This window comes from Massilia sp. 05N420, assembly GCF_056397205.1.
In genome coordinates this window covers 169,482-225,846 of record NZ_JBFTMX010000016.1, presented here as the reverse complement: position 1 = coordinate 225,846, position 56,365 = coordinate 169,482, and the positions used below count along the sequence as shown (strand labels likewise).

Here is a 56,365-nt window from a genome sequence, read left to right as displayed (position 1 = left end):
GCACCAGTTTCCTGATTCCCGGGATGCAACAATCCACGCACATTCGCCGCTCATAAACTGTTAGTCTTGCAACATGTTTTCTCATGTATTCGTCGGCACGGCCGACTTCGACCGCTCCCTCGCCTTCTACGAACCGCTGATGTCCCGGCTCGCCATCACGCAGCGCTTCTGCGACCGCTCCCGTCCCTGGGCCGGCTGGCAACTGCCGGGCCAGCCGCGGCCGCTGTTCCTGGTCGGCGCGCCCTTCGAGGGCGAGCACGCCGCCGGCAACGGCCAGATGACGGCTTTTCTTGCCCCGGACCGTGCCACCGTCGACCGCGCCCATGCCCTCGCGCTCGCCCACGGCGGCAGCTGCGCCGGCGCCCCGGGACTGCGCCCCGACTACCACGCCAATTATTACGGCGCCTATTTCCGCGACCCCGACGGCAACAAGCTGTGCGTGGTCTGCCACGAGGCACGACCATGAACGATATTTACCGTCCGGCCCTGCTGCTTGCCTGCCTGTCCCTGGCCTGCGCGTGCAGCAGGACGGCTCCCGCACAGGATCCTGTCCACGATATCGAGACCGCCCGCCGCAATGCCGAAACCCTGCGTGCCACGCTGTCCGCACTGCCGCCGGCGTGCACGCTGGGAACGGCTGCGCGGGCGCCGCAGGGCAGCTGGCTGATCGCACCCAGGGCAATGCCGGAACCCGGCCGGCCTTCCACCTTCGTCGAGCTGTTCGATGCTCCGGCCACCGCCAGCGCGGTGCGCGCGGGACTGAACCGCGCGGCGCTCGCCGCGCTCGACAAGGTGGAAATCCGCGACGCCGAGGGCAAGTGGACCGGGCTCACGCCGGTCGGCGTCCACGAAGCGCCGGCCGGCTGCGGCTACGTGTGGCTGCAGCAGGACCTGGGCGGTGCGCGCCAGGTGGCGGCGCTGCGCTACACTTTCCGCCGCAGCGACGAAGCGGTGATCCTGGCCGATGCCGCGATCTTCAAATCGAATTAAGGAGGACACCATGCCTGAGCATTTCATGACACGTGCGCGCGCCCGGTTGATGCTGGTGTTGATGACCCTGAGCTGCACGGCGGCGACGCAGGCCGCCACCGGCGTTCGCTACGGCGTGGCGCCGGCACTGGACTGCCAACAGGCGGGCAAGACGGCCGCGCAGGGCCGCTGGGTGGAGGCGAACGGCGTCGCCGTCGAAGGCAGTCCGGCGCGCCGGATGAGCGTGAGCTTCGACCAACCGGTCGCCACCGACACGATCCATGCCGCGATGAACGGGATGGGCGCACGCGACCTGGCGCTGGTCGAAGTGCAGGATGGGAACGGCGGCTGGCACAAGGCCTGGGAGGGACGTATGCCGGCGCCGGCGCCGGGTGTCGAGCAGACCTGCTTCGAACAGCAGCTGCCGCAGAAGCAGGTGGTACAGGGCCTGCGCTTCACTTTCCGCGCAGCGGAAGACCAGGTCGAGCTCAATCACGCGGCGCTGCTGCGCCGCTGACTGTCAGAGCAGCACCAGGTTATCCCGGTGCACCAGCTCCGGCGCCTCGACATAACCGAGGATAGACTCGATCTCGGACGAGGCATGGCGCATGATGCGCTTCACTTCGGAAGCGGTGTAGTTGGTCAGCCCGCGCGCGATCTCGGCGCCGTCTTCGTTCACGCAGGAGACGAGGGCGCCGCGCCCGAATTCGCCGCGCACGGCGGACACGCCGATCGGCAGCAACGACTTCCCTTCCTTCACCAGTTTCTGCACGGCGCCGGCATCCAGCACCAGTTCGCCGGCCGTGTGCAGGTGGTCGACCATCCACTGGCGGCGCGCGGTCAGGCGCGCGGTCGGCGCCAGCAGCTGGGTGCCGATCGCCTCGCCGCCGGCCAGGCGCACCAGCACATTGTCTTCCCTGCCCCAGGCGATCACGGTATGCGCGCCCGAACGCGCGGCGCGCTTGGCGGCCAGCACCTTGGTCAGCATCCCGCCGCGGCCGATGCTGCTGCCGGCGCCGCCGGCCATCGCTTCGAGCGTGGTGTCGCCGGCTTCGGCTTCCTGGATCAGCTTCGCGGACGGGTCCTTGCGCGGATCGGCCGAATACAAACCCTTCTGGTCGGTCAGGATGACCAGGGCATCGGCCTCGATCAGGTTGGCGACCAGGGCGCCGAGGGTGTCGTTGTCGCCGAACTTGATCTCGTCGGTGACCACGGTGTCGTTCTCGTTGATGATCGGGACCACGCCCAGGCGCAGCAACGTGGTCAAGGTGGAGCGCGCATTCAAATAGCGTTCGCGGTCGGCCAGGTCGGCGTGGGTCAGCAGCACCTGGGCGGTCTTGACGCCGTGGGTGGCGAAGCTGGTTTCGTAGATCTGGGCCAGGCCCATCTGGCCGCAGGCGGCGCAGGCCTGCAGTTCGTGGATGTCGGTCGGGCGCGCGGAAAAGCCGAGGCGCAGCATGCCTTCGGCGATCGCGCCGGAAGACACCAGCACGACTTCCTTGCCGAGGGTGCGCAGCGAGGCGATCTGCGCGGCCCAGCGCGCGATGGCGGCGTTATCGAGGCCGCGGCCTTCGTTGGTGACGAGCGAGGAGCCGACCTTGACGATGATGCGGGCGGCCTGTTGGATGACGGAGGTGGCAGGATTCATGGCGACAGAAGCTTTCCGTGCGGGCGGAGCAGCAGCAGCGCCAGGCCGACCAGCAGCTCGATCCCGCTAACGACGAACAATGAGCCCTGGGGCAGGCCGATCGCGAAGGACGCGACGATGCGGCCGAGCGGCTGCGCCAGGATGAATAATGCTGCGAGGTCGCCGAGGATGGGCTGGTCGCCCCGCCTGGCCGCCAGCAGAGCCAGYCCCGCGGTGGCGAGGCGCACTCCGACATAGATGGCGTAGAACTGGCTGTAGCCGTTCACGCCGACGAGAAACAGGCCCAGCGCGTTGGCGATCCGGTCCGGATCGAGCAATGCCGACAGCGCGGCCAGCGAACTGGCCACGGCAGTCACCTGCAGCAGCTGGCTGCGCAGGTGGAGGCGGCGCGACGGGCTTAGTGCCAAATCAGTCTTCGAGGATCTTGAAGCGGGGATCGTCCGGATCGATGGACGAGATGCCGCGCGCTTCCTCGGTCATCTGCTTTTCTTCCGAGCGTTGTTCCGCGTGGCGCTTCTCTTCCAGGTACTGGTAGATCGCGTGGATGAGGTCTTCGCAGCCTTCGCGGTTCAGGGCCGAGATCTCGAACACCGGGCCCTTCCAGGCCAGTTTCTTGACGAAGTCCTTGACCAGCTTCTTGCGCTCGTCTTCCGGCACCACGTCCAGCTTGTTCAGTACCAGCCAGCGCGGTTTGTTGACCAGTTCCTCGTCGTACTTCTCGAGTTCCTTGACCAGGGCCTTGGTGTCCTTGACCGGGTCGCTCTTGCCGTCCGCCGGCGCAAAGTCGACGATGTGCAGCAGCAGGCCGGTGCGGCTCAGGTGGCGCAGGAACTGGTGACCCAGGCCGGCGCCTTCCGCCGCGCCTTCGATCAGGCCCGGGATGTCGGCGATCACGAAGCTCTTCGCGTGCGAGACGCGCACCACGCCGAGGTTCGGATGCAGGGTCGTGAACGGATAGTCGGCGATCTTCGGACGCGCGTTCGACACGGCGGTGATGAAGGTCGACTTGCCGGCGTTCGGCATGCCCAGCAGGCCGACGTCGGCCAGCACCTTCAGCTCGAGGCGCAGCGCGCGGCGCTCGCCTTCCTTGCCTTCGGTCTTCTGGCGCGGCGCGCGGTTGGTCGAGGTCTTGAAGTGGATGTTGCCCCAGCCACCCTCGCCACCCTTGGCCAGCAGTTCGACCTGCTCGTGTTCGGTAAGGTCGGCGATGATCTCGCCATTGTTATCGTCGATGATCAGGGTGCCGACCGGCATGCGCAGGTAGACATCCTCGGCGCCCTTGCCGTAGCAGTCGGAGCCGCGGCCCGGTTCGCCGTTGCGCGCCGTGTGGACCTTGGAGAAACGGAAATCGACCAGCGTGTTGACGTTGCGGTCGGCGATCGCCCAGATCGAGCCGCCGCGGCCGCCGTCGCCGCCGTCCGGACCGCCGAAGGGACGGAATTTCTCGCGTCGGAACGAGGCGCAGCCGTTGCCGCCGTCACCGCCGATGACTTCGATTCTTGCTTCGTCGATAAACTTCATGATGAACCACCAAAACTGAGGGCTATGTCACTGTTAAATGTGCCACAAGATGGGCCCATGGATCCGCACTTAACGGTGACAACGCCAGAAATTAAAAAGGCCCTACCTGAGGGCAGAGCCTATCGATTGCAAGGCTTGCGCCTCACGTCGCGGAACCTTGCCAGAGCGAGGTTCCGCTGGCCGCTTTATTTAAGCAGCGACTGCTTCAGCAGCAACGACGGTCACGTACTGCTTCGAGCCGACGCCTTGCTTGACGAACTTCACGGTACCGTTCACCAGGGCGAACAGGGTGTGGTCCTTGCCCAGGCCAACGTTGGTGCCCGGACGGATGGTGGTGCCGCGCTGACGCATGATGATGCCGCCTGCGTTGATCGACTGGCCGCCGTAGACTTTCACGCCAAGGCGTTTGCTTTCTGAGTCACGGCCGTTGCGGGTAGTACCGCCGCCTTTTTTGTGTGCCATTTAGATGCTCCTTGATGACTGATGAGGACGCGCGGCAATTAGCCGTTGATCGCAACCACTTGGATTTCGGTGTAGTTCTGGCGATGGCCCTGACGCTTCTGGTAGTGCTTACGACGACGCATCTTGAAGATACGCACTTTGTCGTGACGACCGTGCGAAACAACAGTCACGCGAACCGAAGCACCTTCCACCAGCGGAGCACCAAACTTGATGCTCTCGCCCTCGCCGACGGCGAGAACCTGATCGATAGTGAGTTCGGAACCAATGTCTGCCGGTATCTGTTCTACTTTGAGTTTTTCGCCAGCGACAACTTTGTATTGCTTGCCACCGGTTTTTATGACCGCGTACATGATTTGAAACCTCATTAATTGTTTAAAGAAATTCCAGCGAACCCGGCGTACAGCGTGCCCAGGATTCGGGGAACAGAGGATTATACATAATTTGGTGCAGGGCGTCAAAACTGCTGTGGCAGCGAAACCTCATGCCGCTTCCACAGCCGCACGTGGCAAAGGCCTCCTCCCGGCCAAACCGATGTGAAAAAGCGCGAGTTTTGCTTGCTTATCGTATAATCGCGCCACTTATCACATCCACACCGCCCACAACGTCACGCAGGTCCGCCTTGTCCGCCGCCACCAATACCGCCCAACAGAACCCCATCACCCGCACGATCGCAACCGACATGGAGGCCGTCAACGGCGTGATCCGACAGCGGCTTCAGTCGGACGTCGCACTGGTGAACCAGATCGCCGAATACATCATCAGCGCCGGCGGCAAGCGGATCCGTCCGGTACTGGTGTTACTGCTGGCCAACGCCTACGGCTACAAGGGCGCCGGCCATCACGAACTGGCCGCCGTCGTGGAATTCATCCACACCGCGACCCTGCTGCACGACGACGTGGTCGACGAATCCTCGATGCGCCGCGGCCGCCAGACCGCCAACGCGATGTTCGGCAACGCCGCCTCGGTGCTGGTCGGCGACTACCTGTACTCGCGCGCCTTCGAGATGATGACCAGCCTGGACAACATGCGCGTGATGGAAATCCTGTCGCGCGCCACCACCGTCATCGCCGAGGGTGAAGTCCTGCAGCTGCTGAACATGCACGATCCGGACGTCACCCAGGAAAGCTACCTGACCGTGATCCGCTCCAAGACCGCCAAGCTGTTCGAGGCCGCCGCCCAGCTCGGCGCCCTGGTGGCCGGCGCCAACGATGCCCAGATCGACGCCGCCGGCGAGTACGGCCGCTCGCTGGGCACCGCCTTCCAGCTGATCGACGACGTGCTCGACTATGCCGGCGACGCCGCCGAGATCGGCAAGAACGTCGGCGACGACCTGCGCGAAGGCAAGCCCACCCTGCCCCTGATCTACGTGATGGAAAACGGCAGCGCCGAGCAGCGCGAACTGATCCGCAGCTGCATCGAACAGGGCGACGAGACCCATTTCGACGCCGTGCTGTCGGCCGTCACCACCAGCGGCGCGCTCGACTATACGCGCCGCGAAGCCGAAGCCGCCGCCGAGCGCGCAGCCGCCGCCATCGCCGACCTGCCGGAGAGCGAATACAAGCAAAGCCTGCTCCAGCTGTGCAGCTTCGCAGTTGACAGGAACCACTGAGGCAACTATAGTAATGCCTTCCCGAGATTCGGCGACGGATCTCAAACCAGTCGGGGTGTAGCTTAGCCCGGTAGAGCGCTACGTTCGGGACGTAGAGGCCGGAGGTTCGAATCCTCTCACCCCGACCATTCTCCTTTCTTTCTGCAGCCTCGCGCTGTATTAGAGATACCCTACCGTCGGGGTGTAGCTTAGCCCGGTAGAGCGCTACGTTCGGGACGTAGAGGCCGGAGGTTCGAATCCTCTCACCCCGACCACAGAATTCCTCGCAGAGCCCCGCCAGCCAGCGGGGCTTTGTCGTTTACGCTCCCATCCTCGGCCTGCATGCGATGGACTTCCCGCATCCGTTGAATTTGCATTAGCGCTAATGTATTATCGGGCGCATGGATACCAGACAGAATCCCGGACTCGGCGAACTGCTCCGCTACGTCAACGACCTCGTCGAACAGGGCGCCGAGGAGCATTACCGTGCCATGCGCCTGAATTACCGGGCGCGCTACACACCGGTATTGCGCGCCCTACATGCCGGCGCCCGCACCGTCACCGACATCACCGAAAGCACCCGCCTGACGCAAGGCGCGATCAGCCAGACCGTCGCCCTGCTGGACGGCGACGGACTCGTGTCACGCCACGCCCTCGACGACGGGCGCAAGACCGGCATCCGGCTCACCGCGGCGGGCCGCGCCCTGGTCCGCAAGCTGGAACGGCACTGGACCGCGACCTTCGCCGCCATCGACCGCCTGGAACAGGAAATCGGCTATCCGCTCAGGCGGGTGCTGGAGGCCGCCGCCGGAGCCCTGGAGCGCGAAGGCTTCGCGTCCCGCGTGATGGCCGCGACAACCGAACTACAAGGAGAGAACGCCAATGACTAATCCACCGGCACGCAACTGGTTCGACCAGGGTGGCCGCGCCTACGCCCGCTTCCGCCCCGAATACCCGCGCGAGCTCGCGGCCTGGCTGGCCTCGCTGGCGCCGGACCACGACACCGCCGTCGACGTCGGCTGCGGCAATGGTCAACTGACCCAGCTTCTGGCGCCCTGGTTCAATAAAGTGGTCGGGCTCGACCCGAGCGCCGACCAGATCGCGAACGCCATCCCGAACGAGCGCATCGCATACCGCTGCGCGCCGGCCGAGCAGCTTCCCCTGCTTGATGCCAGCGCCAGCCTGATTACCGCGGCCCAGGCCGCGCACTGGTTCGACCTGCCGGCCTTCTACCGCGAGGTGCGCCGGATCGCCAGGCCGGGTGCGGCCGTGGCCCTGGTCAGCTATGGCGTGATGAAACTCGAAGCGGAACTCGACGAGCGCTTCCAGAAGTTCTATTGGGACGAGATCGGGCCCTACTGGCCGCCGGAGCGCAAGCTGGTCGACAGCGGCTACGCCACCATCGCCTTCCCCTTCGAGGAACTGGCGCCGCCCGCGCTGGAGATCCGCCTCGACTGGCACCTGTCCGAATTCCTCGGCTATCTGACCACCTGGTCGGCCGTGCGCAGCGCCATGGAAGCGGGACGGGAAGACCTGCTGATCGCCTTCGCCAACGATATCGGTGCGGCCTGGGGCGACCCGAACCGCAGGCGGCCCGTGCGCTGGCCCATCAATATGCGGATCGGACGATAGCGGCTAAGGAGCCGGCGGCACCGCCGGCGGCGATGCCGTGGTCTGGCCCACGCTGAGCTGCAACGTATACAGGTCCGCCCGCGCGGCGGGGCGCGCCACGTGCGGCGGACCGTTTTCCAGCGTAGCCGGCAGGCTGGTTTCACCGCACTGTCCCGGTCCAGCGCACATCCAGAATTTGCCGCCGCCGGAGGTCAACTCCATCGAGACAGGCGCCAGGTCGGCCACCAGCGCCCCCATCGGGGCCGGCACCTGCGCGGGCAGCCAGCCGGCGCGTTTCAGCATGCTGTGGACGTTGCCGGTGTAGGTGAGGATGAGCGCATCCGGACGCGCCGCGCGCTCCTCGCGCAGGCGCGCGGCCATGGCCAGGTCGCGGTCGCCGGTGAAGGGCCGGTCGTTGAGGGCGAACACGCTCAAGGGCCGGCCTTGCCGGCGCCAGGCCCTGAAGGTCTCGATCATGTCCAGCCAGGCCACGCTCGAGCGGCCGTCGCGCACGCCGTTCCAATGGCGCTCCGCCAGCAAGGCCTGCCTGGCCGCGGCATCGCCGCTGGAGCCCATGTAGGCGTCGAGCGCACGCTTCGGGTCCACCATTTCGAGCCCCACCGAAACGGCCAGCCCGCGCTGCAGGGCGCCACAGACCAGCCGCATGAACTCCGCCGGCATCTCCCTGGAGCCGTGGATCTCGCCGACCATCACGATGCGGCCGGCGGACAGCAGCGGCGCCGTACCCGGGATTACGGCGCAGGCGGCGCCGGACAGGTTCTGCGCCGACGCGCTGGCGCACAGCGCCGCCAGGACGAACGAGAACAGGTGGCGCGGCATACGTGGCTTCATGGCGGGCTCTCCAGGATTCGGGACCATGCCATGTTGACGCCAGACTTATTCGAAGGTCAATATACGATGCATGGATCAACCGATCGCCATCGCCGAAAGGACCGCACATGAGCATCACCATCACCGCTTTCGAACGCTCGCCGGACGGCGGCAAGGGGCTGGCGCGCGACACCCGCGTGCGCTGGGCACTGGAAGAAGCCGGCCAGCCGTATGAGGTGCGCCTGCTGTCCTTCGGCGCGATGAAGGAAGCCGCCCACCTGGCGCTCAATCCCTTCGGCCAGATCCCGACCTACGAGGAAGACGGCCTGGCGCTGTTCGAGACCGGCGCGATCGTCTTCCATATCGCCCAGCGCTTTGCCGGCCTGCTGCCGGTGGATGCGCATGCCCGGGCACGCGCCATTACCTGGATGTTCGCGGCGCTGAATACCGTGGAGCCGCCTATCCTCGACCTGTTCACCGCCAGGATCCTCGAGGGCGACAAGCCATGGGCCGCGGAGCGCCTGCCGCTGGTCGGGGATCGCGTACGCAGCCGCCTGCAGCAGCTGTCCGCCCGCCTTGGCGATGCCGACTGGCTCGACGGCGCATTCAGCGCGGGCGACCTGATGATGGTGTCGGTGCTGCTGAGGGCAAGGTCGTCCGGCATCCTGGCCGAGTTTCCGAACCTGGCCGCCTATGTCGCACGCGGCGAAGCGCGCCTGGCCTACCGGCGCGCTTTCGCCGCGCAGCTGGCGGTCAATACTGCCCCGCCGCCGGGCTGATTTCTTTCAGTTGCGGGCCCGCAGGCGCACCAGCAGCGCGCCGATCGAGGAGACCGTGGCCAGCAGCACCACGCCGGTCCAGCCCCAGGCCGCCAGGGCCTGGGCGCCCAGCAGGCCGCCCAGCGACATGCCGACGAACATGCAGGTCATCAGGATCGCATTCAGGCGGCTGCGCGCTTCCGGTGCGATGCCGTAGACGATGGTCTGGTGCGAGATCAGGCTGGCCTGCACGCCCAGGTCGAAGCCGACCGTGGCCAGGGCCAGCAGGGCCAGCTGGGCCGGTGCCGGCAGCAGCGGCATCAGCAGCATCGATGCGAACGACACCACGGTCACGCCGACGGTGATGCGGATGACGCGGGCCGGGCCATGACGGTCGGCCAGGCGGCCGGCGAAGGGTGCTGCAAGGGCGCCCATGGCGCCGGCCAGGCCGAAGGAACCGGCGGCGGCCGAACCGAGGTGGAACGGGGCTTCGTGCAGCATCACGGCCAGGGTCGACCAGAAGGCCGAGAAACCGAGCGCCAGCAGGGCCTGGGCCAGCGCCGCCTGGCGCAGCTTCGGATATTGGGCCCACAGGTGGGCCAGCGATTTCAGCAGCGCAGGATACGGCTGGTTGCTGGTCGGCGCGAAGCGCGGCAGGCCCTTGGCCAGCACCACCGCAAGCAGCGCGACGCTGACGGCGGCGGCAATGAACACGGTGCGCCAGCCAAAGTTCTCGGCGACGAAGCCGCTCACCACGCGCGACAGCAGGATGCCCATCAGCAGGCCCGTCATCACGGTGCCGACCGCCTTGCCGCGTTCGTGCGGCGGGGCCAGCGTGGCGGCGGCGGGGACGATGTCCTGGGCCACGGTCGCAAACAGGCCGACCAGCAGGCTGGCCGCCAGCAGCACGCCGAGGCCGGGCGCCAGGCCGGTCAGCAGCAGCGCCGCGCTCAGGATCACGGCCTTCAGCAGGATGATGTTGCGGCGGTCGAAACGGTCGCCCAGCGGCGCGAGCAGCAGCAAGCCGATCGCGTAGCCGAACTGGGTGAGGGTCGGGATCCAGCCGATCTGGCGCGGGCTGGCGTGCAGGTCGCCGGCCAGCACGCCGAGCGTCGGCTGGCTGTAATAGAGAGCGGCGACGGTCAGGCCGGTGCCGCCGGCCAGCAGGAAGGTCAGCGACGACGATAGATGCGGCTGGGCCGGTTTCACGGTGGTGGTAGCGGAATTCATGGCGATGTGTTGTTGTTGGCTTTGAGGATGCTGCCATTATCGTCAGTACGGCCCGCGTATGGTAGACGCGCGTAACGTCGAAGTGTTATACGATGAACGTATGAACCTTGACCTCAACGGCGTTGTTTCCACCGCCGATCGCATGATGCTCGTGGAAACCTTCGTTCGCATCGTGGAGGCCGGCAGCCTGTCGGCGGCGGCGCGGCTCCTGGAGACCACCCAGCCGACCATCAGCCGACGTCTCAAGACCCTGGAAAAATCGCTGGGCGTGCGCCTGCTGCAGCGCTCCACCCACGCGATGAAGCTGACCGACGACGGCATGCGCTGCTATACGCGGGCCAAGGAGCTGATCGCCGGCTGGCAGGAATTCGAGAGCGAGATCCGCGGCGCCGGCGAGGAACCGGTCKGGCTGCTGCGCGTGATCGCGCCACACGCCTTCGGCCAGCAGCAACTGGTGACGCCGCTGGTGGAGTACCTGAAGCGCTATCCGAAGATGACGGTCGACTGGACCCTGCACGACCGCACGCCGGACTTCATCGCCGAAGGCATCGACTGCGCGATCCGGGTCGGCGACATTCCCGACCCTTCGGTGGTGGCGATCCGGCTGGGCGAGGTGCCGCGCATCGTGGTGTGCGCGCCCGCCGTGCTGGAAGGCGGCGCGGTGCCCACCCACCCGGAGCAGCTGGCGGCCCTGCCCTGGATCTCGGTCTTCCCCTTCTACCGCAACGAGGTCGCGCTGACCCACGGCCAGAGCGGCGAGACACTGACCGTTCCGATCCAGCCGCGCATGTTCACCGATAACCTGTACGCGATGCGCAATGCGGCCATGCTGGGCGTGGGCGTGGCRCTCGGCTCGTCCTGGGCACTGCGCGAAGAACTGGAGGCCGGCCGCCTGGTGCAGCTGACGCCGGACTGGCATGCCGCGCCGCTGCCCATCCACCTGATCTATCCGCCGGCGCGCTTCTATCCGGCGCGGCTGCGGCGCTTCATCGACATCATGAAGGTGGCGGTGCCGCAGGCTTTCGGGATCCTGCCTCCTGGCTGAACCCGGTCGCCGGCTTAGTCTCCCGCTTTGACCGAGCCGATGCCGCCGACCGATTTATTGACCGTGGCCGGCTTGCCGTAATAGGTCAGGCTGCCCATGCCCTGCACGACGGCGTCGAGCCTGTTCTTCGCATAGACCTTGACGTCGCCGATGCCGCGGAAGCGGATGTCGACATCGTTGGCGATCAGGGCCCTCGAATCGACTTCGCCCACGCCTTCGGCCTGCATCTTGAAGGTCTTCACTTCGCCGTYGATGCCCATACTGCCGGCACCACGGTAGTTGACGTCGAGGCGCTCGCCGCGGATGTGATTCAGCTTGATCTCGCCGGCGCCTTCGACGGCGATGGCGCGCAGCTCCGGCATGGTGATGGCGATGCGCTGGTCGCCGTCCTTGGTGCTGTAGCTCTTGTTACGCATGTGCAGGCGCAGTTCGCCATTCACGACTTCGCTCGTCAGCTCCTTGAGGAAGCGGGGGTCGCCGCGCACCGTCAGCGACTGCGCCTTGCCGGCGTCCACGGTGACGCTGATCGGACCCTGCACGCTGATCGAGGTGAAGGCCGGCGTGGTGCGGACCTCGCTCTCCGCCTGCGCGCCGGCGGCGGCGATGGAAAGGGCGGCGGCAACTGCAAGTGTGAATGGACGCATTGCTTACTCTCGGTGGGGTTAAGGTGAAATCATTGTAAGCATGAAGTCCCCGCCATATTGTCTTTTTGAGATGGAATGCAGGATTCGCCGCCCGAACGGTTCAAACCCTTTCCTTTTCCGCTGCATGCACTTCCGCCAGCAGCGCGCGGATCTCCGGCACGCAGGAACCGCAATTGCCGCCGGCCTTCACGCAGGCCGTCACCTGCGAAGCGTCCCGCAAACCGTGCCTCTCGATGGCGATGCGGATGGTGTTGCGGCCCACGCCGAAGCAGGAGCACACGGTCGGTCCCGGATCGGCGCCCTGCTCCCTCGCGCGGCCGGACAGCAGGCCGATGCGGTCCTGCTGCGTCAAGGCCTCCTTGCCGAACATCTGCGCCAGCCAATTCCGGGACGGAGCACCGGGCGCCGACAGGTCCTGGCGCTGCGACACGAACAGGCAGGCCTCGATGCGGCCGTCGAGCAGGTGGGCAGCGCGGTAGACGCCGCCGCTTCGGTCTTCGAGTTCGATCCAGTCGGCGTCGTCGTCTTCCACCCGCAGCAGGCGCCGCGCCCAGCCGGCCGCTTCGGCGAAGGGATGGCGTCCGGCCAGCTCGTAGCGGATGAAGTCCCTTCCCTGGATGCGGGTCCAGTTGGCGGCATCTTCCAGCGGCAGTGCGGCGCGGCTGAGGATGAAGCCGTACCAGCGCACGCCGAAGGGTTCGATGCGTACCGGCGTGTGCTTGAATTCCGGCTCGCCCGAGACCGGGTCGACCGCCGGGTTCACCACCGCGCCGACCCGCGCGTCGGAAGCCGTCTGGCCGCTCCAGTGGATGGGCATGAAGACGCTGCCGCGCGCGATGCCGCCGCCATGCCGCACCCGCGCCACGCTCGCGCCCCAGCGGCTGCTCACGCGCGCCAGCTCGCCCTCCTTCACGCCGCACAGCAGCGCGTCCTGCGGGTGCAGGTCGACGAAGGGTTCCGCGACGTGCTCGGCCAGCCTGGCGGAGCGGCCGGTGCGCGTCATGGTGTGCCACTGGTCGCGCACGCGGCCGGTGTTCAGCACCAGCGGATAGTCGGCGTCGGGCGCGTGCGCCGGCAGCCGGGCGCGGGTGGCGACGAAGCGCGCCTTGCCGTCCGGATGGGAGAACATGCCGTCGCCGAACAGGCGCTTCGCGCTGTCGCCGGGACGGCGCACCGGCCACTGCAGCGGCGCCAGGACATCGTATTCGCGGCGCGTCATCCCGGCCAGGCCGCTGATGTCGAACAGGCGGCGGCGCTGGCTGCCGGCGCCGTTCTGCCAGCCCGACAGGCGGGCGTGCTCGTCGAAGATCTGGTGCGGCGAAGTGAAATCGAAGCCGTTGAAACCCATGCGGCGCGCGACCTCGCAGACGATCTCCCAGTCCGCCTTCGCCTGCCCCGGCGCGGATAAAAAGGCGCGCTGGCGCGAGATGCAGCGCTCGGAGTTCGTGACCGTACCGTCCTTCTCGCCCCAGCCGAGGGCCGGCAGCAGCACGTGGGCCATCGCATTGGTGTCGGTGCCGGCCACGATGTCGGAGGCCACCACCAGCTCGCACTTCGCCAGCGCGCGGCGGGCCTGGTCCGCATCCGGCAGGCTGACCAGGGGATTGGTCGCCATGATCCACACGGCCTTGACCTTGCCCTCCTCGATCGCGCGGAACAGGTCGACCGCCTTCAGTCCCGGCTTGTCCGCCATCCGCGGCGCATCCCAGAAGGCCTGCAGGGCGGCGCGCTGGGAGGCATCGTCCAGCTCCATGTGGGCCGCCAGCATGTTGGCCAGGCCGCCGACTTCGCGCCCGCCCATCGCGTTCGGCTGGCCGGTCAGCGAGAAAGGGCCCATGCCGGGACGGCCGATGCGGCCGGTGGCCAGGTGACAGTTGATGATGGCGTTGACCTTGTCGGCGCCGCTGGACGACTGGTTCACGCCCATGGTGAAGGCGGTGACGGTCTTCTCCGTGTTCGCGAACAGCTCGTAGAAGGCCAGCAGCTGGCCAGGATCGAGCCGGCAGGCCTTGGCCACGTCCAGCAGACTGCCGGCCTGCCCCGCCGCATCCAGCGCGTCGCCCAGGCCGGCCGTATGCGCGGCCACGAAGCCGGCATCGAGCGCGTCCCGGGTCGCCAGATACGCCAGCAGCCCGTTGAACAGCCAGACGTCGCTGCCCGGCTTGAGCGGCAGGTGCAGGTCGGCCAGGTCGCAGGTGGCGGTGCGGCGCGGGTCGATCACGACGATCTTCATCTGCGGCCGCGCTTCCCTGGCGCGCGCGATGCGCTGGTACAGGGTCGGATGGCACCAGGCCGCGTTCGAGCCCACCAGCACCAGCAGGTCGGCCAGTTCGAAGTCCTCGTAGCAGCCGGGCACGATGTCTTCGCCGAAGGCCCGCTTGTGGCCGGCCACGGCGGAGGACATGCACAGGCGCGAATTGGTGTCGATGTTCGCGCTGCCGATATAGCCCTTCATGAACTTGTTGGCGACGTAGTAATCCTCGGTCAGCAGCTGGCCCGAGACGTACAGCGCCACCGCGTCCGGGCCGTRCTCGGCGACGATGCGCCGGAAGCCTTCGGCCACGTTGCCGAGCGCCTCGTCCCACGACACTTCGCGCAAGGCGCCGCCGTCCCGCAGCATCGGCGCCAGCAGCCTGCCCTCCAGGCCCACGGTCTCGCCCAGCGCCGAGCCCTTCACGCACAGGCGGCCCTGGCTGGCCGGATGCGTGTCGTCGCCGGCGATGGCGAGCTGCCCGTCCTGGCCGACCTGGGCGCGCACGCCGCAGCCGACGCCGCAATAGGGACAGGTGGTACGAACGGTGGTGGGGATGGCGGACAGCTTCATGCGGAATTCCGGTTATGCCGCCGCCAGGGCCTGGGCCTGGCCGAACAGCAGGTGGTTGCGGATGGAAGAGATGTCGCTGCGGTTCTGGATCAGCTCGAAGTACCAGGGACCGTCGGCGACGTCGCCGTACAGCACCACGCCCAGCAGGCGGCGCCCGCTCACCACCAGGCGCTTGTAGACGCCGCCGCGGCGGTCGCGCAGCACCAGGTCTTCGCTGCCCTCACCGCCGACGATGTCGCCGGCCGAGTACAGGTCGACGCCCGTCACCTTCAGCTTGGTGGCGGTGGCCTGCTGCACGTAGCGGCGGTGGCCGGCGCCCGCCAGGTGGGCCGCGCAGACCCTGGCCTGGTCCCAGATCGGCGCCACCAGGCCGAAGGTGGCGCGGCGGTGCTGCACGCATTCGCCGACGGCATAGATGCGCGGGTCGTAGGTCTGCAGGGTGTCGTCGACCACGATCGCGCGCTCGACGTGCAGGCCGGCCTCCTTCGCCAGCGCGACGTTGGGCCGCACGCCGGCCGCCATCACGACCAGGTCGGCCGGGATGGTCTCGCCGCCGTCGAAACGCAGCGCCTGCACTCTTCCCTCGCCTTCGATGGCGGCGGTCTGGCGGCTGAGCAGGATGCGCAGGCCGCGCCGCTCCAGCGAGGCGCGCAGCAGCTCGGCGGCGGGCGCATCGAGCTGCTGGTTCATCAGGCTGGCGGTCACGTGCACCACCGTCACCTCCATGCCCCGACGCAGCAGGCCGTTGGCGGCCTCCAGTCCCAGCAGGCCGCCGCCGATCACCACCGCACGGCCGCCGGCACGCGCGGCCGCCAGCATGGCGTCGACGTCGTGCAGGTCGCGAAAGCCGATCACGCCCGGCAGTTCGTGGCCGGGTACCGGCACGATGAAGGGTTTCGAACCGGTGGCGACCAGCAGCCGGTCGTAAGCGACGGCCAATCCCGAGGCCGCGTGCACGGTACGGCGCCGGCGGTCGATGCGCACGACCGGATCGCCCGCGTGCAGCGTGATGCCATGCTCCGCATACCATTCGCGCGTGTGCAGCATGATGTCCTCGACCGTCTTGTCGCCGGCCAGCACCGGCGACAGGAGGATGCGGTTGTAGTTCCCGTGCGGCTCGGCGCCGAACACGGTGATGCGGTACCTGTCGCGGTCCAGCTTGAGCAGTTCCTCGACCGTGCGCATGCCGGCCATGCCGTTGCCGATCACGACCAGCGATGGCTTGTCCATGCTAGGCCCCTACCCAGACCTGGCCGTCCTGGACCCGCACCGGATAGCTGGACACCGAGTGCTGCGGCACCTCCAGGCATTCGCCGGTCCGCAGGTCGAAGTGCTGCTTGTAGATCGGCGAGGCCACCACCACGCGTTCGCCGATGCTGCCGATCAGCCCGCGCGACAGCACGGCGGCGTGCGAATTCGGATCATAGTTATCGATGGCGAACAGGCGCGGGGACTCCGCACCGACGCGGAACACGGCCACCTGGCGCCCGTTCAGCAGGGCGCACACGCCGGTATCCGGCACGATGCGCTCGAGGGGGCAGATGGCGTTCCACTGGTTGAGCTCAGTGCTCGGATGAATGTCGCGATGCATGTCGGTTCTCCTCGATGATCAGGCGCTACGAATGATGGGAATGAAGCGGCGTTCTTCCGGCGTCGCAGGCCTTTGCTGGCCGCGTTCCGGCATGAAGACCACGTTGTCGTCATGCTGGTCGCTGTTGACGAAGCTGCGGAAGCGCGCCCGCACGGCCGGGTCCTCGACCGCGTTCTTCCATTCGTCGGCATAGCTGTCGACCACGCGCTGCATGTCGGCTTCGAGTTCGGCGGCCAGCCCCAGGCTGTCCTCGACCACCACCTGCTTCAGGTAGTCCAGGCCGCCCTCGAGCCCCTCGCGCCAGGTGCTGGTGCGCTGCAACCTGTCTCCGGTGCGCACGTAGAACATCAGGAAGCGGTCGACCAGCTTGACCACCGTCGCTTCGTCCAGGTTCGAGGCCAGCAGCTCGGCGTGCCGCGGCTTCATGCCGCCGTTGCCGCACACGTAGAGGTTCCAGCCTTTATCGGTGGCGATCAGGCCGACGTCCTTGCCCTGGGCTTCGGCGCACTCGCGGGTGCAGCCGGACACGCCGAACTTGATCTTGTGCGGCGCGCGCAGGCCCTTGTAGCGGTTCTCCAGCGCGACGCCAAAAGTCATGCTGTCGCCCACGCCGTAGCGGCACCAGGTCGAGCCGACGCAGGATTTCACTGTGCGCAGCGACTTGCCGTAGGCGTGGCCGGACTCGAAGCCGGCCGCGATCAGCTCTTCCCAGATCGCCGGCAGCTGGTCGACCCGGGCGCCGAACATGTCGACGCGGGCGCCGCCGGTGATCTTGGTGTACAGGCCATACTTTTTCGCTACCTGGCCCACCGCGATCAGGCCGTCCGGCGTGACCTCGCCGCCCGGCATGCGCGGCACCACGGAATAGCTGCCGTCCTTCTGGATATTCCCGAGGAAGTAGTCGTTCGAGTCCTGCAGGCTGGCGTGCTCGGGTTTCAGCACGAAGTCGTTCCATGTCGAGGCCAGGATGTTGGCCGCCACGGGTTTACAGATGTCGCAGCCCAGGCCCTTGCCGTGCTTGCGCAGCAGCTCGCCGAAGGAATGCAGCCCGCCGACACGGACCAGGTGGTGCAGCTCCTGGCGCGAGTACGGAAAGTGCTCGCACAGGTGGTTGCTGACCGCCAGCCCGCGTTGAAGCATTTCCGCCTTCATGATCTGATTCACCAGCGGCACGCAGCCGCCGCAGGCGGTGCCCGCATTGGTGCAGGCCTTGACGGCGGCGATATCGCAGGCGCCGCCCGCCACCGCGTCAAGGATGGCTCCCTTGCTGACGGCGTTGCAGGAACAGACCTGGGCCGTGGCCGGCAGCGCGTCGACGCCGATCGCCGGGCGCGCACCGCCCTCGCCCGCCGGCAGGATCAGGAACTCGGGCGCCGCGGGCAGCTTCAGGCCGTTCAGCATGGTCTGCAGCAGGCTGCCGTATTCGGCCGCATCGCCGACCAGCACCGCGCCCAGCAGGCGCTTGCCGCAGTCCGAGACCACGATTTTCTTATACACGCGCTTGCGTTCGTCGCTGAACTGGAAGCTGCGGCTGCCCGGCGTCGCCGCGTGGGCATCGCCGATCGAGGCCACGTCCACGCCCATCAGCTTCAGCTTGGTGCTCATGTCGGCGCCGCCGAAGGTCCCTTGCTGGCCGAGCAGCGCGCGCGCCACCGTGCGCGCCATGTCGTAGCCCGGTGCGACCAGGCCGAAGGTCTGGCCATTCCAGGCCGCGCATTCGCCGATCGCGTACATGTCCGGATCGGAGGTGACACAGGCATCGTCGATGGCGATGCCGCCGCGCGGGCCAAGCTCCAGGCCGCTGGCCCGCGCCAGCTCGTCGCGCGGGCGGATACCGGCCGAGAACACGATCATGTCGGTCTCGAGGAAGCTGCCGTCGGCAAATTCCATGCGGTGCATGGCCAACTCGCCGTCGACGATGCGCAGCGTGTTCTTTTGCGTGTGCACGGTCACGCCCAGTGCCTCGATATGGGAACGCAGCATGCGCCCGCCCAGTTCGTCGACCTGCACCGCCATCAGGCGTGGCGCGAATTCGACCACGTGGGTCTCGAGCCGCATGTCGCGCAGGGCCTTCGCGCACTCCAGGCCCAGCAGGCCGCCGCCGATGACCACGCCCGAACGCGCCGTCCCGCCGTGGGCCAGCATGGCTTCGAGGTCTTCGATGGTGCGGTAGACGAAGCAGCCGGCGCGCTCGCGGCCCGGAACCGGCGGCACGAAGGCGGACGAACCGGTGGCGAATACCAGCTTGTCGTAGCCGAGCACTTCGCCGCTGGCCAGGGTCACGGTCTTGGCCGCACGGTCGACCGCCACCGCCTTTGCATTCAGCTTCAGGGTCAAGCCTGGGCGTTCGAAAAAGCCCGGCGCCACCAGCGACAGTTCGTCGGCGCTGCGGCCGGCAAAGAACTCCGACAGGTGCACCCGGTCGTAGGCCGGCCGCGGTTCCTCGCACAGGACCGTCACCTCGAAGGAGGAGGCGCCGGCATCGGCATGGAGAGTCTCGAGAAATTTGTGGCCCACCATGCCGTGGCCGATGACGATGAGTTTCATGATGCGCTTTCCTTATGCTGCGGCCGGCGCCGCGGTGTCGATGGCAGTGCTGGAGAAGCGCACGCCGATCGCGCACACGCTCGAGACCAGCACGGCGCCGCCGAGGATGAGCAGGGTCTGGCGCACGTCGCCCGTGCCTTTCATCAGGAAGCCGGCCAGCACCGCCCCGACATTGCCGCCGGCGCCGACGATGCCGGCCACGCCGCCCAGCGCCTTGCGGTTCACGAAGGGCACCAGCGCATAGGTGGCGCCGCAGGCCATGTGGGTGCACAGGCCGAAGGCCAGCATGGCGGCGATCGCCGGCACCACGCTGCCGGTCTGCGAGAACCACAGCAGGCCCAGACCCTCACCCACCATCAGGATGAACAGCAGGTTGACGCGGCTGTTCAGGTCTCCCTTCGCGGCCGCCTTGTCGGACAGCCAGCCGCCCAGGGCGCGGGCGAACAGGGCCAGCAGGCCGAAGCTGCCGGCCGCCATGCCGGCTGCCTTCAGCGAGAGGCCGAAATGGTCGACGTAATACACGGCGGCGACGTTGTGGATGAAGAGCTCGATGCCGAAGCAGGCGCCATAGGTCACGAACAGCAGCCAGGCGCGGTAGTTGCCGCAGGCCTGGACGAAGCTCGCCCAGCCGCCCTTGCCGCTGGCTTCGAAAGGAATGCCGGCGGCGCGCAGCTCGGCGTAATTCCCTTCCGGGCAGTCCTGGGTGAACTTCCAGTAGACCACGGCCATCACCAGCATCAGCACGCCCGGCACCAGCAGGGCCACGCGCCAGCCCATGGTCTCGCTCACGCCCAGCATGACCATGGCACCCATCAGCAGGGGCATGGTGGCCTGGGCCACGCCGCCGCCGCTGTTGCCCCAGCCGGCCGCCGCCGCGTTGGCGGTGCCGACCACGCGCGGGCCGAACATCACCGAGGTGTGGTACTGCGTGATCACGAAGCTGGCGCCGACCGCGCCGATCCCGAGGCGGAACAGCAGGAAGCTCTCGTAGCTCTGGGCCATGGCCACGCCCAGCACGGGAATCGCACCGATTGCCAGCAGGCCGGTATAGGTCTTGCGCGGGCCGAAGCGGTCGCACAGCGGGCCGACCAGCAGGCGCACCAGGATCGTGATGGCGACCGCGGCGATGTTGATGTCGGCGATCTGGGACACCGACAGGTGGAATTCGCCCTTGATGACCGGCATCAGCGGCGCGCAGGCGAACCAGGCGAAGAAGCAGATGAAGAAGGCCACCCAGGTCAGGTGGAAGGCACGCATCTGTGGCGTGCCGATGGAGAACAACTGTAGGTGATTCGCTTTGCCGGCCATGATCGCTCCCGATAAAAAGAAAGGCGTCCGCTGCCTGGCCGAACACGTTTCATGTGTGCTCGGGTGCAGCGGACGCCGTTGTCCTGTGCGCCGGTTCCTCATTGAACCGGCTGAATTCATTTCAAGGGGATCGCCGTTGATCCTTGCAGGGAGTGTTTGCAAGAGCCGTGCCAGACGCCCTTCCCTCTGGCACGCCGGGATAGCGTCAGCTGGATCGCTTCATTGCGGTGCACCATGCCCGAAAACAGGGCGCGGCGCACCGTTCGCGAAGGACGAGATATAAGCGGCGGGGTCGCGGCCGTTCCAGATCCGGCCGTCGACCAGCACCGAGGAACGCAGCAACGCGGCAGGCGCCGCCACGCCCGCCAGCACGGCGGCCTCGCGGTACAGGCCGACCCGGTTCACGCGCGCGGCGGTGGCATAGTAGTCGGGATCCTCGCGCAGCAGGCCCCAGCGCCGGTGCTGGGTCATGAACCACATACCGTCGGAGAGCCAGGGGAAGTTGGCCTCGCCGCCGGCGTGGAAGCGCAGCGGATCCGGGTCCTGCCAGCGCCGCCCGAGGCCATCGTCGTAGAGTCCGTGCAGGCGCGCGGCGATGGTGGCGCGCCCGGCGTCCACATAGGCCGGGCTGGCCAGGACCTCGGCCGTGGCGTCGCGGTGCAGGGGCGAGGCGTCGATCCAGCGCGCCGCTTCCAGCAGCGCCGCCACCAGCGCGCGGCAAGCCTGCGGATGCGCGTCGGCGAAGGCGGCGGTGGCGCCCAGCGCCTTGCCGGGATGGTCCGGCCAGATGTCCTGGCTGGTGGCCGCCGTGAAGCCGCTGCCGTCCAGCACCGCCCGCGCGCCCCAGGGCTCGCCCGCGCAGAAGCCGTCGATATGCCCGGCCGCCAGGCTGGCCGCCATCTGGCCCGGCGGCACCGTCGCCATCTGCACGTCGCGCAGCGGATCGATGCCGCTCGCGGCCAGCCAGTAATACAGGAACATCGCGTGGTTCCCGGTCGGGAAGGTGTGGGCGAAGGTGAAGCGCCGGCGGCTCCTGCGGACCTGGACCGCCAGCGCGGCGCCGTCCGTCACCCCGGCCTCGCCCAGCGCGCGCGACAGGGTGATGGCCTGGCCGTTGCGCGACAAATTCATCAGCACCGCCATCGGCACCGCGCGCGTGCCGATGCCCATCTCGACGCCGTACACCAGGCCGTAGAGCGCGTGGGCGACGTCGAGGCTGCCGTTCAGCAGGCGGTCGCGCATGCCGGACCAGGAGTGTTCGCGGCTGAGGGCGAGTTTGATRCCGTGTTTCTCGTCGAGGCCGAGTACCGAGGCCATGATCAGGGGGGCGCAGTCGGTGAGCGGCATGAAGCCGGCTTGGAGGGTGGTTTTCATATCTGATTTCACAGTAGATCCTCGACATCCAATACCCGCTGCGCCACCTCCGCCAACCTCAGCTTCCGGTTCATCGCCATACTGCGCAGCTTCCTGTAAGCCTCTTCTTCATTGAGCCCGCTGCGCGCCATCAGCACGCCCTTGGCGCGCTCGACCAGCTTGCGGTCGGCCAGCTGGCGGCGGGTGTCGGAGAGTTCGTCGAGCAGCTTGCGCTCGCGCCGGAAGCGGGCCAGGGCCACGTCCAGCACCGGCTTCACGCGCTCGGCCTGCAGCCCGGCCACGATATAGGCCGTCACGCCGGCGCCGATCGCGGCGTCCATGCTGGACGGATCCTGGTCGTCGGTGAACAGCACGATCGGGCGCGGCTCGTCGCGGGTGGCGATCACGATGTGCTCAAGCACGTCGCGGGCGGCGGATTCGCTGTCGATGATGATCATGTCCGGCTGGATCTGGGCGATCCGTTCGGGCAGGAAGATATCGGCCGGCAGCGAGGCGACGATGTCGTAGCCCGATTCCAGCAACCCGATGCGCAACGCCGTGTTGCGCCGCGCCTGGGCCGCCGCGGCCTGTTCGCCGGTGCCTTGTGTGGTGTTGACCACGACGATGCGCAGGGTGCGCGGAACGGGAGGTGGCGATTTCATGCCTTGGGAATATGCAAGTTCCGGGCCAGAGAGATATTTCCGAGGCGCATAACCGAAGTAAGGACGAGCCACAGTTACCCAACAAGAAATATTCACCATGATGATGGAGAACATCACAAAGTAAAAGTTCACTTATGTCTCGATGTTCCCTATACTGCACCGCAACAACACAGTATTTATTGGAGAAAACAATGAGCACCGCAACGATCACCCAGGCGCAGAGCAAAGGTCTGCGCCACCAACTCGCAGAAACCGCTCGCAACATCCGCGCCTTCGCCATCGAACTCTATGTCGCCCACGGCGGCTGGTTCGCCCACGATGCCAAGCGCGACGAGCAGGCAAGCCGCCGCGAGATGCTGTCGCTGGCCGCCGCCGCCGAATCGCATAGCCCGAGCCTGTCGGCCGAGCTGCGCCACTTCGCCTCCAAGTAATTAAGTAATTCACACAGGACACCATCATGACCCCAGTCGAATACGTCACCGTTGCCATCTCGGCCCTGGCCATCGTCACCCGCATCGTGTTCTTCATCCGCAACCCGACCGTGACCGCGCCGTCGGAACTGTGGATCGCGGATCACCCGCAAATGTGGATCGGCGACCCGTCGCGCCTGGAGAAGCTGCGCTAAGCTTTCCTGGTTGTTGCTCGCGTCTCCACACGCCCGGCATTGGCCGGGCGTTGTTTTTTGCAAATCGAATCCACGCTGCATCACTGTCGGCTGAGCTAGAATGCTTTTTTGCAATTTCTACTCAGACAACCGACGATGCGCCTTCCTGTCTCCGCTTCCGCCCTCACCATCCTTGCCGCGCTGCTGGCCTCAGTTCCCCTCACCTCGGCCATTGCAGCCGACGCCGGCACACCCGTCACCCTCGACCAGGCCATGGCCCAGCCCGACTGGATCGGCAACCCCGTGGAAAACGCATGGTGGAGCTGGGACGGTAAGCAGGTCCTGTATAAACAGAAGCGCGCCGGATCGCCGCTGCGCGACGTCTACCAGACCGGCGCCACGTCCGGCCTGAACAAGGCGCGCAGGGTCGAGGATGCGGAGTTCGCCAAACTGGACGGCTGGCTGGTCGTCTACAACCGCGACCGCACCCGCTCCGCCTTCGTGCGCAACGGCGACCTCTTCGAGCGCGACCTGAAGAGCGGCGAACTGGTACAGATCTCGCGCGCCAGCGGCGTCGCCATCGCCGCCGTGCAGTATTCCGCCGACGGCCGCAGCGTGCAGTTCCGCGTCGGTGACGACTGGGCCAGCTGGGACCGCGCCAGCCGCCTGGTGTCGCCGCTGGCGCTGCCGCGCGCGGCCAAGGACCCGGCCGTCCAGGATCCGGATGCGCTGCGCGACATGCAGCTGCGCCTGATCGCCACCCTCAAGCGCCAGAAGACTGATCGCGACGCCACCCGCGCCCGTGAGGAGGAAGAGCGCCGCGTCGATCCGACCCGCGCCCCGGCCCCGATCTACCTGGGCGACAAGCTGGCCATCGTGAACACCCACCTGTCGCCGGACGGCCGCTGGCTGCTGGTCGTGACCGGCCCGAAGGATGCCGACAAGGGCCGCGTCGGCAAGATGCCGCGCTACGTGACGGAGAGCGGCTATGAAGAGACCTCGGACGAGCGCACCCGCGTCGGCCGCAAGGATCCGCGTCCGAACGGCCTCAAACTCATCGACCTGCAGACCCGCGAGGTGAAAGACCTGTCCTTCGACGTCCTGCCAGGCGTGAAGGACGATCCGCTGGCCTCCCTGCGTGCCGAGCGCAAGCTCGATCCGCTCAAGGGCAACCGTCCGGTGAAGATCGGCTTCGACGGCGAGACCGTGGTCTGGAGCACCAATGGCGCGAACGCCGCCGTGATGCTGCGCTCGGTCGACAACAAGGACCGCTGGATCGCCACCGTCGATCTGCCGCACGCCGCGCTCAAGCCGGTGCACCGCCTGACGGACCAGGCCTGGGTCAACTTCGACAACAGCGAATTCGGCTGGCTGCCGGATGACACCACGCTCTGGTACCTGTCCGAGGAAACCGGCTACTCCCACCTCTACACCCTGGACGGCGCCGGCCGTACCCGCGCGCTCACCCAGGGCAAGTGGGAAGCCCAGGACGTGGCCTGGTCGCGCGACGGCGACACCGCCTGGCTGCTCTGCAACCGCAAGGATCCGGGCACCTATGAAGTCTGCGTCGTCAACGCAAAGGACGGCGCCACCCGCGAGGTCAGCAAGCTGGATGGCGGCGTCGAGGACTTCCGCCTGTCGCCGGACCAGCGCAAGCTGCTGGTGCATTATTCCGGCCCCTACCTGCCGCCGCAGATCGCCACCCTGCCGTCGAACGGCGGCGAGGCGGTCAGGCTGACCGACACCCGCACCGCCGACTTCAAGGCCCGCGACTGGATCCAGCCGCAGTTCGTGACGGTGCCGTCCACCCACGGTGCGGAGCCGATCTGGGCCAAGCTCTACCGCCCGGCCCAGCTCGAGCCGGGCAAGCAGTATCCGGTGGTGATGTTCGTGCACGGCGCCGGCTACCTGCAGAACGTCTCGCACCGCTACACGCCCTACTTCCGCGAGCAGATGTTCCACAACCTGCTGGTGCAGAAGGGCTACGTGGTGCTGGACATGGACTACCGCGCCTCGAAAGGCTATGGCGCCAAATGGCGCAGCGCGATCTACCGCCAGATGGGCCACCCGGAACTGGAGGACTACCTGGACGGCGTCAACTGGATGGTCGCCAACCAGCAGGGCGATGCGAACAACGTCGGCATCTACGGCGGCAGCTACGGCGGCTTCATGACCTTCATGGCCCTGCTGCGCGCACCGGAGGTGTTCAAGTCGGGCGCCGCGCTGCGCCCGGTGACCGACTGGACCACCTACAACCACGAGTACACGGCGAATATCCTGAACACGCCGGAGCTCGACCCGGAAGCCTACAAGGTCTCCTCGCCGATCGAGTACGCGCAGAACCTGAAGGGCCATCTGCTGATCGCCCACGGCATGGTCGACGACAACGTGTTCTTCCAGGACTCGGTGCGCATGGCCCAGCGCCTGATCGAGCTGAAGAAGGATCACTGGGAACTGGCGCCGTATCCGATGGAGCGCCACTCCTTCGTCCAGCCGGAAAGCTGGTATGACGAGTACCGCCGCATCTACCAGCTGTTCGAGCGCACGCTCAAGCAAGCGCCCGCTGGACAATAAGCGGTATGATCGGGGCGCCTTCGGGCGCTTCAGCATCGGGCGCCTCAAGGCGCCCTTTTCATTTCAGCCCCAGACACCGCCATGCCTGCATTCCGTCCCGCGTTCGTCCTGTTCCTCGCTGCCCTTCTTCCCGCCGCCCGGGCCCAGAGCCTGCCCGAGACCGGCCAGCTCGACGACGCCAAGGTGCTGCAGTCCCGCTACGGCAAGGCCGCGCCAGGCGCTCCCGCCGCCGGCCTGCCTTCGTCAGGCGCCGCCCAGCAGCCCGCTGCCGTCCTGGCCGACATCGACTTCAAGGCCGGCATCGAGGGGGCGATCACCGGCGTGCAGGTCGACGCCGAAGAGGGCAAGGACAAGGCCGCCATTCCGCTGAGCTTCGGCCAGGTGTTCGCGCCGGGCGACGTCAGGCGCGGAGAAAGTCTGGCCGGACGCCTGGCCGACGGCAGCAAGGTGCCGCTGCAGGTGGACGTCAAGGCCACGCATGCGGACGGTTCGCTGCGCCACGCGGTGATCAGCGCCGTCCTGCCGCCCGCGGGCGGCAAGCCCCAGACCCTGGTGCTGGTGAAGGACAAGGCGGGCGCCAGGCCTGCCGCCGGCGCCGGACCGGCGGCCCTGCTCGAGGACGGCTTCACGGCCTCCGTCAGCGCCACCATCGACGGCAAGGTCTACACGGCCTCCGCCGACCGCCTGCTGCGCCAGAAGCCGGCGGTCTGGCTGGATGGACCGCTGGTCACCGAATGGCTGGTGTCGGCGCCGCTGAAGGATGCCAAGGGCGCCGAGCATCCGCGCCTGTCCGCGCATTTTGCCGTGCGCTGGTACCGCACGCTGGGCAAGGCCAGGGTCGACGTCACGCTGGAAAACACCTGGGCATTCGAGCCCTCGCCGGGCAACATCGCCTACGATGCGCGGGTGCTGGTGGGCGGCAAGGAGGTCTACGCGAAGACCAACCTCGTTCACCTGAACCAGGCCCGCTGGCGCAAGGTGTTCTGGTGGGGCGAGGTCCCGGACGTCCACATCCGCCACGACAGCGCCTACCTGATCGCCAGCCGCGCGCTGCCGAACTACGACCGCTCGGTGCGCGTTTCCGGCAAGGCGCTGGCGGACTACGGGTCCGGCTGGAACGGACCGAAGACCGAACCGATGGGCATCGGCCTGGCGCTGGCCTACATGCCGACCACCGGTGCGCGCAACGACATCGGCCTGCTGCCCGCCTGGGCCGCCGCCTACCTGCTCAGCATGGATCCGCGCGCGAAGACGGTCACCCTGGGCACGGCCGACCTGGCCGGCAGCTGGTCGGTGCACTACCGCGACCAGCGCAGCGGCAGGCCGATCAGCGTGATCGACTATCCCTACATGGGCCTGATCGGCACCGGTACCGACACGCTCAACCCGAAGACCGGCAAGTCGGAACGCCTGCCGACCTGCGCCGGGAATGCCTGCAAGACGAGCTATGCCCACGACGACGCGCACCAGCCGGCCTTCGCCTACCTGCCCTACCTGGTCACCGGCGACTTCTACTATCTCGAAGAGCTGGAGTTCTGGGCGATGTACAACGTGTTCGCGATCTACACGCCCTACCGCAGCAACGTCAAGGGGCTGCTGGCGTCCGGGCAGGTGCGCGGCCAGGCCTGGAGCATGCGTACGCTCGGCGAAGCGGCCTATATCGTGCCCGACGCCGATCCGCTGAAAAGCCATTTCCGCCGCCTGCTGGACAACAACCTGGCCTGGTACAACGCCCACTACACGGACGATCCGGGGGCCCCCAAACTGGGTTTCATCAGCCATAGCTATGCGGTGGTCTACAAGAACAAGACCGGCCTCGCGCCCTGGCAGGACGATTTCTTCACCGCCGTGTCGGGCCACCTGGCCGAACTCGGTTTTCCGGAGGCCGGCCGGCTGCTGGGCTGGAAGGCGCGCTTCCCGATCGCGCGCATGACGGCGCCGGGCGGCTGCTGGGTCGAAGCCTCGATGTACGACATGATCGTGCGCGACGACGAAAAAGCCCCGTTCTACCCGACCATGGCCGAAGTCTACAAGGCGAGCCGCCCGGAAGCCACCGGCATGACCTGCGCAAGCGCCGAGATGGCCCAGGCGCTCAAGATCAAGCCGGGCGAAATGATGGGCGGCGCGGCCAGCCCCATCGGCAGCGCCGCCATCATCCAGCCGGCCCTGGCCTATGCGGCCGACGCCGGCGGCGAAGCCGGCGGCCGCGCCTGGGCGCTGTTCAAGGCGCGCGCCGTCAAGCCGGATTACAGCGCGGCGCCGCAGTATGCGATCGTGCCGCGCAAAGCGCCACCTCAGGAGAAGCCGGATTAGGCAGCCGCCTCGGAAACATGAACGGCAGCCGGCAGGACCGCAGCCCGAATCACGGCCGGCGAAGGCTTCAGGCGCGACTCGAAGCGAACCGTCCTGAAGCCGCCCTGCGCCAGGCGGCCAGCGCGCACCTGGTCCTTCGCGCTCGAATGCGTCTTGTCGTCCAGCTCCACCACCGCGACGACTTCGCAGCGCCGGTTGCAGACGACGTAATCGATGCGCTGTTGCGCGATGCGCAGGCGGTCGCCGTGGGCGCGCTTGCGGTCCGCGGCGGCGGATTCGAGCAGGGCCGCCATTCCTACCTGGGGAAAGATGTAATGCTCGGGCAGGGCCGCGACCAGCCTGCCGAAAAATTCCATTTCGTTTTCCGTCATGATGGCGCGGCGCGTGTAGGCCGGCGCCGGGCCGCGTCTCTTCGCCTGGCGCAGTGCGAACCCCATGAGCAGCGCGAGCACCAAAAGCACTGCCATGAGGACGTATGCGATATTCATAGCCGATCTTTCTTTGATGCAATTGAAGGATCAGCAGGATAGCAAGCAAGGGGGCCCGGAAAATCCTCGCTTTGTAACTACAGCAACTTCTTCACTTCGTTCTGGCGCCGCCCTCGAACCAGGCCGCGACCTGGGCCCGCTCGGCATCCGTCATATTCGTCATGTTCGCCAGCGGCATGGCCTTCAGCTGCACGGCCTGCTGGTAGATGCGCTGGGCGTTCTGCGTGATGCCGTGCGGGTTGTCCAGCATCACGCCGGCCGGCGCGGTGGCGAAGCCGGGCTGCGTCGGATGGGCCGAATGGCAGGACACGCAGCGCTGCTGCAGGATGCCCTGCACCACCGCGAACTGCGCGCCGGCATCGGCTGCGGCCGGGGCCGCCGCCGGCGGTTTCGGGGCGATCGCCACGGCCACCGCCAGCAGCAGCACCACGCCCACGGCCGGGTACTTCCATTCGACCCGGCCCTTGTGGCGCAGGTTGAAGAAGTGGCGGATGAAGACGCCGGCCAGCATGATCGCGGCCAGCACCGCCCAGGCGTGCTCGTGGCGGTAAGTCATGGCGAAGTGGTTGCTGATCATGATGAACAGCACCGGCAGCGTGAAGTAGTTGTTGTGGACGCTGCGCTGCTTGCCGCGCATGCCGTAGACGGGGTCGGGCTTCTGGCCGGCGATCATCGCATCCACCATCTTGCGCTGGCCCGGGATGATGACCATCGCCACGTTGGCGACCATGATGGTGCCGATCATCGCGCCGACGTGGATATAGGCCGCGCGCCCGCTCAGCCAGTGGGTCAGCGCCCAGGCGGCCGCGCTCAGGAAGACGAACATCACCGCGCCGAAGGCCAGGTCGTGCTTGCCCAGCTTCGAGCGGCACAGCAGGTCGTAGACGATCCAGCCCACCACCAGGCTGCCGAGACCGAGGCCGATGGCCTGCCAGCTCGACAGGTCGGCCACGCTGCGGTCGACCATCATGGCCTGGGCATTGAAGTAGTAGACGATGGTCAGCAGGGCGAAGCCCGACAGCCAGGTCGAATAGGCTTCCCACTTGAACCAGTGCAGTTCCTCGGGCAGCTCGGCGGGCGCGACCAGGTACTTTTGCGGGTTGTAGAAGCCGCCGCCGTGCACGGCCCACAGCTCGCCGGCCACGCCCTTCTTCGCCAGTTCGCTGCCGGGCGCCGGCGGCCGCAGGGAGTTGTCGAGCCAGACGAAGTAGAAAGAGGCGCCGATCCAGGCGATGCCGGTGATGACATGCAGCCAGCGCACCAGCAGGTTCATCCATTCGAGGCCGTACGGAAGCAGGTAGTCCATGCACATCCTTTGCACGTGTGATTACGAGAAGATACGCCGGTTTCCATTTATTCAACATGAAAAATATCGTATATTCGACATAAGCACACGCATATGACCTTCCGATGAGCAGCCTGCCCCAGCACCTCGACCTGCACCTGATCCGCATCCTCTACCTGCTGCTGGTGGAAAAGAACGTGTCGCGCGTGGCCCTCAAGCTGAACCAGCCCCAGCCGTCTATCTCGGCCTCGCTGCGCAAGCTCCGCGAACTGACCGGCGATCCGCTGCTGGTGCGCGGCGCGCGCGGCATGGTGCCGACCCAGCATGGCGAGAGCCTGCTCGCACCGGCCAAGCGCATCCTCGACGAAACCGAGAGCCTGTTCATCAGGAAGTCGCCCTTCGTGCCCGAGCAGGCGGCGCGCACCTTCCACATCGCCGCCCCGGATTACCTGGACACCCAGTTCCTGCCGAGCGTGGTGGCCTCGATCCGCCGCGGCGCGCCCAACAGCAAGGTCGCCATCCACCACCTGGGGCCGGGCACCGACTACCTGCGCATGCTGTCGGACGGCGAGATCGACCTCGTGATCGCCAACTGGGACGAGCCGCCGGCCCACCTGCACATCTCGAAGCTGTTCGAAGACCCGATCATCTGCACCATGCGCGCAGAAAGTGCCTACGCGCGCCGCACGGCCGGCGATGCGATGACGCTCGAGGACTACCTGAGCCTGCCGCACGTGGCGCCCTCGCCGATGCTGCCCGGTTATCACGGCGTCATCGACGCCTTCCTGGAACGCCAGGGCATGCAGCGCAAGGTGGCGGTCGAGTCGCCCTACTTCGGCCTGATTCCCTACATGCTGACGCAGACCGACCTGGTGCTGACAACCGGCCGCCAGTTCATCCGCTTCTACGAAAAGACGCTGCCGCTGAAGAACTTCACGGTGCCGATCAAGTTCCCGCCGATGCGCTTCTATCAACTCTGGCACCAGCGGGTGCACCAGTCGCCCGAGCACAAGTGGCTGCGCGACCTGGTGACGGCGGCGGCCCAGGCCCTCGTCAAAGGCTGAGACGTTCCTTTTTGGCGCACGCCTGCACCTCGGCAGTGCAGACGCACGCGAACGGGGCGCTACGTGACTTCCGCCCGCGGCCGGTGCATTCTCGGGGCCTTCCTTCACTAAATTGGAACGCTTATTGCTACCAAGAAGTGCTAACGCTGTTTTCACGCACTTTTTTGGAAAGACTTGCATGGATGCCTACAAAACCGGGGCCGACGCGCTCTTCATCCTGCTCGGCGGGATCATGATCCTGGCGATGCACGCCGGCTTTGCCTTTCTCGAACTGGGAACGGTGCGCCGCAAGAACCAGGTCAACGCCCTGGTCAAGATCCTGATCGACTTTGCCGTCTCGACCATCGCCTACTTCTTCGTCGGCTATGGCATCGCCTACGGCATGCACTTCTTCGGCAGTACCGATACCCTGGTGGCGAAGAACGGCTATGAACTCGTCAAGTTCTTCTTCCTGCTGACCTTCGCCGCGGCGATCCCGGCCATCATCTCGGGCGGCATCGCCGAACGCGCCAAGTTCCACCCGCAGATGGCCGCCACCGCCGTGCTGGTCGGCCTGGTCTATCCCCTCTTCGAGGGCATCGCCTGGAACAACCGCTTCGGCATCCAGGACTGGCTGCATACCGTCTTCGGCGCGCCCTTCCACGACTTCGCCGGTTCGGTGGTGGTGCACGCGGTGGGCGGCTGGGCCGCGCTGCCGGCGGTGCTGCTGCTGGGCGCGCGCCGCGGCCGCTATGCGAAGGACGGACGCATCGCCGCCCACCCGCCCTCGAACATCCCCTTCCTGGCGCTGGGCGCCTGGATCCTGACGGTGGGCTGGTTCGGCTTCAACGTGATGAGCGCCCAGACCCTCGACAAGATGAACGGCCTGGTGGCGGTGAATTCCCTGATGGCGCTGACAGGCGGCACCCTGACCGCCTTCGTCATGGGCCGCAACGACCCCGGCTTCGTCTACAACGGACCGCTGGCCGGCCTGGTGGCGGTGTGCGCCGGCTCGGACCTGATGCATCCGCTCGGCGCCCTGGTCACCGGCGCGGTCGCCGGCGCGATGTTCGTCTCGCTGTTCACGCTGGCGCAGAACCGCTGGAAGATCGACGACGTGCTGGGCGTGTGGCCGCTGCACGGCCTGTGCGGCGCCTGGGGCGGCATCGCGGCCGGCATCTTCGGCAGCCGCGCGCTGGGCGGGCTGGGCGGCGTCTCCATCTGGTCTCAGCTGGTCGGCACCGTGCTCGGCATCGTCATTTCCGGGCTCGGCAGCTGGATCGTGTACGGCCTGCTGAAGAAGACGGTGGGCCTGCGCCTGGATCCGGAACAGGAATTCGACGGCGCCGACCTGTCGATCCACCGCATCAGCGCCACGCCGGAGCGCGAGACCACCTTCCAGTAGATTCCTTCCCCCCGTGCGGGGGAAGCCGTCAATGCATGAACCCGGCCCCGAACATCGCCAGCACGGCGACCGCCATCACGCCGGTACAGATCCAGCCGAGCACGCGCAGCCGGCCCGAGATCTTCAGCTCGCCCATGATCTTCGTGCTCGAGGCCACCGCCATCATGATCACCATGACCGGCACCGCGATCACGCCGTTCAGCACCGCGCTCCAGTAGAGCGCCTTGATCGGGTCGATCGGCGCGAAGTTGATGCCGATCCCGGCCAGGGTCGAGACGATGATGATGGCGTAGAACTTGCGCGCCRCCGAGAACTTGGAATCCAGGCTGCTCTTCCAGTGGAAGGTGCCGGCCATCGCATAGGCGGCCGAACCGGCCAGCACCGGAATCGCCAGCAGGCCGGTGCCGACGATGCCCAGCGCGAACAGGAGGAAGGCCAGTTCGCCGGCGACCGGCTTCAATGCGGTTGCGGCCTGGGCCGAAGTCTGCAGGTCGAGCGTGCCGTGCGCGTGCAGGGTGGTGGCGGTGGTCAGCATGATGAAGAAGGCGACCAGGTTCGACACCGCCATGCCGACCAGGGTGTCGAAGCGGATCCGGCGGAACTGCGCCTTCACCTGTTCCGGCGCGCGCCGCAGCGGCTGCGCATCGGCGTCCGCGCGCAGCTCCTCGACTTCCTGCGAAGCCTGCCAGAAGAACAGGTAGGGGCTGATGGTGGTGCCGAATACGGCGACGATGGTGGTCAGGTATTCCTTGTGCCACTCCAGGCGCGGCAGCAGCGTGGCATGCAGCACCTCGCCCCAGGGCACGCGCACCACGAACACGGTGGCGACATAGGCCAGCAGCACCAGGGTCAGCCATTTCAGCAGGTTGACGTAGCGCTGGTAGGGAATGAAGACCTGCAGCAGGATCGACAGCACGCCGAATCCGACCGCGTAGTAATGGGGTTTGCCGGGAGCGACCAGGGCCATCGCGTCGCCCATCGCCGAGATGTCGGCCGCGATGTTGATGACGTTCGCGACCAGCAGCAGGCCGACGATCAGCCAGACCAGCCGGCGCGGCGCGAAACGCTGCAGGTTGGTGGCCAGGCCGCGGCCGGTGACCCGGCCGATGTGGGCGCTGATCACCTGGATCGCCACCATCAGCGGATAGGTGAGCAGCAGGGTCCACAGCAGGTTGAAGCCGAACTGGGCCCCGGCCTGGGAGTAGGTCGCGATGCCGCTCGGGTCGTCGTCCGCCGCGCCGGTGATCAGGCCCGGGCCCAGCTTCGAGAGCCAGGCGGCGGCTTCCGGCGATGGCTTGTCTGCGTCCTTGTCGTCCATGCCTGCATAATGCGGGCAAACGGCTGTGTCATCCGTTCGCCCGCGCACGCAAGTGCAGGCCGGCGCGGGCTGCGCCCTTCCGTGTAACAATGCGATTGAACCTTTGCGCGGCAACCGGGTATTCACCGGAAACAGTGGAGACCGAATGCGTGGACCAGCAGGCGAATGAGCGGTCCGATGGCGAGGCGGACCTGGTTGACCGGATCGCGGCCGGGGACCGGCATGCCTTCGAAATCCTGTACCGCAGCTACTTTCCGCGGCTGACGCGCTTCCTGCACCGCATGACGCGCAACGCCGCCACGATCGAGGAGATCGTCGACGACACCATGCTGGTCGTGTGGCAGCGGGCGGCGACCTTCGACGGCAGCTGCAAGCTCTCGACCTGGGTGTTCGCGATCGCCTACCGCAAGGCCTGCAAGGCGCTGCACGGACTCGACGAGCCGCTGGAGGCCTTCCCGGACACCTGGGAAGGCGCCGAAGAAGAGCAGCCCGAATGGCGCTTCGAGCAGCTGCGCCTCGGCCATGCGCTGGACGCCGCGCTCGCCGCCCTGCCGCTGGAGCAGCGCGCCGCCTTCCAGCTGACCTTCTATCACGACATGAGTTACGCGGAGATCGCAGACATCATGGAATGCCCCGTCAACACCATCAAGACCCGGCTGTTCCATGCGCGCCGCCGCCTTGCCCTGCAGCTGGGGCGGCAACTGGAGGGCAGGACATGAGCCTCGACGAGACCTTTTCGGCAGAGCATAGGGCGGCGCAGGAAGCCCTGCCCTGGCTCGCCAACGCCACGCTGGACGCCGGCGAGGAAGAGCGGCTGCGCACCCACCTGCGCAGCTGCGCCTGCTGCCGCGACGAGCTCGCGCTGCTGCAGGCCGTGCGGGCCGCCGGGCCGGGCCCCGGCTCGGGGCCGGCACCCGGCTGCGACCCCGACCGCGCCTGGGCGCGCATGCAGCAACGCCTCGACCAGCAGCAGACCGCGTCCATGCCCGGCACCCTGGCGCGCTGGGGTGCGCGCATCGCCGCCAACGACCGCAGCTGGCTGCGCGGCGCGGTGGCCCTGCAATGCTGCCTGATCGCCGTGCTGGCGGCCCTGCTGGTGCGCCCGGATCAGGGCCAGGACGCGGGCACGGCCTACCGCGGGCTCGGCGCCGCGGCGCCGGTCCGGGCCGGCATCGTGGTCGTGTTCCGCCCCGACACCCCGGAACGCGAGCTGCGCCGCATCGTGCGTGCCAGCGGCGCCCGGCTGGCCGGCGGCCCGACCGCCGCCGACGCCTGGCTGCTGGACGGCGGCGACACGGCGGCGGTGCTGGCCCGGCTGCGCGCCGAACCCGCCGTCGAGCTGGCCGAGCCGCTCGGCGCCGGAGCACGGCCGTGAAACGCCTGCTCGCCGCCCTGCTGACGCTGGCGCTGGCCTGCTGCGCCCTGCCATGCGGGGCCGGCGCCGGCGCCGGCGGCGACACCGGCGCCAGGGCGGCGCGCCAGGTGCTGGTGATGCTGCGTATGCCGCCGCCCCACTTCCGTCCCGACAGCGCCTACGGCAGCGGCTACGCCGACGACGGCAGCCGCGCCGCGCGCCGCCGCCAGGCCGCGGAACTGGCCGCCGCCCACGGGCTCAGGGTGGTGGACGACTGGCCGATGCCGGCGATCGGCATCGACTGCTTCGTGATGGAAGATGCCGACGACGTCCCGCTCGAGCGCGTGCTGGACGCCCTCGCCCACGATCCGCGCGTGGCCTGGGCCCAGCCGGTCAACACCTACCATGGATTGGACGGCGATCCGCTGTATGCGGTGCAGCCGGCGGCGCGCGCCTGGCACCTGGCCGAGCTGCACCGCGCCGGCACCGGCCGCATGGTGATGGTGGCGGTGGTGGACAGCGGCGTCGACGGCGACCATCCGGACCTGGCCGGCCAGCTGGCGCTGCGCCAGAACTTCGTCGACGGTGTGCCGGATGTCGCCGAAGCGCATGGCACCGCGGTTGCCGGCATCGTTGCCGCACGCGAAGGCAATGGGGTCGGTATCGCCGGGATCGCCCCGCAGGCCAGGCTGATGGCCCTGCGCGCCTGTTGGGAAACGGCAAAACACGAAACGCTCTGCAACAGCTTCACGCTGGGCAAGGCCCTGCATTTCGCGCTGCTGAACGGGGCCCGCATCATCAACCTCAGCCTGGGCGGCCCGGCGGACCGCCTGCTGCAGACCCTGATCGACGCCGCCCTGGCGCGCGGCATGGCGGTGGTCGCCGCGGTCGATCCGCTGCGCCCCGACGGCGGCTTTCCGGCCTCGCAGCGCGGCGTGATCGCGGTGGCCCAGGCCGGCGACCGGCATGCCCTGCCGCCCGGCGCCCTGCGCGCCCCCGGCGCCGACATCCCCACCACCCTGCCCGGCGCGCGCTGGGGCCTGGTGTCGGGCTCCTCGTATGCGGCGGCCCATGTGGCCGGGCTGGCCGCGCTGGTGCTCGAGCTGCGGCCGGGCACCGCGCCCTTGCAACTGCGCAGCATGCTGGCGCCGCCGCTGCACACCGCCCTGGCCGCGCACGATGCTGATCGGGAGCAGGAGCAAACTGGTAGCATAGACGCATGCGCGACCATTGCGCGCGCCGCCGGAGCATGCGTTTGCCGATGTCACCAGACCACCGCCATGACCGCCAATGCTTCTCCCTGACGGCCGCCTGCCTGGGCCTGGGCCTGGTTTGCGCGGCCGGCCCGGCGTGCGCCCAGACCAGCGGCAGCCTGGGCCTGGTGTCCGAGTACGCGGTGCGCGGCATCTCGCTGAGCGGCGGTCGTCCGGCCCTGCAGCTGCGCATCGACCATGACATGGCGGACGGCTGGTATGCGGGCGGCTTCGCCTCGCCGGTCAAACTGGGCAACGACGGCCGCCAGGCCGGCCTGATCGTCTACGGCGGCCGGGCCGGCAGCCTGCCGTCCGGCCTGTCCTGGGACGCCGGCCTCAGCCGCGCCGTCTTCCTGCGCAGCCATGAGTACGACTACACCGAATTCCATGCCGGCATCGCGCTGGACCAGGCCAGCGCCAGCCTCTTCGTATCGCCCGCCTATTACGGCAACGAGCCCAGCGCCTATCTCGACCTGAACGCCTTCCATCCCCTCGGCGAGCGGCTCAGGCTGACCTTCCACGCCGGGCTGCTGCACCGCTTCGGCGCCTACGCTGGGCCGCGCGACCACGCCGACCTGCGCCTCGGCCTGGCCGCCACCTTCGGCGACTGCACCGTGCAGCTCGGCTGGCAGACGCTGCTGCGCGCCGGCGGCAACGCACCACGCGCCCGCGCCCTGTCCGGCAGCGTCGGCATCCGCTTCTGATTGAACCTTTGGCGGACAGAAGGGCATAAACACCTGCCCTTCCTTCGATTCGTCCTGACAGGAGCAATCATGAACCTTCATTCCAGAGCGACCGCCTGCCTCAGGGCAGGCCTGTTCGGCGCCGGTCTCGCCATCGCCCTCGCTTCCTGCGGCGGCGGTGGCGGCGACGGCGGCAGTTCCATGCAGATGAACCCGCCCCCGGTCACGCCCACCATCGCCGGCGCCTTCGCCACCCGGACCCTGGTGGCGGACAGCGGCAGCGGCGCCGAACACCTCGACGGCCATCTCGTCAATGCCTGGGGCCTCGTCTTCAATCCGACCGGCTTCGTCTGGGTGGCGAACAACGGCAGCGCCACCTCGACCTTGTACGACGGCAACGGCGTGCCCCAGACCCTGGTGGTCGCGATTCCGCCGGGCAGCGCCGGCACCTCCAGCCCGACCGGCATCGTCTACAACGGCAGCACCAGCTTCCAGGTGACCCAGAACGGCGTGAGCGGGGCCAGCGCCTTCATCTTCGCCACCGAGAACGGCACGTTGTCGGGCTGGTCGCCGGCGGTCAACCGCAACAACGCGGTGCTGGCGGTCGACACCGGCGCCAGCGGCGCGGTCTACAAGGGCCTGGCGATCGCCAACTACGCCGGCGCCAACTACCTGTACGCGGCGGACTTCCGCAACGCCCGGGTCGACGTCTACGACGCTGGCTGGAACCGGGTGACCCTGCCCGGCGGCGCCTTCGCCGATCCCAACCTGCCGGCCGGCTACGCGCCCTTCGGCATCCAGGCCATCGGCGGCCGCATCGTTGTCGCCTACGCCCAGCGCACCACCGGCAGCATCGACGAAACCAAGGGCGCCGGACTCGGTATCGTCGACGTCTTCGATGCCAGCGGCGCGCTGGTGAAGCGGCTCGTCACCGGCGGCGCATTGAACGCGCCCTGGGGCCTGGCGATGGCGCCGGCCAATTTCGGCGGCGCCAGCAACATGCTGCTGGTGGGGAATTTCGGCGATGGGAAAATCAATGCCTACAATGCCGACACCGGCGCCTTCGCCGGCACCCTGATGCGCGCCGACGGCAGCGCGATCGTGATCGACGGCCTGTGGGGCATCGCCTTCGGCAACGGCGTCAACAACCAGCCGGCGAACACCCTGTTCTACACCGCCGGCCCCGGCGACGAGGCGCATGGCGCGTATGGCCGCATCGACGCTCAGTGAAGCCCGTCGGTGAAGCCCGTCAGTGAAGCACGCGCGGCCCCACCGCCTGGGCGATGTGGTCGACCAGTGAGCCAGGCTCGACCGGCTTGGCGAGGTAGTCCGTGAAGCCGGCCTGGATCGCCCGGTTGCGGTCGTCCTGGCGCGTGAACGCGGTCAGGGCGATGGCCGGGATGGCGCCGCCGGCGCCGGCCGAACGGCGCCGGACGCGGCGCATCAGCTCGAAGCCGTCGACGTCGGGCATGCCGATGTCGCTGACGATCACGTCCGGCCGCTCGCGCTCCAGCAGCGCGAGGGCGGTGCCGGCGCTGGAGGCGGCCATGGTGGTGGCGCCGCTCTGGTGCAGGATCTGCTGCAGCACGTCGAGGGTGTCCTCGGCATCGTCCACCAGCAGCACCTTGACGCCCGCCAGGCCGCCCTGCCCCGGCGCGTGCGCCGGTTCCGCGGGAGCAGCCGCCGGCGCCGCCGCGGCTTCCGGCTCGGCCAGCGGCAGGCGCAACGTGAAGGTGGCGCCGGCATGCGAGCCCGCGCTGACGACGTCGATGGTGCCGCCATGCAGCTCGACCAGCTGGCGCGCGATCGACAGGCCCAGGCCCAGGCCGCCGTGCCTGCGGGTGATCGACGCATCCTGCTGGCGGAAGCGGTCGAACACGTAGGGCAGGAATTCGGGCGCGATGCCGATGCCGGAATCGGTCACGCGGATCACGACGTCCTGGCCTTCGCGCCCCATCAGCACATGCACCATGCCGCCGCTCGGCGTGAACTTGACCGCATTCGACAGCAGGTTCCACATCACCTGCTGCAGCCGGCCGGGGTCGCCCAGCACGGTACCGATGCCGCGCGCGACGTCGACACGCAAATCGATGCGCTTGGCCACCGCGGCCGGATACACGGTGCCGAGCGCCGCCTCGATCACCTTGTCCGGCTCGATCAGCTGCACGTCCAGGCGCAGGTTGCCGGAAATGATGCGGCTCATGTCGAGCAGGTCGTCGATCAGCTGGGCCTGGGCGCGCGCATTGCGCTCGATGGTTTCGAGGCCGCGCTTGAGGGTCGCCTCGTCCCTGACGCCGCGCTGCAGCATGCTGGCCCAGCCGAGCACGGCGTTGAGCGGCGTGCGCAGCTCGTGCGAGAGGGTGGCCAGGAATTCGTCCTTCAGGGCGCTCAGGCGCTCGGCCTCGTCGCGCGCGGCGCGCTCGCGCGTGAGCAGCTCCTGGCGCTCGGCGGCGGTAGCCTGCGAGATCGACAGCACGCGCGCATTCGCCTCCAGGCGCGCATCGAACACGGACGCCAGCAGGGCGAAGCCGAGCACGCCGAAGGTCGCGATCACGACCAGGGTCGCCAGGCCGTCGTGGTTGACGCCGCCCTTCGCGGCCATGCAGACCGAGTCCAGCGGGAAGCTGGCGGCCGCCATGCCGGTGTAGTGCATGCCGACGATGGCCACGCCCATCACCACCGCCGCACCCACGCGCGGCAGCCACACGTTGGGGGCGTTACGGCGCAGCCGGAAGGCGATCCACAATCCCAGGCCGGACGCGGCGATGGCGATCGCCACCGACAGCGCGAACAGCCAGGGATCGTAGACGATGCCCGGCTCCATGCGCATGGCGGCCATGCCGGTGTAGTGCATGGCGTTGATGCCGATCCCCATCAGCACGGCGCTGGCGGCCAGGCGCTTCTTCCCCAGCTCGCCGCGGCTGACCTGCCACAGGGCCAGGCCGGAGGCGGCGATCGGCAGCAGCAGCGAGACCAGGGTCAGCGAGAAATCGAAGGCGATCGGGATCGGCAGGCGGAAGGCCAGCATGCCGACGAAGTGCATGGCCCAGATGCCCGAGCCCATGGCGATGGCGCCGCCGACGATCCAGGCGGCGACGGCGCGGCCGCGCGACTGGCTCACGCGGCCGGCGAGGCTGAGCGCCGCATAGGAGGCGGCGATCGCGACCAGGATCGAAACCAGGACCAGCGGTGTTTCGTAGTGTCCAGTCAGCATCGTCGAAGCCCGTTGGAGGACTGAAGGCCGGAGCAGGCTGCGCCAGGCAGCGCTCCACGGAAGAAGTCTGCCCCCAGTATGCTACGACTTCCTCCGGTTCGGCGACACAAGAAACGTCCGAGTCGAATTGTTACGAATATGAAACAATTTCGTCTATCGTGCTGGCGCGCCCGTGTGCTAGCCAGCAAGCACCCCCGCCCGCTCGAGCATCGCATGCAGCAGCACGTTGCAGCCGGCCTCCAGGTGGGCCGGCTGGGCGTCCTCGATCTCGTTGTGGCTGATGCCGTCCTTGCAGGGCACGAAGATCATGCCGGCCGGGGCCAGGCGCGCCACGTAGATCGCATCGTGGCCCGCGCCGGACACCACGTCCATGGTCGAGTAGCCGAGCTTCGCGGCGGCATTGCGCACCGCGCCCACGCAATCCGGGTGGAAGGGGCAAGGCGGATAGTAGGACACGCGCTCGAGCTGGATCTTCAAGCCGGTCTCCCTGGCGCTGCGTTCGACGAAGGCGGTGATCTCCTCGTGCATGGTGTTCAGGAGTTCGTCGTTCACGTTGCGCAGGTCGATGCTGAACTTGACCCGGCCCGGAATCACGTTGCGGCTGTTCGGGAATACCTGCACCATGCCGACCGTGCCGCGACCATACGGCGGATAGCGGTTCGCGATCGCCACCGTCTCCTGCATGATCCTGGTCGCGACCTGCAGCGCGTCGCGGCGCAGGTGCATCGGGGTCGGGCCGGCATGCGCCTCCATGCCTTCGACCGTGCAGTCGTACCACGACAGGCCCATCACGGCCGGCACCACGCCGATCACCTTATCCTCGTCTTCCAGCACCGGGCCCTGCTCGATATGGGTCTCGAAGTAGGCGCCGATCGGGTGCTCGCCCGGGGTCTGTTCTCCCTGGTAGCCGATGCGCGCCAGTTCCTCGCCGACGCTCAGTCCGTCGACGTCGCGCGCGGCATAGGCCGTCTCCAGGCTGAAGGCGCCGCAGAACACGCCCGAACCCATCATCACCGGCACGAAGCGCGAGCCTTCCTCGTTGGTCCAGAACGCAACCTCGATCGGGGCCTCGGTTTTTATTCGAAGGTCGTTCAGGGTACGCACCACCTCGAGCCCGGCCAGCACGCCGTAGTTGCCGTCGAACTTGCCGCCGGTGGGCTGGGTGTCGATATGGCTGCCGGTGACGATGGGCGGCAGCGCCGGATTCGCACCTTCGCGGCGCATGAAGACGTTGCCGATCCGGTCTACCGTGATGCTCAGGCCTGCTTCCTGCGCCCACTGGACCACCAGGTCGCGGCCCTGGCGGTCGAGGTCGGTGAGGGCCAGGCGTTTGACGCCGCCCTTGTCGGTGGCGCCGATCCGGGCGAGGTCCATCAGGGAGGTCCAGAGGCGGGAACCGTTGATGCGGAGTTCGTTCATGGTGATCCTTCGGATTCGTATTGTTTGATGTACCGGGAGCCTAAACCAACGTCGTCCCCGCGCAGGCAGGGACCCAAGTTTGACGAGCAGACGTAACGCACGCAGAACTTGGGTTCCCGCCTTCGCGGGAACGACGTTTACATGTTCGTGGCGCTATTCGCGTTCACGCGGCGTTGGCAGTCGTGGCCGTAAACGCCGGCCGCTCCACATACCGCCCGGCCCCTTCTTCAGCACGCAAGTCGCCATTCGCATACGCTACGCGCCCCGCCGCCACCGTATGCGTCGGCACCCCGCGGACGGTCCGCCCCTCGAACACATTGAACCCACCCTTCGAATGCTGGGTCGCCGCCGACAGCGTGCGCGTCGCCTCCGGATCCCACACCACGATGTCGGCATCGGCGCCCACCTGCACCACGCCCTTGCGCGGGTAGATGTTGAAGATCTGCGCCGCGTTGGCCGAGGTCACGCGCACGAATTCGGACGGGGTCAGGCGCCCCGTGTTGACGCCGGCATCCCAGACCACGGCCATGCGCTCCTCGACCCCGCCGCAGCCGTTGGGAATTCGCGTGAAGTCGTCGGCGCCCATCGCCTTCTGCTCGGCGCAGAAGGTACAATGGTCGGTTGCCGTGGTGTGCAGGTTCCCGCCCTGCAGGCCCTGCCACAGCGCGGTCTGGTGGTGGCTGGAGCGGAACGGGGGACTCATCACGAAGGCGCGCGCGAAGGCGGGATCGGGATTGCTGTAGACGCTGTCGTCGATCACCAGGTGGCCGGCCAGGGCCTCGCCATACACGCGCTGGCCGTGGGCGCGGGCGCGCGTGATGGCTTCCAGCGATTCGGCGCAGGACACGTGCACGATGTAGACCGGGGTGCCGAGCACGCCGGCGATGGCGATCGCGCGGTTCGCCGCCTCGGCTTCCACCGCCGGAGGACGCGACAGCGGATGCGCTTGCGGTCCACGGATGCCCTTGGCCAGCAGCTCGCGCTGCAGCTGGTAGACCAGCTCGCCGTTCTCCGCATGCACGGTCGGGATCGCGCCGAGTTCGAGCGCGCGGCGGAAACTCTTCACCAGGGTCTCGTCGTCGGCCATGATCGCGTTCTTGTAGGCCATGAAGTGCTTGAAGCTGTTCACGCCATGCTCGCGCACCAGCGTGCCCATGTCTTCGTGCACCGACTCGTCCCACCATGTGACGGCGACGTGGAAGGTGTAGTCGGCGGCCGACTTCTTCGCCCAGCCGCGCCAGGTGTGGAAGGCGTCCATCAGCGGCTGCTTCGGATCGGGGATCACGAAGTCCATGATGGTGGTGGTGCCGCCGGCCAGCGCGGCCGCGGTGCCGGTATAGAAATCGTCGGCGGTGACCGTGCCCATGAAGGGCAGATGCATGTGGGTATGGGTGTCGATCCCGCCCGGCATCACGTACTGGCCGCCGGCATCGATCACGCTTGCATTTGCAGGCGCTTCGAGATTCTCGCCGACGGCAACGATCTTGCCGCCTTCGCACAGGACGTCGGCACGGAACGCCCGGTCGGCGTTCACGACGGTACCACCGCGGATCAGTACACTCATACATATCTCCTGTAGGGTGGGCACCCCGTGCCCACGTGGTCAGTCCAGCGAGCGGGCGGGCGCCATCGCCGGCACCGCCCTGCCCTTCATCATCAGGCCGTACACCACCGCGGCGATCGCGATGCCGACGAACCATGCATAGGTGTACAGGGTCTTGAAGGTGGCGCCGACGCCGGGGAAGGCGTCCGGGAAGGCCGCGTTCAGGAAGCCCGGGATATTCGGCAGCACGCCGGCGACGAAGGCCACGATGGCGGCCGTGTTCCAGCCGCTCCGGTAGGTATAGATGCCGTCGTCGCGGTAGAGCTGATCGACCGCCAGCTCGGTCTTGCGGATGAAGTAGTAGTCGATGATCAGGATGCCGGCGATCGGTCCGAGCAGGGCCGAATAGCCGGTCAGCCAGATGAAGATGTAGTTCTCTGTCTTCTCGAGTATCTTCCACGGCATCATGGCCAGCGCGATGCCGGCGGTGATGTAGCCGCCGACGCGGTAGGAGATGCGCTTCGGCGACAGCGCCGAGAAATCGTAGGCGGGGCCGACCATGTTGGCGGCCAGGTTGACGCTGGCGGTATCGATCAGCAGGATCAGCAGCGCCACCAGCACCCCGGCGCCGGTCATGCGGCTGGAAACGTCGACCGGGTCCCACAGCGCCTTCCCGTACAGGACGACGGTGGCCGAGGTGACGGTCACGGCCAGCGCCGCCAGCAGTGCCATCGGCAGCGGCAGGCCGAGCGACTGGCCGACCACCTGGTCGCGCTGGGTCTTCGCGAAGCGGGTGAAGTCGGGAATGTTCAGCGCCAGCGTGGCCCAGTAGCCGATCATCGCGGTCAGCGAGGGCCAGAACACGGACCAGAACATCCCGGCCTTCGGTCCGCCCGGGGCGAACTGCGAAGGCTGGTCCAGCAGCGGGCCGAAGCCGCCGACCTTGTCGTAGACCCACCACAGCAGCAGGAAGCAGATCGCGATTTTCAGCGGCGCGGTATAGGTTTCGAGCTTGCGGATCGAATCCATGCCGTGCACGATGAAATACATCTGGATCGCCCAGAAGCCCAGGAAGCAGCCCAGCTGGCCGGCATTGATGCCCAGCCCCGGCAGCTTGTCGCCGCCGATCGGGGCGCCGAGCAGCACGCCCAGCAGCGTGTAGATCATGCTGCCGCCGAACCAGGTCTGGATGCCGTACCAGCCGCAGGCGACCACGGCGCGCATCAGCGCCGGCAGCCGCGCGCCGCGCGTGCCGAAGGAGGCGCGCGCCAGCACCGCGTAGGGAATCCCGTACTTGGTGCCGGCGTGTCCGATCAGGAGCATCGGCAGCAGCACGATCACGTTGGCGGCGAACACCGTCATCACCGCCTGCCAGGCCGACATGCCCCCCTCGATCAGGCTCGACGCCAGCATATAGGCGGGAATGCTGATCACCATGCCGACCCACAGGGCGGCAAAGTGATACCAGCGCCAGGTGCGCTGGGCGGCGCCGGTCGGTGCCAGGTCGTGGTTCCAGAGGTCGGGGTGTGCGGCTGGGTCCATGCTCATCGGGTCGTTCTCCATCGGGACGTAGGGTGGGCGGCCTTCGCCCACGCGAATGGCCACATGATGCCACCATTCGCGTGGGCAGGATATGCCCGCCCTACGCGCTCACCTCCGCCCTGGGATTGCGCGGATCCTTCGTCCAGTTCATGTAAGGCAGGCCGGTCGGCTGGGGCACCATCGTGATGCAGTCCTCGACCGGGCAGGTGATTTCGCACAGGTTGCAGCCCACGCACTCGGAGGGCTTGACCTCGTAGCGCCTCGCTTCTCCCTCCACCAGCCGCGCGATCGCCTGGTGCGAGGTGTCTTCGCAGGCCACGTAGCACTTGCCGCACTGGATGCACTTGTCCTGGTCGATGCTGGCGATGACCTGGTAATTCATGTCCAGGTATTTCCAGTCGGTCGTATTGGCCACCGCCTTGCGCGAGAAGGCGGCGATGTTCTCGTAGCCCTTGCTGTCCATCCAGCGCGACAGCCCGTCCTTCATCTCCTCGACGATGCGGAAACCGTGCAGCATGGCGGCGGTACAGACCTGGACCGAACCGGCGCCCAGCGCGATGAACTCGGCGGCATCGCTCCAGCTGCCGATGCCGCCGATGCCCGAGATCGGCAGCCGGCTGGTGAGCGGATCGCGCGCGATCTCGGCCACCATGTTCAGCGCGATCGGCTTCACCGCCGCGCCGCAATAGCCGCCGTGGGTACTTGCGCCGCCGACGATGGGATGGGCCACCATGCGGTCGAGATCCAGGTGGGTGATGGAATTGACGGTGTTGATCAGCGAGACCGCGTCCGCCCCGCCCGCCAGCGCCGCCCGCGCCGGCGCGCGCACGTCGGTGATGTTGGGCGTCAGCTTGACGATGACCGGCAGCCGCGTATAGGTCTTGCACCAGCGCGTGACCCGCTCGATCAGGTCCGGCTGCTGGCCCACCGCCGCGCCCATGCCGCGCTCGGGCATGCCATGCGGGCAGCCGAAGTTCAGTTCGATGCCGTCGGCGCCGGTGGCTTCGACCAGCGGCAGGATCTCGCGCCACGGCGCCTCTTCGCAGGGCACCATCAGCGAGACGATCATGGCGCGGTCCGGCCATGCCTTCTTGACCGCGGTGATCTCTTCCAGGTTGATGGCCAGGCTGCGGTCGGTGATCAGCTCGATGTTGTTGAAGCCGATGACTTCGCGGTTTTTGCCGTGCAGGGCCGAGTAGCGCGAAGAGACGTTGACGGCCGGCGGATCCTCGCCCAGCGTCTTCCACACCACGCCGCCCCAGCCGGCCTCGAAGGCGCGCACCACGTTGTAGGCCTTGTCGGTCGGCGGCGCSGAGGCCAGCCAGAACGGGTTYGGRGACTTGATGCCGCAGAAATCGATGCTCAGGTCGGCCATGCTGCCTCCGCTTTGGATAGGATGTCGTTGTGGATGGCCAGCGCGGCCAGCTTGCCGTGCTGGACCGCCTGCACCGTCAGGTCCTGGCCGGGTGCGACGCAATCGCCGCCCGCGTACACGCCCGGCAGCGCGGTGCGGAAATGGGCGTCGACGCGGATCTTGTCGCGCTCATGCTCGAGCTCATTTTCCAGACCCGGTGCCAGCGGATCGGCCAGCGCAGCCATGCCCTGGCCGATCGCCTTGAACACGGCGTCGGCCGCGATCTCGATGATCGCGCCGGTGTTCACCAGGCGTCCGTCTTCGAGCCGGGTCTCCTCGAAGCGCATGCCGCGCACGCGGCCGTCCCCGTCGAGCAGGACCTCGAGCGGAGCTGCCCAGGTGCGGATGCGCACGAAATGGGTCTTGGCGATCTCGATCTCGTGCGCAGTCGCGCTCATGGCCTCGAAGCCGCGCCGGTACACCAGCGTGACCTCGTCGGCGCCCAGGCGCTTGAGCTGCACCGCCATGTCGATCGCGGTATTGCCGGCGCCGATCACGATGGCGCGGCGCGGCACCGGCAGCGCGGCCAGGTCGCCAGCCTGGCGCAGGGTGGCGATGTAGTCGACCGCCGCCATCAGGCCGGGCGCGTCTTCACCGGTCAAGCCCAGACGGCGGCAGGCGGCCAGGCCGAGGCCGAGGAAGACGGCATCGAAGCGGGCGTGCAGGTCGGCCAGCTGCAGATTGTCGCCCAGAGCCTGGCCGTAGTGGATCTCGATGCCGCCAATCGACAGGAGGAACTCGACCTCCTGCTGAGCGAAGTCGCCCGGCAGCTTGTACTTGGCGATCCCGTACTCGTTCAGGCCGCCCGGCTTCTCGCGCGCCTCGAACACGACCACGCCGTGGCCCAGCATCGCCAGCCGGTGGGCGCAGGCCAGCCCGGCGGGACCGGCGCCGACCACGGCGATGGTCTTGCCGGTGCCGGGTGCGCGCTGGAAGGGATGGCCCTTGAATTCGGCGTTGTCGATCGCATGGCGCTGCAGCAGGCCGATCCTGACCGGCTGTCCTTCGGCGTCGTGGTTGCGCACGCAGGCGTCCTCGCACAGGATCTCGGTCGGGCACACGCGCGCGCAGCTGCCGCCGAAGATGTTCTGCTGCAGGATCTTGACCGCCGCGCCTTCGATATTGTGGTCGTGGATGTTGCGGATGAAGCTGGCGACGTCGATGCCGGTCGGGCAGGCGCGCATGCAGGGTGCGTCGTAACAGTAGAGGCAGCGCGCGCTTTCGATGGCGGCCTGGCGCGCGGTGAGCGGCGGCGCCAGGTCGGTGAAGCGCTCGGACAATGCGCTGTGCGTGCCGCCTGCTGGCGGCAGGTGCTGGAGTGACTCGATCATGTGCATCCCTTTTTGTTTGAGTACTTCGTACTGCGGGAAATGCTGGCAAGTCCCCGTCGCCCCGCGAAGGCGGGGGCCCAAGTTCGATTAGCCGTCGAAACGCATGCAAACTTGGGTTCCCGCCTGCGCGGGAACGACGGACTAACGATGCTTACTTCATCTGCGGAAACGCGAACTCCACCCCGCTGCTCGCCGTATTCGGCCAGCGCTGCATCACCGCCTTGTGCCGCGTATAGAACCTCACCCCCTCCGGCCCATAGGCATGGTGATCGCCGAACAGGCTCTTCTTCCATCCGCCGAAGCTGTTGAAGGCCATCGGCACCGGCAGCGGTACGTTCACGCCGACCATGCCCACCTGTACCTGGCGCACGAATTCGCGGGCCACGCCGCCGTCGCGGGTGAAGACGGCGACGCCGTTGCCGTACTCGTTCCTGTTGATCAGCTCGAGCGCGCTGCCGACGTCCGGCATGCGCACCACGCACAGCACCGGGCCGAAGATCTCTTCCCGGTAGATGCTCATCTCGGGCTGCACGTGGTCGAACAGGGTGCCGCCGACGAAGAAGCCTTCCTCGCGGCCGGCCACCTTGAAGCCGCGGCCGTCCACCACCAGGGTCGCGCCCTGCTCCACGCCTTCGCCGATCAGTTTCTCGATGCGCTGCTTGGCCGCCAGGGTCACGACCGGGCCCATCTCGGCGCCCTGCTCCATGCCGTCGCCCACCTTCAGCGCCCTGGTGCGTTCGGCGAGGCGCTCCACCAGCTTGTCGCCGGCATCGCCGATCGCCACCGCCACCGAGATCGCCATGCAGCGCTCGCCGGCCGAGCCGTATGCGGCGCCGATCAGGGCGTCGACGGCCATGTCCATGTCGGCGTCCGGCATCACCACCATGTGGTTCTTGGCGCCGCCAAGCGCCTGCACGCGTTTGCCGGCCGCGCTGCCGCGGGCGTAGATGTATTCGGCGATCGGGGTCGAGCCGACGAAGCTGACCGCCTGCACGTCCGGATGGTCGAGGATGGCGTCGACAGCAAGCTTGTCGCCCTGGACCACGTTGAACACGCCGTCCGGCAGCCCTGCCTCCTTCAGCAATTTCGCATGCAGCAGCGACGCCGAAGGATCGCGCTCCGAGGGCTTCAGCACGAAGGTATTGCCGCAGGCGATAGCGACCGGGAACATCCACATCGGCACCATCACCGGGAAGTTGAAGGGGGTGATGCCGGCGACCACGCCGAGCGGCTGGCGCATCGACCAGGCGTCGATGCCGCGTGCGATCTGGTCGGTGAATTCGCCCTTCAGCAGTTGCGGGATGCCGACCGCGAACTCGACCACCTCGATGCCGCGCGCCACCTCGCCCTGGGCATCGGCGAAGGTCTTGCCGTGCTCGCGCGTCACCAGCGCGGCGAAGTCGTCGACGTGCTGCTGGCACAGCTGCAGGTATTTGAAGAGCACCCGTGCGCGCGCCAGCGGCGGGGTCGCGGCCCAGGCCGGGAAGGCCGCGTGGGCCGCGGCCACGGCCGCGTTCACGTCGTCGGCCGAGGCCAGCGCCACGCGTGCGCAGGGCTGGCCGAGCGCCGGGTTGTAGACGTCGGCATAGCGGCCGCCGCCCTCCACGCCTTCGCCATTGATGAAGTGTTGGATGGTCTCGTTCATGATGTGCTTTATTAGTCCAGGTTCCGGAGTACGTCGGCCAGCTTGCCGAACAGCTCGTCGATATGTTTTTTCTCGAGGATCAGCGGCGGCGACAGGGCGATGATATCCCCCGTCGTGCGGATCAGGATGCCGTCCGCGAAGGCCTTCTTGAACGCGGCATAGGCGCGCGCGCCCGGCTTGCCGGCGATCGGCTCCAGCTCGATGCCGGCCACCAGGCCGATGGTGCGGATGTCGATCACGTGCGGCAGCCCGCGCAGCGAGTGCACCGCATCTTCCCAGTAGGGCTGGATCGCCTTCGCGTTTTCCAGCACGCCCTGCTCCTTGAAGACTTCGAGGGTGGCGATGCCGGCCGCGCAAGCCAGCGGGTGGCCGGAATAGGTGTAGCCGTGGGCCAGTTCGATGCCCGGCGGCGCTTCCATGAAGGTATCGTGGATGAATTTTTTCGAGAACACGGCGCCCATCGGCACGGTGCCGTTGGTGATGCCTTTCGCGGTGGTGAGCATGTCCGGCTCGACGTCGAAGTAGTCGGCCGCGAACGGCGTGGTCAGCCTGCCGAAGCCGGTGATGACCTCGTCGAAGATCAGCAGGATCCCGTACTTGCTGGTGATCTCGCGCAGGCGCTTCAGGTAGCCCTTGGGCGGCACCAGCACGCCGGTGGAGCCCGACACCGGTTCGATGATCACGGCGGCAATCGTCGACGGGTCGTGCAGGGCGACGATGCGCTCCAGCTCATCGGCCAGCTCGGCGCCGAAGTCCGGCTCGCCGCGTGAGAAGGCATTCTTCAGCAGGTTGTGCGTGTGCGGCAGGTGGTCCACGCCGGGCAGCAGCGGGCCGAAGTTCTTGCGGTTCGGGCCGATGCCGCCCACCGACAGGCCGCCGAAGCCGACCCCGTGGTAGCCACGCTCGCGGCCGATCAGGCGGGTACGTCCGCCCTCGCCGCGCGCCTTGTGGTAGGCCAGCGCGATCTTCAATGCGGTATCGACCGCTTCCGAACCGGAGTTGGTGTAGAACACGTGGCCGAACTTGTGGCCCGTGTATTCCATCAGCTGCTCGGCCAGGTCGAAGGCGGCCGGGTGGCCCATCTGGAAGGTGGGCGCGAAGTCGAGCTGGCCGACCATTTCGCTGACGGCGGCGACGATCTTCGGCTGCGCATGCCCGCAGGGCACGCACCACAGGCCGGCGGTACCGTCGAGGATGGCATTGCCGTCGACGTCCTTGTAGTACATGCCTTCCGCCGACACCAGCAGGCGGGGGTTGGCCTTGAAGTCGCGGTTGTTCGTGAACGGCATCCAGAACGACGACATCGACTGGGGCTTTGACTGGTTCATGCGGCTCTCCCAAAAGATTTACCAATTGGCAAAATCATCGTGCAATAATAGTCAGCAAGACAACGGCGGCACATATACACAACCGGCGAAATCGGCCAACCGTACTGGTAGCATAACCTGTACAGTTGCTGGCGTCGCACCGAAGGAGTGGACCATGGCTGGGACTGGGGAAGACCTGCGCGCGACGAAAGCCGACCCGGCCTGGCCGGCGCTGCCGATCGACCGCCAGCGCCGCGGCAGCCTGGTCGACCAGATCGTCGCGGCGATCTCCGGGATGGTAAATCGGCGCGAACTGCGGGTCGGCACCAAAATGCCCTCGGTTCGACAATTCGCAAAGGTCAACGCCGTCAGCACCTTCACGGTGGTCGAGTCCTATGACCGCCTGCTGCACCTGGGCGTGCTGTCCTCGCGCCGCGGTTCCGGCTTTTTCGTCGCCCGCGGCGCCGACGCCGCGACGCCGCCCTGCCCCACCGCCTTCACGGGCAACCTGTCCGCGGCGGTCGACGCCCTCACGCCCGACCTGTATTCCGGCCAGTCCGATGCGCTGCCGGTCGGCGCCGGCTGGCTGCCGCCGGAGTGGTATGGCGAATCGACGATCCTGGACGCGGTGCGCCACGCGATGAAGATCCCGGCCGGCCGCCTGCGCGGCTATGGCCACCCTCTCGGTTTTCCCTCGCTGCGCCAGCACCTGGCCCACACCCTGTCGGACGAACTGTGCGCGGTCGAAGCGGAACAGCTGCTGCTGACGAATGGCGCCACCCACGCCTTCGACCTCGTGCTGCGCACCCTGACGCGCCCCGGCGACGTGGTGTTCGTCGAAGACCCCGGCTACAGCAACCTGCTGGCCCTGGTGCGCCACCACGGCTGCGTCCCGGTCGGCATTCCGCGCGGCGCGGCCGGGCTGGACATGGAGGCGCTGGCGCGCGAAGCGGAGCTGCATCATCCCAAGCTCATGTTCGTCAACACGGTGCTGCAGAATCCCCTCGGCACCTCGCTGTCGCAGGCCCAGGCCCACCGCCTGCTGGCGCTGGCCGAAGCTTTCGATTTCTGGCTGGTCGAGGACGACATCTACCGCGAGCTGGCCGCCCCCGGCGAAGCCTCGCTGGCGGCGATGGACGGCCTGCGCCGCGTGATCCGCATCGGTAGCTTTTCCAAGACTTTGTCGCCGGTGCTGAGGGTTGGCTCGATCTGCGCCTCCGGTTCGCTGATCCCGGAACTGGTGCGGGTCAAGATGCTGACCGGGCTCACGACTTCGGAGGTCAACGAGCGCGCCGTGTTCGATGCGATCAGCAGCCGCGCCTACCGGCGCCAGACCGAGCGCCTGGCCCAGCAACTGATCGAGGCCGGCGAGCGCGCGCAGGAAAAGCTGGTCGAGGCCGGCCTGCAGCCGCTGGCGCGCCCGCGCGGCGGCATGTTCGTCAGCGCCGGCTGGACGTCTCCCGCCACCGCGGAGCGCAACGGCAGGACGATCGCCGAACGCGCCCTGCGCGCCGGCATCCTGCTGGCGCCCGGCGAATTCTTCAGCCTTCGGCCGCCGCAAACGCCCTGGTTCCGCTTCAACGTCGCTTATGCGCACGAGCCGCTGCTGCTCGACTTCCTGCGCGCCCAATCTTGACAAGGATGGCCATGACCACGCCCACGAACACGATCACGTCTGCCAACGACACCATGCCCGGCAAAAGAGTCCAGCATCGCGAGGAGGTCGAGGGCGCGATCCTGCGCGAAGCCGTGCGCCTGTTCGCCGAACGCGGCTTCGAGGGCACGCCGATCCAGGAAGTCGCCGAGCGCGCCGGCCTTTCGAAGCAGAACCTGATGTACTACTTCCCGACCAAGCAGGCGCTCTACGAACGCGTGCTGGACGACGTGCTGGACGACTGGCTGRCACGCATGGCCAGCCTGGCCGACCCCGGCCAGGATCCGGCCGACGTGCTGCGCGCCTACGTCGCGGCCAAGCTGCGCTTCTCGCGCGAGCAGCCGCTGGCCTCGCGCGTGTATGCGATGGAAGTGATCGGTGGCGCCAAGCTGTACGGCGCGCAGATCCGCGAGCGCGTGGTGCCGCTGCTGCGCCAGGACATCGCCGTGTTCGAGCGCTGGATCGCGGACGGGCGCATCGCGCCGGTCGACGCCACCCACCTGCTGTTCGCGGTATGGGCCATGACCCAGTCCTACGCCGACTTCGCGGCGCAAATGTCGCTGGTGCTGGGCCGGAACGAGCTGACGGGACAGGACTTCGAGGATGCCGAACGCGTGATCACGGCGATGGTCCTGTCCCTCGTGCGCGGCGGACGCGCTACCTGAGCCCTGTCGCGTTCTTCAGGCCGGGCACGAATTCGGCGCCCTGCCTGACCTCGGCGGTGGACGCCTTCAGGGCATCGCCGATCGGCTCCGCGCGCCCGCCCAGGCAGGGCGCAAGGAAGTTTTCGGAGACGGCGTTGAAGGCGATGCTGTTGACCGGCCGCGCGAATCCGTGGCCTTCGTCCGGGAACACGACATAGGTCACCGGGATGCGCCGCGCATTCATCGCCGCGACGATCTGGTCGGATTCGCGCACATTCACCCGCGGGTCGTTCGCGCCCTGCCCGATCAGCAGCGGCTTCGAGATCTTGTCGGCGAAGTTGAGCGGCGAGCGTTCCTTCAGCAGCGCGCGGCCTTCCTCGGTGGTCGGATCGCCCATGCGCTTGTAGAACTGCTGCTTGAACGCCTCCCAGTACGGCGGAATGGTCTCCAGCAGCGTGAACAGGTTCGAGGGGCCGACGATGTCGACGCCGCAGGCGAAGGTGGTGGGTGTGAAGCTCATGCCGGCCAGGGTCGCGTAGCCGCCGTAGGAGCCGCCCATGATGGCGACCTTCTCGCGCGTGGTGACGCCGCTCCCGACCGCCCAGTCGACGGCATCGAGCAGGTCGTCGTGCATCTTGCGTCCCCACTGCAGGTCGCCCTTCGAGATGAAGGCCTTGCCGAAGCCGGTGGAGCCGCGGAAGTTCACCGACAGCACCGCGTAGCCGCGGTTGGCCAGCCACTGGTGGAAGGAATAGTAGCCGTATCGGTCGCGCCCCCATGGGCCGCCGTGCACCAGCAGCACCATCGGCACCGGGCGCGCGGCCTTGCCGTTGGCGTCCGCGCCGGCGGCCTTCGGCAGCGACAGGTAGGACACCAGGGTCAGGCCGTCGCGCGAGCGGATCTCCTGCGGGAACATGGCGACCAGCGGCGCGCCTTCCAGTTCGGGGCGCGAGGTGAACAGCTTGCTGAGGCGCTTGCCCTTGCGCTCGTAGAGCCAGGTCGCGGCCGGCGCCGAGACCGGGTCGGCCATGACCACCCATTTGCTGTCCGCATCGTCGCGCGAGCGGATCGTCAAGTCGCCCTTCACGTGCTCCTTCAGCCAGGCCAGGTCGGGCGCCACCGCGCGGTCGAGCGGCACGTAGTCGCGCTTCAGGTATTCGAGCTCGTAGGCCTGGGCGCGCCCGGTGCGCGGATCGAACAGGGCCGCGCCGATGTCGGCGCGTGCGTCCTGGGCCACGACCCTGGTTGCGCCGGTGGCGATGTCCTGGGCCACCAGCGCCGCCGTGTCGCGGCCGCGCGAGTCGCTCCAGTACAGGGTCTTGCCGTCGGTCGTGAAGCCCTGCGGCGAGGTGGTCAGCGCATCGTCCAGGTCGACCTTGACGAAGGGCGTCTCCTCGGCCTTGCCCCTGTCCTTGCCCATGGCCAGCCGGTAGTAATCGATGCCGCCATCCTTGCGCGACTTGCTGGCCACGCGCAGGTTCAGCTGCTCGTCCGCGAACAGGTCGCCATAGTCGTCGACGTTCTTGTAGACGAGGCTCAGCTTGCCGCTCTTCAGGTCCAGGCTGTAGACGTCGTGCCAGCGCGGGTCGCGGTTGTTGATGCCGACGAGGATGCGGTCCTTGACGTGGCGGCTGATGTTGATGATCTGGACCCGGGTCTTCTCGAAAGGCGTGAACAGGGTCTGCTTGCCGCTGGCGATGTCGACGCCGTACAGCAGGAAGTTCTCGTCGCCGCCCTTGTCGTTGATGAACAGCAGCGACTTCGAATCCGGCGCCCAGTACACCGTGCGGATCGGCCGCGTCTTCTCCGCGGTCAGCGGCCTGGCTTCGTTGGGCGCGCCGATCGGTGCCACCCACACGTTCAGCACGCCGTCGCGCGGGGCGATCCACGACAGCCACTTGCCGTCCGGGCTGATGCTGCCGGCGGTCTTGCTGGGATTGCCGAACAGTTTGGCGCGTTCGATCAGCGGGACCTCGTTGTTGACGGGCGGGTTGGCGGGCGGGTTGGCAGATGCGGCCGCGCCCTGGGCAAGCACGGCGGGCGTGAAACTGAGGGCGAAACATGCAAGCAGAATAGTGCGCAGCATAGTGACCTCGCGACAGGGATGAAAAGCCATCCTAGCCAGATCGGGCCTTGGAAGAAAGACAATTTTCCGGCGTGTTGTCAATACTCGACAGTGCTAGACTAGCAAGCTTTCCCGATTCCGAGATCCGCCATGCCCACGATCCATCTCCCCACCATCGAGACCGCCCGCCTCAGGCTGCGCCCGCTGCTCGAGGCCGACATCCCGGCGCATTACGCGGTCTTCTCCGATCCCGACGTGGCGCGCTACTGGAGCCGCGAACCCTGGACCGACATCGTCCAGGCCGAGGAATCGATCAAGGCCATCCTGGCCGCGCAGGCGGACGGCAGCGAAGCCCGCTTCGGCATCGAGCTGCTGTCCACCGGCGAATTGATCGGCAACGTGGGCCTGCACCACTTCTTCGGATCGAACCGCCGCTGCGAGATCGGCTATGCGCTCGGCAGCCGCCACTGGGGCCAGGGTTATGCGACCGAAGCGCTGCGCGCGGCAATCCGGCACGGCTTCGAGGCCCTGGACCTGAACCGCATCGAAGCCGACATCGACCCGCGCAATATCGGCTCGGCGCGGGTCCTGGAAAAGCTCGGCTTCAGGAAGGAAGGCTTCATGCCCGAACGCTGGTTCGTGTTCGGCGAGTTTGCCGATACGGTCAACTACGGGCTGCTGAAGCGTTACTGGGACGAGGCCTGAGAGGTCCCGCTGGCGGGATTCATCCAGACCAGGTTCCACAAATGGCCATCGATATCCTCGAAACCCTGGGTGACCATGAAGCCATGGTCTTCCAGCGGATGCGGGGTGCGGCCGCCGGCGGCGACGGCCTTCTCCACCAGGCCCGCCACTTCGTCGCGGGTCTCGCACATCAGGCAGATGATGACTTCGTTGGCTTCCTTCGCCTGCACCACCGGCTTGTCGATCAGGCTCTTGAAGAAGGCTTCGGTGGTCAGCATGGCGCTGATCTTGTCCTTCTCGATGACCACCATCGCCGCGCTCTCGTTGGACATGTTCGGGTTGAAGCCGAAGCCGAGGCTGGCGAAGAAGGCCTTCGATTTTTCCAGGTTCTTGACCGGCAGGTTGAAGATGACTTGCTTGCTCATGATGTTGTCTCCTTGTCGATTGCGGGTTGAAGCGCTCAAGCCTGGGGCGCCATCCACACCAGTTCCCAGATGTGGCCGTCCAGGTCTTCGAAGGCGTGGGCGTACATGAAGCCGTGGTCCTGCGGCGGGCGCGGGGTGAGGCCGCCGGCGGCGACGGCCTTCGCCACCAGGCCGTCGACCTCTTCGCGGCTCTCGCAGCTCAGGCAGACCAGCACCTCGGTCGCCTCCTTCGCCTGCACGATCGGCTTGTCGATGAAGGTCTTGAAGAAGGGTTCGGTCAACAGCATCGCGTAGATGCTGCCCTCCGCGATGACCATGCAGGCCCCGCTCTCGTTGCTGAACTGCGGGTTGAAGCTGTAGCCGAGCGCGTTGAAGAAGGCCTTGGACTTGTCCAGGTCCTTGACCGGCAGGTTGACGAAGATCTGCTTGTTCATGACATCCCCATGTTGAAAGGTGAGTGAAAAATCGGCCCTACATTTCGACGACGAGTGATGATGAACGAAATCGACAAGCGTTTGAAAATATTTTTTACCAGACCGCTTCGGTATTGCGCCAGGCCGGCAAGG

At 67.5% G+C, this 56,365-nt stretch carries 52 protein-coding genes and 2 tRNA genes (1 of these 54 running past the window's edge); 24 read left to right on the top strand and 30 right to left on the bottom strand.

Annotated features, from left to right (window positions below):
- Positions 1–73 precede the first annotated feature (73 nt).
- The 3 genes from AC1DIX_RS13530 to AC1DIX_RS13520 are packed head-to-tail and all read left to right on the top strand — an operon-like array spanning position 74 to position 1,486.
- Entirely contained in the window at positions 74–466 is a 393-nt protein-coding gene (locus AC1DIX_RS13530; protein ID WP_477324907.1) for a VOC family protein, read from the top strand.
- Positions 463–990 carry a hypothetical protein gene (locus tag AC1DIX_RS13525; RefSeq protein ID WP_477249893.1) on the top strand — a complete coding sequence of 176 codons (528 nt, stop codon included), beginning with the start codon at positions 463–465 and terminating at the stop codon, positions 988–990. The genes AC1DIX_RS13530 and AC1DIX_RS13525 overlap by 4 nt, the downstream gene beginning before the upstream one ends.
- Positions 991–1,000: 10 nt before the next feature.
- Positions 1,001–1,486 (top strand): hypothetical protein, encoded by a 486-nt coding sequence (locus AC1DIX_RS13520; protein WP_477324905.1) that lies wholly within the window; start codon positions 1,001–1,003, stop codon positions 1,484–1,486.
- A gap of 3 nt (positions 1,487–1,489) precedes the next feature.
- Here the strand turns inward: AC1DIX_RS13520 and proB are convergent, their stop codons facing one another.
- From proB to rplU, 5 genes are all read right to left on the bottom strand, one after another.
- Entirely contained in the window at positions 1,490–2,617 is a 1,128-nt protein-coding gene (gene proB, locus AC1DIX_RS13515; RefSeq protein ID WP_477324903.1) for a glutamate 5-kinase, read from the bottom strand.
- A complete protein-coding gene (locus AC1DIX_RS13510; protein ID WP_477324901.1) occupies positions 2,614–3,024 on the bottom strand; it encodes a hypothetical protein in 411 nt (136 codons plus the stop codon). The genes proB and AC1DIX_RS13510 overlap by 4 nt, the downstream gene beginning before the upstream one ends.
- Before the next feature lies 1 nt (position 3,025).
- Positions 3,026–4,138, bottom strand: a complete 1,113-nt coding sequence (gene cgtA / locus AC1DIX_RS13505) for an Obg family GTPase CgtA (RefSeq protein ID WP_477324899.1) — start codon at positions 4,136–4,138, stop codon at positions 3,026–3,028.
- Positions 4,139–4,327: 189 nt separating this feature from the next.
- Entirely contained in the window at positions 4,328–4,600 is a 273-nt protein-coding gene (gene rpmA / locus AC1DIX_RS13500; protein WP_047824517.1) for a 50S ribosomal protein L27, read from the bottom strand.
- A gap of 38 nt (positions 4,601–4,638) precedes the next feature.
- Positions 4,639–4,950 carry a 50S ribosomal protein L21 gene (rplU, locus tag AC1DIX_RS13495; RefSeq protein ID WP_036230184.1) on the bottom strand — a complete coding sequence of 104 codons (312 nt, stop codon included), beginning with the start codon at positions 4,948–4,950 and terminating at the stop codon, positions 4,639–4,641.
- 269 nt (positions 4,951–5,219) lie between these two features.
- Here rplU and ispB point away from each other — a divergent pair, with 269 nt between their 5' ends.
- From ispB to AC1DIX_RS13470, 5 genes are all read left to right on the top strand, one after another.
- Entirely contained in the window at positions 5,220–6,209 is a 990-nt protein-coding gene (gene ispB, locus AC1DIX_RS13490; RefSeq protein WP_442122651.1) for an octaprenyl diphosphate synthase, read from the top strand.
- 51 nt (positions 6,210–6,260) lie between these two features.
- Positions 6,261–6,337 (top strand) — tRNA-Pro (locus AC1DIX_RS13485).
- A gap of 49 nt (positions 6,338–6,386) precedes the next feature.
- Positions 6,387–6,463 (top strand) — tRNA-Pro (locus tag AC1DIX_RS13480).
- A 126-nt stretch (positions 6,464–6,589) separates the two neighbouring features.
- Positions 6,590–7,078: a MarR family winged helix-turn-helix transcriptional regulator gene (locus tag AC1DIX_RS13475; protein ID WP_477324897.1), complete on the top strand. Its 489-nt coding sequence runs from the start codon at positions 6,590–6,592 to the stop codon at positions 7,076–7,078.
- Positions 7,071–7,820: a class I SAM-dependent methyltransferase gene (locus AC1DIX_RS13470; RefSeq protein WP_477324895.1), complete on the top strand. Its 750-nt coding sequence runs from the start codon at positions 7,071–7,073 to the stop codon at positions 7,818–7,820. Before AC1DIX_RS13475 ends, AC1DIX_RS13470 begins: the two co-directional genes overlap by 8 nt.
- Before the next feature lie 3 nt (positions 7,821–7,823).
- Here AC1DIX_RS13470 and AC1DIX_RS13465 read toward each other — a convergent pair whose 3' ends face one another.
- Positions 7,824–8,651 (bottom strand): hypothetical protein, encoded by an 828-nt coding sequence (locus tag AC1DIX_RS13465; protein ID WP_477324893.1) that lies wholly within the window; start codon positions 8,649–8,651, stop codon positions 7,824–7,826.
- A gap of 107 nt (positions 8,652–8,758) precedes the next feature.
- Here AC1DIX_RS13465 and AC1DIX_RS13460 point away from each other — a divergent pair, with 107 nt between their 5' ends.
- Complete coding sequence (locus AC1DIX_RS13460) at positions 8,759–9,409, top strand: glutathione S-transferase family protein (protein ID WP_477324891.1); 651 nt, start codon at positions 8,759–8,761, stop codon at positions 9,407–9,409.
- Between the two features lie 6 nt (positions 9,410–9,415).
- Here AC1DIX_RS13460 and AC1DIX_RS13455 read toward each other — a convergent pair whose 3' ends face one another.
- On the bottom strand, positions 9,416–10,618 hold the full coding sequence (locus tag AC1DIX_RS13455; RefSeq protein ID WP_477324889.1) for an MFS transporter: 1,203 nt from the start codon (positions 10,616–10,618) through the stop codon (positions 9,416–9,418).
- A 100-nt stretch (positions 10,619–10,718) separates the two neighbouring features.
- Here AC1DIX_RS13455 and AC1DIX_RS13450 point away from each other — a divergent pair, with 100 nt between their 5' ends.
- Complete coding sequence (locus AC1DIX_RS13450) at positions 10,719–11,663, top strand: LysR family transcriptional regulator (RefSeq protein ID WP_477324887.1); 945 nt, start codon at positions 10,719–10,721, stop codon at positions 11,661–11,663.
- 14 nt (positions 11,664–11,677) lie between these two features.
- Here AC1DIX_RS13450 and AC1DIX_RS13445 read toward each other — a convergent pair whose 3' ends face one another.
- The 8 genes from AC1DIX_RS13445 to AC1DIX_RS13410 all read right to left on the bottom strand — a co-directional run bounded on the left by AC1DIX_RS13445 (position 11,678) and on the right by AC1DIX_RS13410 (position 22,592).
- Entirely contained in the window at positions 11,678–12,307 is a 630-nt protein-coding gene (locus AC1DIX_RS13445; RefSeq protein ID WP_477324885.1) for a head GIN domain-containing protein, read from the bottom strand.
- Between the two features lie 100 nt (positions 12,308–12,407).
- Positions 12,408–15,131 carry a molybdopterin-dependent oxidoreductase gene (locus AC1DIX_RS13440; protein ID WP_477324883.1) on the bottom strand — a complete coding sequence of 908 codons (2,724 nt, stop codon included), beginning with the start codon at positions 15,129–15,131 and terminating at the stop codon, positions 12,408–12,410.
- A 12-nt stretch (positions 15,132–15,143) separates the two neighbouring features.
- Entirely contained in the window at positions 15,144–16,361 is a 1,218-nt protein-coding gene (locus AC1DIX_RS13435) for an NAD(P)/FAD-dependent oxidoreductase (protein ID WP_477324881.1), read from the bottom strand.
- Position 16,362: 1 nt separating this feature from the next.
- Entirely contained in the window at positions 16,363–16,722 is a 360-nt protein-coding gene (gene nirD / locus AC1DIX_RS13430; RefSeq protein WP_477324879.1) for a nitrite reductase small subunit NirD, read from the bottom strand.
- Positions 16,723–16,740: 18 nt separating this feature from the next.
- Positions 16,741–19,269: a nitrite reductase large subunit NirB gene (gene nirB, locus AC1DIX_RS13425; RefSeq protein ID WP_477324877.1), complete on the bottom strand. Its 2,529-nt coding sequence runs from the start codon at positions 19,267–19,269 to the stop codon at positions 16,741–16,743.
- Positions 19,270–19,281: 12 nt separating this feature from the next.
- Entirely contained in the window at positions 19,282–20,577 is a 1,296-nt protein-coding gene (locus AC1DIX_RS13420; protein WP_442122638.1) for an MFS transporter, read from the bottom strand.
- A 219-nt stretch (positions 20,578–20,796) separates the two neighbouring features.
- On the bottom strand, positions 20,797–21,951 hold the full coding sequence (locus tag AC1DIX_RS13415; protein WP_477249918.1) for a CmpA/NrtA family ABC transporter substrate-binding protein: 1,155 nt from the start codon (positions 21,949–21,951) through the stop codon (positions 20,797–20,799).
- 8 nt (positions 21,952–21,959) lie between these two features.
- A complete protein-coding gene (locus AC1DIX_RS13410; protein ID WP_442122636.1) occupies positions 21,960–22,592 on the bottom strand; it encodes an ANTAR domain-containing response regulator in 633 nt (210 codons plus the stop codon).
- Between the two features lie 191 nt (positions 22,593–22,783).
- On the opposite strand from AC1DIX_RS13410, the gene AC1DIX_RS13405 reads away from it, so the two are divergent.
- The 4 genes from AC1DIX_RS13405 to AC1DIX_RS13390 all read left to right on the top strand — a co-directional run bounded on the left by AC1DIX_RS13405 (position 22,784) and on the right by AC1DIX_RS13390 (position 28,083).
- The gene (locus tag AC1DIX_RS13405) at positions 22,784–23,023 is read left to right on the top strand and encodes a hypothetical protein (protein ID WP_442122635.1); all 240 of its coding nucleotides are present in this window, start codon (positions 22,784–22,786) and stop codon (positions 23,021–23,023) included.
- Between the two features lie 26 nt (positions 23,024–23,049).
- Positions 23,050–23,217 (top strand): hypothetical protein, encoded by a 168-nt coding sequence (locus AC1DIX_RS13400; RefSeq protein WP_442122634.1) that lies wholly within the window; start codon positions 23,050–23,052, stop codon positions 23,215–23,217.
- A 135-nt stretch (positions 23,218–23,352) separates the two neighbouring features.
- The gene (locus AC1DIX_RS13395) at positions 23,353–25,770 is read left to right on the top strand and encodes a S9 family peptidase (protein WP_477324875.1); all 2,418 of its coding nucleotides are present in this window, start codon (positions 23,353–23,355) and stop codon (positions 25,768–25,770) included.
- An 81-nt stretch (positions 25,771–25,851) separates the two neighbouring features.
- Positions 25,852–28,083 carry a hypothetical protein gene (locus AC1DIX_RS13390; RefSeq protein ID WP_477324873.1) on the top strand — a complete coding sequence of 744 codons (2,232 nt, stop codon included), beginning with the start codon at positions 25,852–25,854 and terminating at the stop codon, positions 28,081–28,083.
- Here AC1DIX_RS13390 and AC1DIX_RS13385 read toward each other — a convergent pair.
- Positions 28,080–28,550: a DUF2726 domain-containing protein gene (locus AC1DIX_RS13385; protein ID WP_477324871.1), complete on the bottom strand. Its 471-nt coding sequence runs from the start codon at positions 28,548–28,550 to the stop codon at positions 28,080–28,082. The two genes, AC1DIX_RS13390 and AC1DIX_RS13385, sit on opposite strands and share 4 nt — an antisense overlap.
- Positions 28,551–28,662: 112 nt before the next feature.
- Entirely contained in the window at positions 28,663–29,877 is a 1,215-nt protein-coding gene (locus AC1DIX_RS13380; RefSeq protein WP_477324869.1) for a urate hydroxylase PuuD, read from the bottom strand.
- Between the two features lie 104 nt (positions 29,878–29,981).
- Here AC1DIX_RS13380 and AC1DIX_RS13375 point away from each other — a divergent pair, with 104 nt between their 5' ends.
- Positions 29,982–30,920: a LysR substrate-binding domain-containing protein gene (locus tag AC1DIX_RS13375; RefSeq protein WP_442122629.1), complete on the top strand. Its 939-nt coding sequence runs from the start codon at positions 29,982–29,984 to the stop codon at positions 30,918–30,920.
- Positions 30,921–31,098: 178 nt separating this feature from the next.
- Complete coding sequence (locus AC1DIX_RS13370) at positions 31,099–32,304, top strand: ammonium transporter (protein WP_442122628.1); 1,206 nt, start codon at positions 31,099–31,101, stop codon at positions 32,302–32,304.
- Between the two features lie 28 nt (positions 32,305–32,332).
- On the opposite strand, the gene AC1DIX_RS13365 is transcribed toward AC1DIX_RS13370, so the two are convergent.
- Complete coding sequence (locus AC1DIX_RS13365; protein WP_477324867.1) at positions 32,333–33,622, bottom strand: Nramp family divalent metal transporter; 1,290 nt, start codon at positions 33,620–33,622, stop codon at positions 32,333–32,335.
- 149 nt (positions 33,623–33,771) lie between these two features.
- Between AC1DIX_RS13365 and AC1DIX_RS13360 the strand changes: the two genes are divergently transcribed.
- From AC1DIX_RS13360 to AC1DIX_RS13340, 5 genes are all read left to right on the top strand, one after another.
- Positions 33,772–34,341, top strand: coding sequence for an RNA polymerase sigma factor (locus AC1DIX_RS13360; RefSeq protein WP_477324865.1), 570 nt, complete (start codon positions 33,772–33,774; stop codon positions 34,339–34,341).
- Complete coding sequence (locus tag AC1DIX_RS13355; RefSeq protein WP_477324863.1) at positions 34,338–34,997, top strand: zf-HC2 domain-containing protein; 660 nt, start codon at positions 34,338–34,340, stop codon at positions 34,995–34,997. Before AC1DIX_RS13360 ends, AC1DIX_RS13355 begins: the two co-directional genes overlap by 4 nt.
- Positions 34,994–36,280: a S8 family peptidase gene (locus tag AC1DIX_RS13350; protein ID WP_477324861.1), complete on the top strand. Its 1,287-nt coding sequence runs from the start codon at positions 34,994–34,996 to the stop codon at positions 36,278–36,280. Before AC1DIX_RS13355 ends, AC1DIX_RS13350 begins: the two co-directional genes overlap by 4 nt.
- Positions 36,238–36,933, top strand: coding sequence for a TorF family putative porin (locus AC1DIX_RS13345; RefSeq protein ID WP_477249934.1), 696 nt, complete (start codon positions 36,238–36,240; stop codon positions 36,931–36,933). The genes AC1DIX_RS13350 and AC1DIX_RS13345 overlap by 43 nt, the downstream gene beginning before the upstream one ends.
- Positions 36,934–37,002: 69 nt before the next feature.
- On the top strand, positions 37,003–38,142 hold the full coding sequence (locus AC1DIX_RS13340; RefSeq protein ID WP_442122324.1) for a TIGR03118 family protein: 1,140 nt from the start codon (positions 37,003–37,005) through the stop codon (positions 38,140–38,142).
- 19 nt (positions 38,143–38,161) lie between these two features.
- Here AC1DIX_RS13340 and AC1DIX_RS13335 read toward each other — a convergent pair whose 3' ends face one another.
- From AC1DIX_RS13335 to aptA, 8 genes are all read right to left on the bottom strand, one after another.
- Entirely contained in the window at positions 38,162–40,126 is a 1,965-nt protein-coding gene (locus AC1DIX_RS13335; protein ID WP_477324859.1) for an MHYT domain-containing protein, read from the bottom strand.
- 177 nt (positions 40,127–40,303) lie between these two features.
- A complete protein-coding gene (locus AC1DIX_RS13330) occupies positions 40,304–41,545 on the bottom strand; it encodes a Zn-dependent hydrolase (RefSeq protein WP_477324857.1) in 1,242 nt (413 codons plus the stop codon).
- A 163-nt stretch (positions 41,546–41,708) separates the two neighbouring features.
- Positions 41,709–43,109, bottom strand: a complete 1,401-nt coding sequence (gene hydA / locus AC1DIX_RS13325) for a dihydropyrimidinase (protein WP_477324855.1) — start codon at positions 43,107–43,109, stop codon at positions 41,709–41,711.
- 39 nt (positions 43,110–43,148) lie between these two features.
- The gene (locus AC1DIX_RS13320) at positions 43,149–44,636 is read right to left on the bottom strand and encodes an NCS1 family nucleobase:cation symporter-1 (protein ID WP_442122320.1); all 1,488 of its coding nucleotides are present in this window, start codon (positions 44,634–44,636) and stop codon (positions 43,149–43,151) included.
- 94 nt (positions 44,637–44,730) lie between these two features.
- Positions 44,731–46,005, bottom strand: coding sequence for an NAD-dependent dihydropyrimidine dehydrogenase subunit PreA (preA, locus tag AC1DIX_RS13315; RefSeq protein WP_477324853.1), 1,275 nt, complete (start codon positions 46,003–46,005; stop codon positions 44,731–44,733).
- A complete protein-coding gene (locus AC1DIX_RS13310; RefSeq protein WP_477324851.1) occupies positions 45,993–47,375 on the bottom strand; it encodes an NAD(P)-dependent oxidoreductase in 1,383 nt (460 codons plus the stop codon). Before AC1DIX_RS13310 ends, preA begins: the two co-directional genes overlap by 13 nt.
- 151 nt (positions 47,376–47,526) lie before the next feature.
- The gene (locus AC1DIX_RS13305; protein WP_477324849.1) at positions 47,527–49,020 is read right to left on the bottom strand and encodes a CoA-acylating methylmalonate-semialdehyde dehydrogenase; all 1,494 of its coding nucleotides are present in this window, start codon (positions 49,018–49,020) and stop codon (positions 47,527–47,529) included.
- Between the two features lie 11 nt (positions 49,021–49,031).
- Positions 49,032–50,348 (bottom strand): omega-aminotransferase AptA, encoded by a 1,317-nt coding sequence (gene aptA / locus AC1DIX_RS13300; RefSeq protein ID WP_477249944.1) that lies wholly within the window; start codon positions 50,346–50,348, stop codon positions 49,032–49,034.
- 154 nt (positions 50,349–50,502) lie between these two features.
- On the opposite strand from aptA, the gene AC1DIX_RS13295 reads away from it, so the two are divergent.
- A complete protein-coding gene (locus tag AC1DIX_RS13295; protein ID WP_477324847.1) occupies positions 50,503–51,963 on the top strand; it encodes an aminotransferase-like domain-containing protein in 1,461 nt (486 codons plus the stop codon).
- A gap of 11 nt (positions 51,964–51,974) precedes the next feature.
- Positions 51,975–52,646 (top strand): TetR family transcriptional regulator C-terminal domain-containing protein, encoded by a 672-nt coding sequence (locus tag AC1DIX_RS13290; RefSeq protein ID WP_477324845.1) that lies wholly within the window; start codon positions 51,975–51,977, stop codon positions 52,644–52,646.
- Here AC1DIX_RS13290 and AC1DIX_RS13285 read toward each other — a convergent pair.
- Positions 52,639–54,711 carry a S9 family peptidase gene (locus AC1DIX_RS13285; RefSeq protein ID WP_477324843.1) on the bottom strand — a complete coding sequence of 691 codons (2,073 nt, stop codon included), beginning with the start codon at positions 54,709–54,711 and terminating at the stop codon, positions 52,639–52,641. The two genes, AC1DIX_RS13290 and AC1DIX_RS13285, sit on opposite strands and share 8 nt — an antisense overlap.
- 129 nt (positions 54,712–54,840) lie before the next feature.
- Between AC1DIX_RS13285 and AC1DIX_RS13280 the strand changes: the two genes are divergently transcribed.
- Positions 54,841–55,395 (top strand): GNAT family N-acetyltransferase, encoded by a 555-nt coding sequence (locus tag AC1DIX_RS13280; protein WP_477324841.1) that lies wholly within the window; start codon positions 54,841–54,843, stop codon positions 55,393–55,395.
- Here AC1DIX_RS13280 and AC1DIX_RS13275 read toward each other — a convergent pair.
- The 3 genes from AC1DIX_RS13275 to AC1DIX_RS13265 all read right to left on the bottom strand — a co-directional run.
- A complete protein-coding gene (locus tag AC1DIX_RS13275) occupies positions 55,377–55,799 on the bottom strand; it encodes a VOC family protein (RefSeq protein ID WP_477324839.1) in 423 nt (140 codons plus the stop codon). The two genes, AC1DIX_RS13280 and AC1DIX_RS13275, sit on opposite strands and share 19 nt — an antisense overlap.
- Positions 55,800–55,834: 35 nt before the next feature.
- Entirely contained in the window at positions 55,835–56,233 is a 399-nt protein-coding gene (locus tag AC1DIX_RS13270; protein WP_442122310.1) for a VOC family protein, read from the bottom strand.
- A gap of 94 nt (positions 56,234–56,327) precedes the next feature.
- Positions 56,328–56,365, bottom strand: the 3' end of a protein-coding gene (locus AC1DIX_RS13265) for a glutathione S-transferase family protein (protein WP_477324837.1). 580 nt of this gene lie beyond the right edge of the window; the window shows 38 of its 618 coding nt (coding positions 581–618); its start codon lies beyond the right edge, outside the window; it ends in the stop codon at positions 56,328–56,330.

Excerpts from the sequence above, each read along its gene's own strand:
- AC1DIX_RS13530 (WP_477324907.1), top strand. The coding sequence starts at position 74 with ATGTTTTCTCATGTATTCGTCGGCACGGCCGACTTCGACCGCTCCCTC.
- AC1DIX_RS13525 (WP_477249893.1), top strand. The coding sequence starts at position 463 with ATGAACGATATTTACCGTCCGGCCCTGCTGCTTGCCTGCCTGTCCCTG.
- AC1DIX_RS13520 (WP_477324905.1), top strand. The coding sequence starts at position 1,001 with ATGCCTGAGCATTTCATGACACGTGCGCGCGCCCGGTTGATGCTGGTG.
- proB (WP_477324903.1), bottom strand. The coding sequence starts at position 2,617 with ATGAATCCTGCCACCTCCGTCATCCAACAGGCCGCCCGCATCATCGTC.
- cgtA (WP_477324899.1), bottom strand. The coding sequence starts at position 4,138 with ATGAAGTTTATCGACGAAGCAAGAATCGAAGTCATCGGCGGTGACGGC.
- rpmA (WP_047824517.1), bottom strand. The coding sequence starts at position 4,600 with ATGGCACACAAAAAAGGCGGCGGTACTACCCGCAACGGCCGTGACTCA.
- rplU (WP_036230184.1), bottom strand. The coding sequence starts at position 4,950 with ATGTACGCGGTCATAAAAACCGGTGGCAAGCAATACAAAGTTGTCGCT.
- AC1DIX_RS13475 (WP_477324897.1), top strand. The coding sequence starts at position 6,590 with ATGGATACCAGACAGAATCCCGGACTCGGCGAACTGCTCCGCTACGTC.
- AC1DIX_RS13470 (WP_477324895.1), top strand. The coding sequence starts at position 7,071 with ATGACTAATCCACCGGCACGCAACTGGTTCGACCAGGGTGGCCGCGCC.
- AC1DIX_RS13465 (WP_477324893.1), bottom strand. The coding sequence starts at position 8,651 with ATGAAGCCACGTATGCCGCGCCACCTGTTCTCGTTCGTCCTGGCGGCG.
- AC1DIX_RS13460 (WP_477324891.1), top strand. The coding sequence starts at position 8,759 with ATGAGCATCACCATCACCGCTTTCGAACGCTCGCCGGACGGCGGCAAG.
- AC1DIX_RS13455 (WP_477324889.1), bottom strand. The coding sequence starts at position 10,618 with ATGAATTCCGCTACCACCACCGTGAAACCGGCCCAGCCGCATCTATCG.
- AC1DIX_RS13435 (WP_477324881.1), bottom strand. The coding sequence starts at position 16,361 with ATGGACAAGCCATCGCTGGTCGTGATCGGCAACGGCATGGCCGGCATG.
- nirD (WP_477324879.1), bottom strand. The coding sequence starts at position 16,722 with ATGCATCGCGACATTCATCCGAGCACTGAGCTCAACCAGTGGAACGCC.
- nirB (WP_477324877.1), bottom strand. The coding sequence starts at position 19,269 with ATGAAACTCATCGTCATCGGCCACGGCATGGTGGGCCACAAATTTCTC.
- AC1DIX_RS13420 (WP_442122638.1), bottom strand. The coding sequence starts at position 20,577 with ATGGCCGGCAAAGCGAATCACCTACAGTTGTTCTCCATCGGCACGCCA.
- AC1DIX_RS13410 (WP_442122636.1), bottom strand. The coding sequence starts at position 22,592 with ATGAAATCGCCACCTCCCGTTCCGCGCACCCTGCGCATCGTCGTGGTC.
- AC1DIX_RS13405 (WP_442122635.1), top strand. The coding sequence starts at position 22,784 with ATGAGCACCGCAACGATCACCCAGGCGCAGAGCAAAGGTCTGCGCCAC.
- AC1DIX_RS13400 (WP_442122634.1), top strand. The coding sequence starts at position 23,050 with ATGACCCCAGTCGAATACGTCACCGTTGCCATCTCGGCCCTGGCCATC.
- AC1DIX_RS13395 (WP_477324875.1), top strand. The coding sequence starts at position 23,353 with ATGCGCCTTCCTGTCTCCGCTTCCGCCCTCACCATCCTTGCCGCGCTG.
- AC1DIX_RS13390 (WP_477324873.1), top strand. The coding sequence starts at position 25,852 with ATGCCTGCATTCCGTCCCGCGTTCGTCCTGTTCCTCGCTGCCCTTCTT.
- AC1DIX_RS13385 (WP_477324871.1), bottom strand. The coding sequence starts at position 28,550 with ATGGCAGTGCTTTTGGTGCTCGCGCTGCTCATGGGGTTCGCACTGCGC.
- AC1DIX_RS13380 (WP_477324869.1), bottom strand. The coding sequence starts at position 29,877 with ATGGACTACCTGCTTCCGTACGGCCTCGAATGGATGAACCTGCTGGTG.
- AC1DIX_RS13375 (WP_442122629.1), top strand. The coding sequence starts at position 29,982 with ATGAGCAGCCTGCCCCAGCACCTCGACCTGCACCTGATCCGCATCCTC.
- AC1DIX_RS13370 (WP_442122628.1), top strand. The coding sequence starts at position 31,099 with ATGGATGCCTACAAAACCGGGGCCGACGCGCTCTTCATCCTGCTCGGC.
- AC1DIX_RS13355 (WP_477324863.1), top strand. The coding sequence starts at position 34,338 with ATGAGCCTCGACGAGACCTTTTCGGCAGAGCATAGGGCGGCGCAGGAA.
- AC1DIX_RS13345 (WP_477249934.1), top strand. The coding sequence starts at position 36,238 with ATGTCACCAGACCACCGCCATGACCGCCAATGCTTCTCCCTGACGGCC.
- AC1DIX_RS13340 (WP_442122324.1), top strand. The coding sequence starts at position 37,003 with ATGAACCTTCATTCCAGAGCGACCGCCTGCCTCAGGGCAGGCCTGTTC.
- AC1DIX_RS13335 (WP_477324859.1), bottom strand. The coding sequence starts at position 40,126 with ATGCTGACTGGACACTACGAAACACCGCTGGTCCTGGTTTCGATCCTG.
- AC1DIX_RS13330 (WP_477324857.1), bottom strand. The coding sequence starts at position 41,545 with ATGAACGAACTCCGCATCAACGGTTCCCGCCTCTGGACCTCCCTGATG.
- hydA (WP_477324855.1), bottom strand. The coding sequence starts at position 43,109 with ATGAGTGTACTGATCCGCGGTGGTACCGTCGTGAACGCCGACCGGGCG.
- AC1DIX_RS13320 (WP_442122320.1), bottom strand. The coding sequence starts at position 44,636 with ATGAGCATGGACCCAGCCGCACACCCCGACCTCTGGAACCACGACCTG.
- AC1DIX_RS13310 (WP_477324851.1), bottom strand. The coding sequence starts at position 47,375 with ATGATCGAGTCACTCCAGCACCTGCCGCCAGCAGGCGGCACGCACAGC.
- AC1DIX_RS13305 (WP_477324849.1), bottom strand. The coding sequence starts at position 49,020 with ATGAACGAGACCATCCAACACTTCATCAATGGCGAAGGCGTGGAGGGC.
- aptA (WP_477249944.1), bottom strand. The coding sequence starts at position 50,348 with ATGAACCAGTCAAAGCCCCAGTCGATGTCGTCGTTCTGGATGCCGTTC.
- AC1DIX_RS13295 (WP_477324847.1), top strand. The coding sequence starts at position 50,503 with ATGGCTGGGACTGGGGAAGACCTGCGCGCGACGAAAGCCGACCCGGCC.
- AC1DIX_RS13285 (WP_477324843.1), bottom strand. The coding sequence starts at position 54,711 with ATGCTGCGCACTATTCTGCTTGCATGTTTCGCCCTCAGTTTCACGCCC.
- AC1DIX_RS13280 (WP_477324841.1), top strand. The coding sequence starts at position 54,841 with ATGCCCACGATCCATCTCCCCACCATCGAGACCGCCCGCCTCAGGCTG.
- AC1DIX_RS13275 (WP_477324839.1), bottom strand. The coding sequence starts at position 55,799 with ATGAGCAAGCAAGTCATCTTCAACCTGCCGGTCAAGAACCTGGAAAAA.
- AC1DIX_RS13270 (WP_442122310.1), bottom strand. The coding sequence starts at position 56,233 with ATGAACAAGCAGATCTTCGTCAACCTGCCGGTCAAGGACCTGGACAAG.